Genomic DNA, 50,318 nt, shown 5'->3' on the forward strand with positions numbered 1-50,318 from the left:
GCCGAGTTGGGCACGCGGCAAGGCGAGATCCATCGCCGTCAGATAGTAGCCCCGCTGAAAGGCGCCGTAGGCTTCGTCGATCTTGCCGGTGAACGGCTTCTCGGGAGGCAGGGCCGGCAGCTCGGCGCCCATCCGGTCGATCACGTTGACGCCCTTCGACGGCGTGCTGCCGTCGCCGGTCTTCGGCTTTGCCGGCGCCGCGTCCGGCTTTCCCTTGTCCGCCCCCTCCGGCAGCGCTGCGCCGTTATGCGGCGTGATCCGCCCGCGCTTCGGAACGCTGCCCTCGTCGGCCGGGGCAGCGGATGCCGGCTCGGTGGCACGCGCCGGCAAAGCGGCGAGGACAATCGCCACGGCAAGGGCTGCGGCCCGGCTGGATTTCAGGAAAAGGCGGCTCATCGGCACGTCTTAATCTTCAAACCGTGGCGCTTTTTCGTCAAGCAGGGCGTTGACGGCCGCGACCACTGACGGCGCCTGGCCCGGGTTGCCGAAGACCGCCAGGCGCAGGGCGACGAACTCGGCCCCGGATTCGGCGACCGCAAGCGCCGATTGCGGATCCGTGCCGCCCATGACGACGCACGGAATCTCGATCATCGATGCCCACCATTCGGCGAGCGCCAGGTTCTTCGGATGCGCGTCCGGCTTGATGTCGCCGTCGGTGCGGCCGAAGAACACGTAATCGGGCCTCAACTCCCCGATTTCCAGCGCATGGTGGCGGTCGGTGGCGTTGCCGCCGCCGACGATGAGTTTCGGCGCGTGCCTTTCGATCGCCTCGGCAAGGGCCTCCGCGCCGCCGGCGATATGCAGGCCGTCGGCCTTGGCCCGGCCGGCAACGCGCGTGTCTCCCTCGATGAGCGCCGCCGCACCCGCCCTCTGGATCACCGGCACCAGCGCTTCGGCATGCTTTTGGAAGTCGGCATCGCCGAGGCCGTATTGCGGCACGATGACGGAGGCGACGTCGCCGCCCTTCAGCGCCTCGCCGACGAGCTTCGCCCGTTCCCCTGCATCCGCCATGTCGGGTGCGACCAGCACGAGGCGGCAGCGGTTTTCTATGTTGCTCATGTCATGATTCCTGGCGATGCGCTTCGCTGCCGAAACCGGCACTCGATTTCCTTCCGGAAAACCGATAGACGGAGATGACCAAAGGATCAACCGCCGCCAATGCTTCCCGATCTCGACTTCTATCTTGTCGCCATCCCGGCAGTGCTGCTCGTTGGCCTCAGCAAGGGCGGCATGGGCGAGGCCCTGTCGCTGATGGGCGTCCCGCTCCTGTCCATGGCCGTCTCGCCGGTCCAGGCGGCGGCATTGCTTCTGCCGATCCTCATCGCCATGGACATCGTTTCCCTGACCATCTGGCGCAAGCACGGCGACCGCCAGACGCTCGCCATGCTGCTGCCCGGCGCCATCGCCGGCATCGCCATCGGCTGGGCGACCTCGGCCTATGTGCCGCGCGACGCGCTTCGGCTGATCATCGGCCTGATCACGGTCGTCTTCGTGCTGCGCTATGCCTACACCGTCTGGCGGAGCTGCAACGGCGCACCGATCAGCCCGAAGCCGCAGCGCAGAGGCCCTGCCGCGCTCTGGGGCTCGTTCGCGGGCTACGGCAGCTTCGTCGCCCATGCCGGCGGCCCGCCCTTCCAGATCTATGCGCTGCCGCTGAAGCTCGAGCCGCGGGAATATACCGGGACGATCGTGCGCTTCTTCGCGATCCTCAATGCGGTGAAGCTCATCCCCTATTTCGCCCTCGGCCAGCTCGATCTCAGCAATCTCGCCACATCGGCGAGCCTGTTTCCGCTGGCGATGGTCGCAACCGCCTGCGGCGCCTGGATCGTGCGCAGGATGAAGCCGCAAGTCTTCTATCCCTTCATGTACACGATGGCCTTCATCGCCGGTTCAAAGCTCGTCTGGGAGGGCGCCGCAAGCCTCTTGTCGGCGAGCTGACGCGAGGGCGCGTCGCCCCTCATCCGCCTGCCGGCACCTTCTCCCCGCAGGCGACCGCAGGCGGGCGAAGGGGTAAGCGGCGCCGGCTCAAGTCCCCGCCTGCGTCGCATGCGGGAGAGGGTTAGAGCGGGATGCGCTCACGTGCCTTCGCGCCACCGCTCTATCTGTTTGTTCTAGGGTGAGGGCAAACGCGGAGGAGAGGGGCAAGACGGCCGGCTCGACCCAAGTGAAACCAATGCTGCAAAGCGAAGCGGCATCCCGCAACGCACAATTGTCCTTGCCGCCCCGCGGAATTTCACTTAACGTCCGGGTCATGACCATCGCGGACCCATTCGATGCCATCGCGGATCCGAACCGACGCCACCTCCTCGAGGAGCTGCGGCGCGCACCAAAAACCGTCAACGAGCTCGCCGAAGGCCTGCCGATCAGCCGGCCGGCCGTATCGCAGCATCTGAAGGCGCTCCTCGATTGCAATCTGGTCTCGGTCTCGACGCGGGGCACGCGGCGGATCTATGCGATCCACAGGCCGGGTTTCGACCGGCTCAACCTCTGGCTCGACCAGTTCTGGTCTTGAGCCTTCGAGAGGCGCAATTCGGCAGCGCGCCCAATCTACCCCCTCGGGTGACAAGCATTGGCGTCGAGAACCGTCAGCGCTGCGACATCAGGCGGCCGAGGCCGGCGCTTCCGCTTCGGGCTCCAATCGCATGGCGAGAGGCGCCTCGGCTGGCTTGCGGGGCCGATGCACCAGCGTGACAAGCACGAAGGAAATGATCATCAGCAGATACCAGGCGCCGAGCTTGCCGATCGAGACCGGCGCCCAGCCGTGCGACTGTGAAGGATAAATCCACGCCCGCGACCAGGTGGCAATGTTCTCCGCGAACCAGATGAACAGCGCTACGAGCAGGAAGCCGAGCAGCAACGGCATGCGGTGGTGAAAGCGGAAGACGCGATAGTGCACCGTCGTGCGCAGGTAGATCACCGCAGTCGCCGCGAACAGTCCGTATCGCACATCGACGGTGAAATGGTGGCTGAAGAAATTGATGTAAATCGCCGCCGAGAGAAGCACCGTCGTCCAGAGCGGCGGATAGTGCGTGTAGCGCATGTCGAAGATGCGGCTGATGCGGGCGATATAAGAACCGACGGCCGCATACATGAAGCCCGAGAAGAGAGGCACGGCGCCGATGCGGAAAATGCTTTCCTCTGGATAGACCCATGAGCCTGCGGCGGTTTTGAAGACCTCCATCACGGTGCCGACGACGTGGAAGATCAGGATGACTTTCGCCTCGGACAGGGTTTCGAGCCTGGCCGCAAGCATGCCAAGCTGGACGGCGAGCGCCGCCAGGAAGAGGAAGTCGTAACGTGCCAGGATGGCGTTCTCAGACCAGAAGTGATGCGAGGCGACGATCAGGGCGAGGAGCAACGCGCCGAAAAGACATGCCCAGGCCTGCTTCAGTCCGAAGACGGTGAATTCAATGAGGGCGCCGGCAAGGCCGCGCTGCGGCAAGAGGTCGAGCACACGGTGCGCCGCCGCGTCGATCCGCGCCTCAACGGAGGTAAGGCGCCGCGATGGCCCGGCCTCGATAGAAGGAGCCGCATCAGGGCTGAGATGGACGGGAGCTTCGGACTGAGGCTGATCTGACATGCGTTCCATTGGCAGAACCGCGTGAACAATCACAATCGGCACCGAAAGTTTTCCCGCTCTTTCGTCTTCGATGGAGAGGGCCGGTCCGGTGGATGATCGACAAACCGGCCGCTCGCCGCGCGCTTATCGGAGGCGGCGTATTAGGCAAAACTGAAATCGCCGGCACTTCGGCCGTTGACCCGGCCGCGCACCCAAAATCGGCGGTGGACGCGGAAGTGTACGGCGCCCGAAGAAGCGGACCGGGCTCATAGCCCGGTCGAGCGGTCCGTACCTTTCATTTCGGGATTGTTCTTGACCTTATCGATGCCGTTCACGATCAGTGCGAGGAACGGAGTCTTTCGATTTCGTCTTTGATGCGCAACTTCCTCCGCTTGAGTTCGCTGATCAGCTCGTCCTCGCAGGAGGGCGAGTTCAGAGCTTCGTGGAGCTCCTGTTCAAGGGCGCCATGTTTTTTCTCAAGCGTTGCAAGATGAGCCTCAATGGTCATGGGCAAGTCCCTTCCCTTTTGCTTGCATCCGGCACGCAAATACCGGATGTTCCATGGTTGAAACCTTGCTACTGTGCCATGCCATTTTTCATTTGTCGAAGGCGAAATGATGACGTCGGGTAACTTCCCGTAACCGCACAAGATGTGGTAGAGCGGCGCAGGAAATTCCGGATCGCGGATCGACGCGACCGGGCTTATGGGGATCGCATTGCATGCCGGACCAGGACCAGGCCGAACTCAGACTGACCATCGCGCGCCTGAGGCAGGAACATGAAGATTACGACGCGGCCATCAATGCCATGATCCAGACCGGCTGTGACGCCTTGCGCATCCAGCGCATGAAGAAGAAGAAGCTGGCCATCAAGGACAAGATCTCGAAGATCGAAGACCAGATCATTCCGGACATCATTGCCTGAAACGGACCCTGACAGACGTGACCGAAACCACGACCCCGCCCGTCGCCATCATCATGGGAAGCCAGTCCGACTGGGAGACGATGAAGAACGCGGCCGATACGCTGGAGGCGCTCGACATCGCCTACGAGGCCCGCATCGTCTCCGCCCATCGCACCCCGGACCGCCTCGTGCGGTTCGCCAAGGGTGCGCGCGACGAGGGCTTCAAGGTCATCATCGCCGGCGCCGGCGGGGCCGCGCACCTGCCGGGCATGTGCGCCGCGATGACGCCGTTGCCGGTCTTCGGCGTCCCGGTCCAGTCGAAGGCGCTTTCCGGCCAGGACAGCCTGCTCTCGATCGTCCAGATGCCGGCCGGCATCCCGGTCGGAACGCTGGCGATCGGCCGGGCGGGCGCCGTCAACGCCGCGCTTCTGGCCGCAGCCGTGCTCGCGCTCGGCGACGAGGACCTCGCCGACCGGCTCGACGACTGGCGCGAACAGCAGACCGTCTCGGTCGCCGAATATCCCGTGGACGAAGCATGAAAACGATCGGCATCATCGGCGGCGGCCAGCTTGGCCGCATGCTGGCCATGGCGGCTGCCCGCCTGAACTTCCGCACCGTCATCCTCGAACCGCAACCGGATTGTCCCGCCGCGCAGGTGGCGAACAGCCAGATAGTCGCAGCTTACGACGATCCGCATGCGCTCGGCCAACTCGCCGACCTTTCGGACCTCATCACCTACGAGTTCGAGAACGTTCCCGTCGCGGCCGCTGAGAAGCTCGCCGCGTCCCGGCCGGTCTTCCCGCCGCCGAAGGCATTGGAAGTCGCTCAGGACCGGCTCGTCGAGAAGCGCTTCATCAACGATTGCGGCATTGCCACGGCCCGCTTCCATGCCGTCGACAGCCAGGCCGATCTCGACCGGGCGCTTTCCGATTTCGACGGCGTCGGCGTCCTGAAGACCCGGCGGCTCGGTTATGACGGCAAGGGTCAACGCGTCTTCCGTTCCGCAGAGGACGACCCTTCCGGCGCCTTCGTGGCACTCGGCCAGGTGCCGCTCATTCTCGAGAGCTTCGTCCCGTTCGATCGCGAAATCTCGGTGATTGCCGCGCGGGCTGCCGATGGCACCACGGTCTGTTTCGATCCGGCGGAGAACGAGCACCGCAACGGCATTCTCCACACCTCGACGGTGCCGGCTTCGGTCGGCGCGGCGACCGCCGCGGCCGCCTCCAAGGCCGCGACCGCCATCCTCGATGCGCTCGGCTATGTGGGCGTGATCGGCGTCGAGTTCTTCGTCCTTGCCGACGGCAGCGTCGTCGCCAACGAGATCGCCCCGCGCGTTCACAATTCCGGCCACTGGACGGAAGCCGCTTGCATCGTTTCGCAGTTCGAGCAGCATATCCGCGCGATCGCCGGCCTGCCGCTCGGCAATCCGCAACGCCATTCCGACTGCGTGATGCAGAATCTCATTGGCGACGACATCGCCGAAGTCTCAGCCCTGCTTGCCGAGCCGAATGTGCTGGTTCACCTCTACGGCAAGGCGGAGGCACGTCCCGGCCGAAAGATGGGTCACTTCACCCGCCTCATCTGAAGCGGGAAGCGACGGAATCAGGGGAACGGGCAGCGAAATCCCCTGTCCTGCGGTTGACACGACTGGGGCGACGGGTTATGTGCCTGCCTACTTGAAGAGCGCGCTGAATGGCGCGCTTTTGATTGTTGGAATTACCGGGCGAATTTTCATTCCCCGAAACCTGCGGATCAGGAAAAATGAAGATCAAGAATTCGCTCAAGTCGCTGAAGACCCGCCATCGCGAAAACCGCCTGGTTCGCCGCAAGGGTCGCGTCTACATCATCAACAAGTCGAACCCGCGCTTCAAGGCACGCCAGGGCTGAGCCCTTGAGGCGGCGCTTGCCGCCGGCGTCCGGTTGGCGGCTCGCTCCGGTGATCCCCCAAAATTGATTTGATCTTGTTTCATGGCGGGCTACGATGCCCGCCATGCGACTTTCTACACCCTTGATTCTGGCGTGCTTTGCCTTGTCGGCCGCCGCCATGTCCGCCGCGCCGCTCCAGGCGGCGGAACCGTCGGTGCCGACGGAGGCCGCGAGCCTCGCCACCCCGAAGCAACGTCTCGACAGCCTGTTCGCCGAACTCAAGAGGGAAGGCGACGAGGGGAAGGCACGCCAGGTGGCCGATCGCATCCGCCTCGAATGGCAGGAGTCCGGCAGCGCCACCGTCAATCTTCTGATGCAATGGGCGAACAAGGCGATCTCCGACGAGAAGCAGGCTGTCGCGCTCGACATCCTCGACCAGGTGATCGCCCTTGCTCCTAACTACGTCGAAGGCTGGAATCGCCGCGCCACGCTGCACTACCAGATGGGCAATTACCGCAAGTCGATGTCCGACATAAACCGCGTACTCGCGATCGAGCCCCGGCATTTCGGCGCGCTCGCCGGCATGGCGACCATGCTCGAAGCCAGCGGCAAGGACGAACTGGCAATGCGTGCCTGGGAAGAATTCCTCGAGATCTATCCCTCCGACCGGAAGGCGCAGGAGCAGCTCGGCGAACTCGCGGAGAAACTGGCCGGCAGCCGCACGTGAGTGCTTCAAGCAGTCGGCCGAGTTGGTGAGGGCTTATCCGCCTGCCGGCACCTTCTCCCCGCTTTGACGGGAAGAAGGGACACGCGGCGCCGCCTTCGTCCCCTCTCACCGCCTCTCGCCGCGAGCGGGTTAGGTTAGTCCTCGGGTTTAACCCGAGGAGAGGAGCCACGTTCGCGCGCCGTGCGGCACTCAGACGCCGCTGCGCCCGTCAGAGCCGATATAGGCGATGCGCAGCATGTTGGTGGCGCCGGGGGTTCCGAGCGGCACGCCGGCGGTGATGATGATGCGATCGCCGGGCTTGCCGAAGCCCTCCGAGGCGACGATGCGGCAGGCGCGGTTGACCATGTCGTCGAGGTCCTTCGCATCCTCGGTGACGACGCAGTGCAGGCCCCAGACGACCGAGAGGCGGCGCGCCGTCTCGACGATCGGCGACAGCGCGATGACCGGCACCTGCGGTCGTTCGCGCGCCGCCCTGAGCCCGGTGGCGCCCGACGAGGTGTAGGTGACGATCGCCGCAAGCTGCAGCGTCTCGGCGATCTGGTGGGCGGCAAGCGAAATGGCATCGGCGCCGGTCGCCTCCGGCGGCGTGCGCTGGGCGTAGATGATGCCCGGATAATGCGGGTCGCGCTCGACGCTGCTGGCGATCGACGCCATGGTGGCAACCGCTTCGACCGGGTACTCGCCGGCGGCCGATTCGGCGGAAAGCATCACGGCATCGGCGCCCTCGAAGACGGCGGTCGCCACGTCCGACACCTCGGCGCGGGTCGGAACCGGCGAGGAGATCATCGATTCGAGCATCTGGGTCGCGACGACGACCGGCTTGCCGGCGCGCCGGCAGGCGCGCGTCAGCTGCTTCTGCAGGCCCGGAACGGATTCGAGCGGCATTTCCACGCCGAGGTCGCCGCGCGCCACCATCAGCGCATCCGAAAGCTCGATGATCTCGTCGATGCGCTCGATCGCCTGCGGCTTTTCGATCTTCGACATCAGGCCGACGCGGCCTCGGGCGATCTTGCGGACCTCCGCGAGGTCGTCCGGGCGCTGGATGAAGGACAGGGCTACCCAGTCCACCTGCCCCGTCGCCAGCACCGCATCGAGATCGGCGCGATCCTTCTCGGTCAGCGCCCCGACGCCGAGCAGCGTGTCGGGCAGGCTGACGCCCTTGCGGTCCGATATCTTCGTGCCGGAGACGACGGTGGTGACGATGCTCCTGCCGTCCGTCTTTTCCGCCCTCAAATGCAGCTTGCCGTCGTCGATCAGCAGCCGATCGCCGGGCTTCACCGCCTCGAGGATTTCCGGATGCGGAAGATAGACGCGGGTGTTGTCGCCGGGCACCTCCCTGTTGTCGAGGGTGAAGGTCTGGCCGATCTTGAGCTCGACCTTGCCGTCGGCGAACTTGCCGACGCGCAGCTTCGGCCCCTGCAGGTCGGCAAGGATGCCGATCGGCCGGCCGCAGCGTGCCTCGACCGAGCGAATCCGCTCGATCAGGGTGCGCATGAGCTCATGGCTGGCATGGCTCATGTTGATACGGAACAGATCGGCCCCCGCCTCGTGCAGCTTCTGGATCATCTGCTCGTCGGACGATGCCGGGCCGAGCGTGGCGAGGATTTTGACTTTCCTGTTCCGTCTCATCAATTCTGGCTTTCCTGCGTGCCGGGCGTGTCGGAAAGCTGAACCATCCAGCTCCCCTGCCGCCCCGTGTCATATTCCTTGAATCCCATGCGCTGGAAGCCGCGGGCGAAGCAGTCCTGCACGCCGACGATCTTGAACTCGTTTTCGGCGACGCACATGTTGACGTCACCGGTCCAGCGGCCGCCCTTGGCCGCATCTTCCGCATAGAGATAATAATATCGGGACTGGAGCTCCCCCTCGATCAGCGTGGCGCAGGTCGTTGCCGGCACCTGCCACCAGCCCTCCGTCACCCAGCCTTCCTTGGCCCGATAGCCGATCGCGACGCCGACCAGAGTTTGGGTTCCGTTGCAGACCCGGAAGTCGGCGCGCGCCTCGCCGGCAAAGAGAAGAGAACCGGAAATCGCCAGCGAAAACAGGGCGATGGCCCCCAATGTCATCGACCCCGGCTTCGCTCTGGAAAAAGGATGTCTAACCACGGCTTCCTGCGGAACTCCGTTTTGATTTGTGTGGCACTTTCTTGCGACGGCCAGCCTCGAAAGTCAACGCAACTCTAATCGATTATATTCGCCATTCCTGTGACAACAGGCGTGCGTGCGCAGCCTTTTTCTTGCGAATGGCGGTTTCGCATGCAATCAGGGGAAGACCTCCAAACGCGAAGCAGGAGCGGAATGCGGCACTACTCCCCCTACGAGATCATCGAGGGCAATCCGGCCAACGGCCTCGTGCTGCTTGCCGACCATGCCATGAACCGGCTGCCGCCGGAATACGGCCGGCTCGGCCTCCCGGACAGCGCCTTCGAGCGACACATCGCCTACGACATCGGCATCGAGCCGCTCACCCGGCAATTGTCGGCGGCGCTCGACGCCCCGGCCGTGCTCGGCTGCTTCTCGCGCCTGCTGATCGACCCCAATCGCGGCGAAGACGACCCGACGCTGATCATGAAGATCTCGGATGGCGCGATCATTCCCGGCAATCATCCGATCACCGACGAGGAATGGCAGAACCGGCTGAACCGCTTTCACCGCCCCTATCACCAGGCGGTATCTGAAACCATCGCCCGGGCCGCCGCCGCGGGCGGCAGGGCGCCGCTCGTCATCTCGCTGCACTCCTTCACGCCGTCCTGGAAGGGCGCCGCGCGACCCTGGCATGCGGCCGTACTCTGGGACAACGATCCGCGCGCCGTCTTTCCGCTGATCGAGCGGCTCGAGGCGTCCGGCGATATCGTCGTCGGCAACAACGAGCCCTATGACGGCGCGCTCAGAGGCGATACCATGTACCGGCACTGCATGACGCCGGGCATCGCCCACGCGCTGATCGAGATACGCCAGGACCTGATTGCCGACGCCGCGGGCGTGGCCGCCTGGGCGGAGCGCCTCGCGCCCATCTTTGCCGAGCTGAACGCCCTGCCCGCGCTTCATGCCTATGAGCGGCACCCTTCGCGGACCGGCGCTTACGAAGGCTGACAGGGAGGACATCCGATGACCGAGCTCAGCGACGAACAGCGGACCGCCTTCGAGGCGGCGGCGTTCCGCCGGCTGGTCCAGCATCTGCGCGAACGCAGCGACGTCCAGAACATCGACCTGATGAACCTCGCCGGTTTCTGCCGCAATTGCCTGTCGAACTGGTACCGCGAGGCGGCGGAGGCTTCCGGGATCGCGATGAGCAAGGAAGTTTCCCGCGAGATCGTCTACGGCATGCCCTATGACGAATGGCGCGCGCTATACCAGAAGGATGCTTCCGCCGAGCAGAAGGCGGCATTCGAGCGCAACCGGCCGAAGGAATAACCGGGACGAGGAGACATGCCGCAGGCCGGAAATGCGGGCGTTGTTGCGCAATCGCCCTTGACCTCGGACGCCGTTCGCGGCAGGTCACAGCACCCGGAAATTCATTCCCCATAAGGAGAAGACCATGTCGGATGCTCACGGCATTGCCCGCGACCAGCTTCGCGCTTTCATCGAACGGATCGAACGGCTGGAAGAGGAAAAGAAGACCATCGCCGACGACATCAAGGATGTCTATGGCGAGGCCAAGTCGATGGGCTTCGATACGAAGATCCTGCGCAAGGTCATCTCGATCCGCAAGCAGGACCACGACGAGCGCATGGAGCAGGAAGCGATCCTCGACACCTATCTCCAGGCGCTGGGCATGATTCCCGCCGCCGAGGACGCCGCCTGATCCGATGCTACGCCGCGCCTCTTGCCCGAGGCGCAAGAGGTCGCCGAGCGCTGTGGAATGCCGCAACAAAAAGCCCGCCGGTCCGGCGGGCTTTTTCGTTTCGATGACAAGTCCAGATCAGTTGGTGCTGAACTTCTTCACTTCCATGAAGTTCACCGCGCTGCCGCTGAAGCGCGCCGTGTCGACGGCACCGGCATCGCTGCTGAAGCCGGCCGCATAGACGGTGGTCGGCGCAACCCGGAGCGATTTGCTGACGAAGCGCGGCGCCTTGACCGGCTTCGACAGGGTCGCGACGCGGCCGGTCGTCAGCGCCCATTCGGAAATGATCTTCTGCGTGAGCTTCGGCTCGGTGCGAACGGAAGACCGGGCCACCGCATCCGCGTCCTGCTTCTTCGGGCGGGAGCCCTTCGCGGGTGCATCGACGCGCATGTCGAAGGCGCTGTCAAAGATCGCCTGGCGCGAACTCGTGCGCGTTTGCGGCACATAGGCGGCCATCTGGACGGACGGGGCGGGAGGCCGCTCATCCGCGGTGGGCGCAGCGAGGGCGACACGCGTCCTGGCGGCAGCGGCCTCGTCGCCCAGGCCTTCGGCCGAGGCGAGCACCGGACGCTCCGCAACGGCCGGAACGGCGACCTCGGCTCCGGCGACGGCCGCAAGCGCCTCTTCGCCGGCCGGGCGCATGCCCGGCACTGGCACGAAACCGAGTTCCGGAGTCTGGCCGTCGGCGGCGGCAACGAGCGTCTCGTTGGCGACGATCGCATTCATTTCATGCCGGTCGAGCATTTGCGGCACCGGCACCTTGAGCCCGCTCAGATCCGCATATTCCGAAGGCATCGCCGCCGCCAGCGCCTCCTGGGCGCTGTTCTTCTGCTCTGCGACGAGCGCGACGGCTACGCCGCCGTCGGACGGCGTTTCCTTGAAGGCGGGACGCACCGCCGGCACCGGCGCGTTGATGTCCTGCTGCTCCTGTGCGGCTGCGGCAGTGGAACCGGCGACGCCCGGAAGCGCTTCCTGCTTCGCCGAAGCCGACGCGGTCTGGACCTTGGCCGGCGCTTCCTCGTCGCCGCCCTCGCCCGGACCGGCGGCGATTGCCGTCGGTTCTTCATCCTCGTCGCCGCCGCCGAAGAGCGCGGCGAACAGGTTGCGGCGCTTGCCGCCGCCCACGTCGCCCGGTCCCTTGGCACCGCCGCCGGCAACCTCGATCGCCGATGCGCCTACGCGGCGCTTGTAATCGGCAACCGCCTGCTCATAGCCGGGCAGCGGCCGGCCGTCGGAGGGGATGTGCATGGTCTTGCCGTCGGGGAAGAGCCGCGCGAGCTCGTTGCGGGTCATGCGCGGCCAGGCGCGCACCCCGCCGACGTCCATGTGGACGAAGGGCGAACCCGACGTCGGATAATAGCCGACGCCGCCGACCTGGAATTTCATGCCGATCTCGCGCAGCGTCTTGAGCTTCACGTCCGGCAGGTAGAAGTCCATCGCCTTGCCGAGCATGTGCTGGCTCTTCTTGGCGACGCCCTTCGAGCGGGACCGCAACATGCTGTTGGTCGCGGGCGAGCGATAGGCCGAGACGACGTGGATGTAATCGCGCGAGCCGCTCCTCTGGTAGACTTCCCAGACGAGGTCGAGCAGGCGCGGGTCCATCCTGGTCGGCTCGTTTCGCCGCCAGTCGCGGAGGAATCGGTTGATCTGCTGCAGCCCCTTCTGGTCGTAGCGGCCGTTGCGCTTGAAGGTGATCTGCGCCTTTTCCTTGGTGTGGATGAAATAGAGCTTCAGGGTGCGGGTCTGGCCGGCGGCCTCGACCGGAGGCGCCATGCCCGGGGTCACGAGGGAACAGGCCAAGGCGATGGAGGCAAGCACCTGCGGCGCCTTGCGGGCCACCGCCGAGCAGAGTCTGCGCGCTAGGGAACCGGCTGGTTCCTCCAAACCGAACAAATTTGGCATTCAATCCCCGTCCGACGGACAACCGTGCTTTGTTGTCTCAGATGACTGTCAAATAAGGTGACAGCATGGCAAATATGCCACAGTGGTCACCGCCCCTTATAATATAGTGAACAGTTTGCTAACAAGGTCTAAACGGCGGTGACCGATTTGCACGGCAAATGAGTTGTGAATGCGTCGAATTTATGCCGCCTCGCGCAGCGGATCATCGGGATCGATGCCGTAATCCTTGAGTTTCCGGTAAAGAGTCGAGCGGCCGATTCCGAGCTTGCGCGCCACCTGGCTCATCTGCCCGCGATAGAACTTCAGCGCGAAGCGAATCAGTTCCTCCTCGACCTCGGCGAGCTTGCGCACGTCGCCGCCCTCGCTGAGGCTGGCGATGGCGTTGTCCGACCTGCCTTCCGGCGCCGGTTCGCGCGGAGCGGATTTGTCCTGCGAGCCCGTCTCGACCCGCGCAGCCATTGAATTGTCGGCCACTGCCGGGCGGCGTTCCGGTCCCGCTTCGCCCCAGGAGAAGCCGCTGCGGTCGGCGACGACGTAGCCGGGTATCTGGGTCGCCACCTGCGGGAAATCCTTGACCGTGAGCTCGTTGCCCTCGGCAAGCACGACCGCGCGGAAGATGGCGTTTTCGAGCTGGCGGATATTGCCCGGCCAGTCATAGGCCGTCAGCAGCGCCATCGCCCCGCTCGTGACCGTCAGCGGCCGATTGAGTCTCTGCTCGGCGGCGAAGCGCTCGACGAAGGCGCGCACCAGGACCGGAATGTCCTCCTTGCGCCGGCGCAGCGCCGGAATGGTGATCGGGAAGACGTTGAGACGATAGTAGAGGTCCTCGCGGAAGCGGCCCTCGCGCACCTCGTTGATCAGATCCTTGTTCGTCGCCGAGATCAGCCGCACGTTCACCTTGTGCGGTTGGCGCGCGCCGATCGTCTCGATCTCGCCCTGCTGCACCGCGCGCAGGAGCTTGACCTGGACGTCGAGGGGAAGATCGCCGATTTCGTCGAGGAAGAGGGTGCCGCCGTCCGCATCGACGAACTTGCCGCTGTGCCTTTCCGTCGCCCCCGTGAAGGCGCCCTTCTCGTGGCCGAAGAGGATGCTCTCGACCAGGTTATGGGGAATGGCGCCGCAGTTGACGGTGACGAAGGGCCTGTTCGCCCGGTCGCTCGCCGACTGGATCGCGCGCGCCACCATTTCCTTGCCGACGCCCGACTCACCTTCGAGCACGACCGGAATGTTCGACTGGGCGGCGCGGCGGGCGAGATCGATGACGCGGATCATCGCCGGGCTTGCGGAAACGATATCGTCGAAGCCGACCGATCCCCCGCGCGGCCGCCGCGCGGTTTTCACCTTGCCGTCGCGGCTCGCCATCTTCAGCGCATTGCCGATCGCGATCGACAGGCGCTCGGGCGAGACCGGCTTGACGAGGAAGTCGAAGGCACCCGCCTGCATCGCCTGGACGACCGTTTCGATGCGGCCCTGGCCCGTCTGGACGATGACCGGCGTGTCGATGCCGCGCTCGGCGAGCGCCTCGAGAAAACCGTGACCGTTCATTTCCGGCATCAGCAGATCGAGCAGGATGACGTCCATGATGCCGCCCTTGCGCTCCATGAGTTCGAGACCGCTGCGCCCGTTGTCGGCGAGATGCGCGACATGACCGAGCCGTTCGATCATGCTCGTCAGCAACCGGCGCTGGACCGGATCGTCGTCGATGACAAGAATATGGGATGTCACGAAAGCCTCCTGCTCAGGACATGGCGGATACTTTGGCCAACCTCATGTGCCAAATCATGCCAGTCATTCGTGCCACAAAGGGCTGAACATCATGTTTTGAGAAACGCTTGCATTTTATCCATTGCGGGCGATAGCAATGGGCCCCATATCGCTTGCCTGCGGCGCCCGTGCGTTTCAGACGCACAAGGCTCGCTGCAGCAGTCAGAAACGAGAGAAACGCCGATGAATTTCGCCTCGCTCCTCCTCGCCGGCTTCGGCCGATCCTCCGTCCGCGCGCAGGCCGGTGAGGCCGGAGGCGCGACCGCAGAGCTCGGCGACCTGCCCTCCTGGCGGCTTCAGGATCTCTATCTTTCGCCCGCTTCGGAGGAGTTCCGCTCGGACATGGCGAAGGCCGAAGCCGACGCGATCGCCTTCGAGGGCAAATGGAAGGGCAAGCTCGCCGAAGCCGCCGGCAGGACCGACAACGAAGGCATCGGCGCGGCAGTGAAGGAATTCGAGGCGCTCGAGGACCTGATGGGCCGCATCGCCGCCTTTGCCGGGCTCACCTATTTCTCCGACACGTCAAATCCGGCGAACGGCAAGCTCTATGGCGACGTCCAGTCGAAGCTCACCGACATCTCGGCGCATCTTTTGTTCTTCTCCCTCGAGCTCAACCGCATCGAGGACGCGGTGATCGACGCGGCGCTTGCGGCCGACAGCCTCGCCGCGCACTACAAGCCCTGGATCCTCGACCTGCGAAAGGACAAGCCCTACCAGCTCGAAGACAAGCTGGAGCAGCTCTTCCTCGAAAAATCGATGACGGGCGCGAGCGCCTTCAACCGGCTTTTCGACGAGACGATCGCCTCGCTCACCTTCTCGGTCGACGGCAAGGCGCTGCCGCTCGAGATGACGCTGAACCTCCTCCAGGAGCCTTCCGCGGAGCTGCGCAAGAAGGCCGCTCAGGCGCTCGCGGAGACCTTCAAGGCGAATATCCGCACCTTCACGCTCGTCACCAACACGCTTGCCAAGGACAAGGAAATCTCCGACCGGTGGCGCGGCTTCGAGGATATCGCCGACAGCCGCCATCTCGCCAACCGCGTCGAGCGCGACGTGGTGGATGCGCTCGCCGCCGCGGTGAAGGCCGCCTATCCGCGCCTCTCGCACCGCTACTATGCGATGAAGGCCAAATGGCTAGGCATGGAGCAGATGGACTTCTGGGACCGCAACGCCCCGCTGCCTGAAACGCCGAACGTCACCATCCCCTGGGACAGGGCGAAGGACACGGTGCTTTCCGCCTATCACGCCTTTTCGCCGGAGATGGCCTCGATCGCGCGGCGCTTCTTCGATGACAACTGGATCGACGCCCCGGTCCGTCCCGGCAAGGCGCCCGGCGCCTTCGCCCATCCGACGGTCCCCTCCGCCCACCCCTATGTCCTCGTCAACTATCTCGGCAAACCGCGCGACGTGATGACGCTTGCCCACGAGCTCGGCCACGGCGTCCACCAGGTGCTGGCCGGCGCACAAGGGGCGCTGATGGCCTCGACCCCGCTGACGCTCGCGGAAACCGCCTCCGTCTTCGGCGAGATGCTGACCTTCCGCGCCCTCCTCGACCAGACCAGGGACAAGCGCGAGCGCAAGGCCATGCTCGCGCAGAAGGTCGAGGACATGATCAACACGGTCGTGCGCCAGATCGCCTTCTATGAATTCGAGCGCAAGGTGCACACGGCCCGCAAGGAAGGCGAACTGACCGCGGAAGACCTGGGCAAGCTGTGGCTGTCGGTCCAGAGCGAAAGCCTCGGCCCGGCGATCCGGATTTCCGACGGCTACGAGACCTTCTGGGCCTACATCCCCCACTTCATCCATTCGCCCTTCTACGTCTATGCCTATGCCTTCGGCGACTGCCTGGTGAACTCGCTATACGCCGTCTACCAGACGGCCGAGAGTGGCTTCCAGGAGAAGTATTTCGACATGCTGAAGGCGGGGGGAACCAAGCATCACTCCGAGCTGCTGGCGCCTTTCGGGCTCAATGCCGCCGACCCGTCGTTCTGGGCACAGGGCCTGTCGATGATTGAAGGGCTGATCGACGAGCTGGAGGCGCTTGATAGAGCGGGATAAAGGAGACGCGCGCGCGGTTTTCCGCCCGCATCCCGCGTCTCGACCTTTGAGCTTGATGATTTGCCGGCGGAGCCCCTCCGCGGCTGATGAAAGAACGACAGCGACCGGCTTCGATGATCGAACACGCGCCCTTTGTCCTCTTCCGGGACGACAGCGAGAACCGCACGACGGTCTTCGCCGAACCCTCGCGTGTCGTGACGGCGCGGACCCGCGCCGAGTTCCGTCGCGGCCTTGCCGAACTCGAGGCCGCCCACCGCGCCGGCAAGTGGATCGCGGGCTTCATGGCCTACGAAGCCGGCCACCTCTTCGAGAAAAAGCTTGAAGCCTTTGCCGAAGAGAACCGCGAAACGCCGCTGATGTCCTTCGGCATTTTCGACGCGCCGGCGGAAGGCCACCCGCTGGCCGTCCCTCAACGGCGCCTCGAAAACGAGCCTTTCCTTTTGGCGCCGCGCGCCGAGTGGGACTTTCCCGCCTACCGGCAGCGCTTCGAAAGGCTGCACCAGCACCTGCGCCAGGGCGATTGCTACCAGGCCAACCTGACGATGCCGATCCGTGCCCGCTGGTCCGGCGATCCGCTTGCCGCCTTCTGGTCGCTGATCGAGCGCCAGCCGGTGAAATACGGCGCGCTTGTCGCCCTCGACGGCCCGGTCCTGCTGTCGCGCTCGCCGGAACTCTTCTTCAGGGTGGACGCCGACGGCTGGATCGAGACGCATCCGATGAAGGGAACGGCGCGGCGCGGCGCGAGCGCCGAGGAGGACGAGGCGATTGTCGCGGCGATGCGCGCCGACGAGAAGACCCAGGCCGAGAACCGGATGATCGTCGACCTCCTGCGCAACGATATCTCGCGTGTGACCGAGGTCGGCACGTTGCATGTGCCGAAGCTCTTCGACATCGAGACCTATCCGACCGTTCACCAGATGGTGAGCCATGTCCGGGCGAAGCTTCTGCCGGACATCCGCATCGGCGACATCTTTGCCGCCCTCTTTCCCTGCGGCTCGGTCACCGGTGCGCCGAAGATCAGGGCGATGGAGATCCTGCATGAGCTGGAGTCCGGGCCGCGCGACGCCTATTGCGGCGCGATCGGCTTCATCGCGCCGAACGGCGTGATGCGCTTCAACGTCGCCATCCGCACCATCTCGCTCTTTGCCGATGGCCGGGCGGTCTTCAACGTCGGCGGCGGCATCGTCTTTGATTCGAGGGCCGAGGCCGAATACGACGAGTGCCTGCTCAAGGCCCGCTTCGCCATCGGCGACGCCGAGATCCCGCGATGAGCGAGTTTTCCCTGATCGAAACGCTGCGCTACGAACCGGAACACGGCTTCGTCCGGCTGCGGCTGCATCTGGCGCGCCTGACGCGCTCGGCCCGACGGCTCGGCTTTGCCGGCGCCGACGCGGCGGAGGCCCGGCTGCACGAGGCGGTCGGCGGTGCCGGCGCCCCCTTACGCGTCCGGCTCACCCTCGGTCGCCAAGGCGCCATGGACATAACGACGGCGCCCTTTGTGCCGCTGCCGGCCGACACGGTGTGGCGGGTGCGGATCGCATCGGCGCGCGTCGATTCCGGCGACCGGCTGCTTCGGATGAAGACCACGCGGCGCAGCGTCTACGAGGCGGCGCGCGGCGAGTTTTCCCCGGTGGAGGCCGACGAGGTGCTTCTGCTCAACGAGAAGGGGGAGGTGTGCGAGGGCACGATAACCTCGATCTTCCTCGAGGATGGCACCGGAACGCTGAAGACCCCGCCGCTCGCCTGCGGCCTGCTCGCGGGCGTGCTGCGCACCGAACTCGTCTGCCAGCGGCGGGCGCGGGTTGAGCGGCTGTCGCCGGCCGATCTTCAAGGCGGCCGCCTTTACGTGGGCAACTCGCTAAGGGGCCTGATCCGGGCTGAGATCGGGATCTGAGCCGGGCAGGGTATAGCGCTTGACGCGGTCCCGCCCTTCGCGCTTGGCAAGGTAGAGCGCTTCGTCCGCCCGGGAATAGATGTCGCGGACGGCATCGCCCTCGCGATATTCCGCAAGCCCGACCGAGCAGGTGTAGCAAAACTCGGGAATGTTCGCGAGCGGTCGCGAGGAGCGCACCTTGTCGAGCAGGCGATCGAGGATGAGGTTCGCTTCGCTGACGGTCGTGTCGGGCAGGATCAGCATGAATTCCTCGCCGCCGATCCGTCCGAAGCAGTCGGAACGACGGACGAAGGATTGCATCTGGCGGGCGAAATCGAGCAGCACCTCGTCGCCGCGATGGTGGCCGTACCGATCGTTGATCGCCTTGAAATAGTCGATGTCGATGATCGCCACGCAACCCCACATATGCGGGTTCTCGGCGCAGTTCTGGACGAACTCGGCAAGCCTTTCCATCGTGTAGCGGCGGTTCGGCGCGCTGGTCAGCTCATCCACCTGCGAGGCCCGCAGCGCGAAGTCGCGGTCCTGCCTGAGCTTGCGCTCCTCGGCCCTGACGTTGGTGATATCGACTGCAATGCAGAGCATCCAGCCCTTCTGGTCCACCGTTTCCGTCATCCACAGCCAGCGGCCGTCATGGAGGTCCGTCTCCACGGTTCGAAACGGAATCTTGCCGCGCCGGCTGGCGGTCGCGGATATCCAGGCTTCGACGTCGTCGGTCTTGAGCACCGTGCCCCTTTGCGCGAGGTGATTGCGGCGCATGATCTCGGCCCAGGTCGGGGTCTCGTCCGCGGCGATATGGTAGGCGGAGCGGAAGGCGGCATTGGCGTAGCGCAGCCGGTCGTGCTGGTCGTAAAGGGCGATCAGCACGGGCGTTGTGGCCTGCAAGCCCATCAGCGTCTTGAGATGATCACCTGGCACGATCGGTCAGCTCCAGCTTGAAAGGTCAATCAAAGCGCGAAACGGGACGACTCCGTTAAACCTATGGCACGAGACGCTTGTGGCAAGCCGGATAGCATGCGAAACGGAAGGGAAAGGTTAAGCCGCAGGCACAATCGGGCGACCGAGCCTATGACGGCGCGTCGACACCCGTCACGGTCGGGCCTGCCCGGCCTGATCCTGGGCGATGGGACGGGCGGATCCAGCGGAATCCGAAGCCGCGATTGGCCTGCCGGCCCTTTATTGTGACACGAAATTATGATCTACAGCGCCGCGCGTCCTGTCGGACGCGCAAAGGTCGCCGTAGCAGGGCGTGCTCTGCGCGCATTCAGGCACCACGTAGACTTTGTCAGGAGACACGCAAAAATGGCAGATACCACCTATCCGGTCTATGGCGAGATTACCGGCCCGATCGTCCTGATCGGATTCGGGTCGATCGGCCACGGCACCCTGCCGCTGATCGAACGCCACTTCAAGTATGACAAGAGCCGTTTGATCGTGGTGGAGCCGCGCGAAGACACCAAGGATGCGGAAATCTTCGCGCGCCACGGCGTGCGCCACGTCCGCGAATATGTGACCAAGGACAATTACAAGGAACTGCTGAAGCCGCTGCTGACCGAAGGCGGCGGCCAGGGCTTCTGCGTCAACCTTTCGGTCGACACCTCCTCGCTCGACATCATGAAGCTCTGCCGCAAGCTCGACGTGCTTTACATCGACACGGTCGTCGAGCCCTGGCTCGGCTTCTACTTCGACAAGGAAATGGACAGCGCCGAGCGCACGAATTATGCACTGCGCGAGACGGTCCGCCGGGAGAAGGAGAAGAACCCGGGCGGCACCACCGCGGTCTCGACCTGCGGCGCCAATCCGGGCATGGTCTCCTGGTTCGTCAAGAAGGCGCTCCTGAACCTCGCCGACGATCTCGGCCTGAAATACGACGAGCCGCACCAGGACGACCGTGAAGGCTGGGCGAAGCTGATGAAGAAGGCCGGCGTCAAGGGCATCCACATCGCCGAACGCGACACCCAGCGCACCAAGCATCCGAAGCCGCTCAACGTCTTCTGGAACACCTGGTCGGTCGAAGGCTTCATCTCCGAAGGCCTGCAGCCGGCCGAGCTCGGCTGGGGCACCCATGAGGAGTGGATGCCGAAGAACGCCAAGAAGCACAAGAAGGGCTGCCAGGCGGCGATCTACCTCGAGCAGCCGGGCGCCAACACCCGCGTGCGCAGCTGGTGCCCGACGCCGGGCCCGCAATACGGCTTCCTCGTCACCCACAACGAGTCGATCTCCATCGCCGACTTCTTCACCGTTCGCGACAAGAATGGCGAGGTCACTTATCGCCCGACCTGCCACTACGCCTATCATCCGGCCAACGACGCCGTATTGTCGCTGCACGAGATGTTCGGCAACGGCGGCAATCCGCAACCGGTGCACCACGTCCTCGACGAGACCGAGCTGGAGGATGGCATCGACGAGCTCGGCGTACTGCTCTACGGCCATGCCAGGAACGCCTACTGGTACGGCTCGCGCCTGTCGGTCGAAGAAACGCGCCGCATCGCGCCCTATCAGAACGCCACCGGCCTGCAGGTGACGAGCGCGGTGCTCGCCGGCATGGTCTGGGCGCTGGAAAATCCCAAGGCGGGCATCGTCGAGGCGGACGAGATGGACTACAGGCGCTGCCTCGAGGTCCAGCTTCCCTATCTCGGTCCGGTCGAGGGCCACTATACCGATTGGACGCCGCTCGACGGTCGCCCCGGTCTCTTCCCGGAAGACCTGGACACGAAGGATCCCTGGCAGTTCAGGAACATCCTCGTCCGCTAGCTTGATTGAGGCCCGGAGCGTCGCCGCTGCGGGCCTTTTCATTCGAGGCGGCGGTCGGCACTGTGTTGTCGCACTTGCGCTCAACCCAGGATCGCGGCATGGTCTCGCCCATGAGACGGGCCCGAATGCAGCGACCGCCCCGTGACAGCCGTGTCTTTTCGGTCGCACAGAGGCCGGTGCAGCACTTCGGATCGCTGCACAATTCTTAAACCGGTTCCGATTTAAGGGATTATGCAGTAGAGCGGGACGAGGAAAAGTGTGAAGCGGTTTTGCGTTCGCATCCCGCTCCAACTCGTGACGCGGGAGAAACGCCAATGAAGCCATTCGCCACCCTTGCCCTCCTTGCCACCGGCGCAGCGCTTGCATCATGCCAGTCCTCGCCGAGGGAGATCCGGCCGGCGCCGCAGGCGATGGCGGCAGGCGTCGAGGGCTCGTGGGTCGATCCGAACGGCATCGTTTCCACCTTTGCCGGCGGCACGTTCTCGACGCGGACCACCGACACCAACCAGTTGCTCGCCTCGGGCAGCTACACCAGCACCAGCCCGACGCTCGTCGAGATCAACATGACCTCGCTCGTCCGCAACACCCAATCGAGGGTCAATTGCGCGCTGGTGACGCCCAACCAGTTGAACTGCACCACCGATTCCGGCGCGCAGTTCTCCCTCGCGCGCCGCACCTGAGCCCGACCCGCTTTCGCAAAAGCCCCCGGCTCCGAACCGACCCCCGACAATTGGACATCCGCTTTCGGGGGTTTTTCATTTCTGAGCCGGCTTAACCTTAGTTGGAATCCGGCAAAGAAGACATGCGTTTACGGCTTGAAGTCGGCTCCGACTGGTGAAAACATCCGCCTCGGGAAAACCGCCTCGGCTGAGGAGGGAATGCCTTGGGTCATCGGATGGGATGGGTCGCAGCCGCTTCCGTTCCGCTCTGGTCAAGGGGTCAGCCATCGGCCGCAGCAACAGGCAAACAGGAGCACATCATGGTCAGACATATGCGGACCGGCCTCGTCGCCGCTTCCTTCCTCGCTCTCTCGTCGGGCGCCGCCTTCGCCGATTATGAACTGAACATCCTGCACATCAACGACCTGCACTCGCGCATCGAGTCGATCAACAAGTTCGATTCGACCTGCTCGGCCGAGGAGGAAGGCAAGAACGAGTGCTTCGGCGGCGTCGCGCGTCTGAAGACCCTGATCGACCAGAAGCGCCAGGAATTGACCGGCAAGAACGTGCTTCTGCTCAATGCAGGCGACAACTTCCAGGGCTCGCTGTTCTTCACGACCTACAAGGGCGCCGCCGAGGCGGAGTTCCTGAATCTCATGAAGTTCGACGCGATGACGGTCGGCAACCACGAGTTCGACGAGGCCGAGGACGGGCTTGCGAGCTTCCTCGACAAGGTCACCTTCCCGGTCGTCACCGCCAACGTGCTGCCGAGCCACAAGTCGAAGATCGGCGACCGCATCAAGCCGTCCATCGTCCTCGATGTCGGCGGCCAGAAGATCGGCATCGTCGGTGCGGTCGCCAACGACACGCCGGAGCTTTCCTCTCCGGGCCCGGACATCCTGATCGGCGAGGACGTGGCGACGATCACCAGCGCCGTCGAGGAGCTCAAGAAGCAGGGCGTCGACAAGATCATCGCGCTCACCCACGTCGGCTATCCGCGCGACCTCGCCGCGATCGCCAAGATCCCGGACGTCGATGTCGTGGTCGGCGGCCACTCGCACAGCCTGCTGTCGAACACCGACGAGAAGGCGGAAGGCCCCTACCCGACGATGGTCGACAACCCCGGCGGCTACAAGGTGCCGGTGGTCCAGGCCGGCTCCTACAGCAAATATCTCGGCGACATCGTCGTGACCTTCGACGACAAGGGTGTGGTGAAAGCCGCCAAGGGCGACCCGATCCTCGTCGATGCCTCGGTGAAGCCGGACGAGGCCGTCGTCGCCCGCATCAAGGAACTCGCCAAGCCGATCGAGGAGCTGCGCGCGAAGGTCGTCGCCAAGACGGAAGCGCCGATCGACGGGTCCCGTGAGAATTGCCGGGCGAAGGAATGCGAGATGGGCAGCCTCGTCGCCGACGCCATGCTCGACCGCGTCAAGGGCCAGGGCGTGACGATCGCCATCACCAATGGCGGCGGCCTCAGGGCCTCGATCGACGCCGGCGACGTGACGATGGGCGAAGTGATCACCGTGCTGCCGTTCCAGAACACCGTCGCGACCTTCCAGCTGAAGGGCGCCGACATTCGCGCGGCCCTGGAGAACGGCGTGAGCCAGGTCGAGGAAGGCGGCGGGCGCTTCCCGCAGGTGGCCGGTCTCAAATTCTCCTTCGATCGCTCGAAGCCCGCCGGCAGCCGGCTTGTGTCGGTGGAAGTGAAGGAGGGTGATGCCTTCAAGCCGCTCGATCCGGAAAAGACCTATTCGCTCGTCAGCAACAATTTCATGCGCGGCGGCGGCGACGGCTACGCCGTCTTCAAGTCAAAGGGCGAGAACGCCTATGACTACGGCCCCGGCCTGGAAACCGTGCTGGCCGACTATCTCGCCGCTCATCAACCTTTCAAGCCCTATACGGACGGCCGCATCTCCGAGGTCGCCGCTGCCGCCGGCACAGCCGCATCCGAACCGGCTGCGGAGGCCAAGCCGGCCGAAGCCGCCGCCAGCCCTGCACCCGCTGCCCAGCCGTCGCCCGAGGCCGGAGCGGCCGCCGCCGGCCCGCAGAAGCACGTCGTCGCGCGCGGCGATACGCTCTGGGATCTCGCCGAGTCCTTCTACGGTGACGGCGCCGAGTGGAAGAAGATCGCCGCGGCCAACGGCGATCCGGAGCCGCGGGCGCTGCATGTCGGCCGGGAACTGGAAATTCCGGCCAAGTAAGACAATTTGCCTTGTGGCAAAGGCCGGCGCGGGCTTTCCCGTGCCGGCTTTTCTTTTTAGAAGAGTTTGAAAACAGAGGCGCGCCGGACATATAGCATCTGGAGCGGCGCTCACATGCATGCGCGCCACCGCTATCTGTTTGTTTTTACCGCATTCGTGCGACGTCAGGTGAAACCGCCTGACGGCAAAATGCTCTGTGAGGAAGACGATGACAGACATAGTTGCGGAACCGACCGCCGCTCACCCGCCCGTGAAGTCGGGAAAGGTCGGCGTATTGCTGGTGAATCTCGGCACGCCGGACGGCACGGATTTCACGTCGATGCGGCGCTACCTGAAGGAATTCCTGAGCGACCGGCGGGTCATCGAATGGTCGCGCCTCTTCTGGTATCCGATCCTCTACGGCATCGTCCTCAACACCCGCCCGCGCAAGGTCGGCAAGGCCTACGAGCTGATCTGGAACAGGGAACTCGGCGAGAGCTGGCTCAGGACCTACACGCGCAACCAGGCGGCGCTGATGGCCGGCGCCTTCGGCAGCCGGCCGCAGGTCGTCGTCGACTGGGCCATGCGCTACGGCCAGCCGTCGATCGGTTCGCGGCTGGAGGCGTTGCAGAAAGCCGGATGCGAGCGCATTCTCGTTTTCCCGCTCTATCCGCAATACGCGGCAGCGACCACGGCGACTGTCAACGACAAGGCATTCGAGTCGCTCCTGAAGATGCGCTGGCAGCCGGCGCTGAGAACGGTGCCGCCCTATCACGACGACCCGGTCTATATCGACGCGCTGGCGCTGTCGATCAACAAGCATCTTGCGACACTGGACTGGGAACCGGAACTCGTCCTCGCCTCCTTCCACGGCATCCCGAAGAGCTATTTCGAGAAAGGCGACCCCTATTACTGCCAGTGCCAGAAGACCGCTCGGCTGCTGCGCGAAAGGCTCGGCTGGCCCAAGGAAAGGCTGCAGGTCACCTTCCAGTCGCGCTTCGGCCCGGAGGAATGGCTGCAGCCCTATACCGACGCGACCGTCGAGAGGCTCGCCAAAGACGGCGTCAAGCGCATCGCCGTCATCAATCCGGGCTTCGTCTCCGACTGTCTGGAGACGCTCGAGGAGATCGCCGGCCAGGCAGCCGAAAGCTTCCTCCACAATGGCGGCGAGAAATTCGCGCACATCCCCTGCCTGAACGACAGCCCCGAGGGGATGGCGGTTCTCAACCACGTCGTGCGCCGCGAACTCGAGGGGTGGCTCTGACGCAAGCCGTGCGGCCGCGACCTCCCGTCGGCGCCGGGAGCCCCAAACCCTATACAGCCTGCTTGACGGCGGCTGCCTCCGCGTCGAGCGCGTGCACGAGAATGCGATTGCGGCCCTGCATCTTGGCATCGTAGAGCGCGGCATCGGCCATCGACAGCAGGCGACTGGGTTCCGCCTGCAGCGCCTGCCCGACCGCGCAGGATATGCCGATGCTCGCGGTCACCCGTTCGAATTCGCTTTGTGAATGAGCGATCTGTTCCTTCTCGAGCAGGCGCGCGAATTGCTCGGCGACGACGACGGCTCCCTTTTCGCTCGTTTCCGGGAGCAGAACGACGAACTCCTCGCCGCCATAGCGGGCGACGATGTCCACCGGCCGCTTCGCCGACTGGAGCAGGCATTTGCTCACCAGGCGCAGGCATTGATCGCCGGCCGGATGCCCGTAGGTGTCGTTATAGGCCTTGAACCGGTCGATATCGATCATCAGGAGGCTGAGCGGCGCATCGTTCCTCGCGCACTTCTGAGCCTCGCGCAGGAAGGCTTCGTCAAAGGCGCGGCGATTGACGATGCCGGTCAGGCCATCCGTTTCCGCCAGGTTCCGCAGCCGTTCCGCCGATGTCCGCAGGGCGATCTCGGCCTTCTTCATCGCCGTGATGTCCGACACGACGACCATCGCGGTTCCGCCGGCCGCCAGCCGCGTCCTGATGCTGCGCCAATCTCCGCTGTGAAGCTGAATCTCCTCGTCCTTGTTGATATGCAGCGTCGCGCCGGCGGCCGCGATCCAATCTTCCACCGCTTCGTGGTCGATATCCAGGCGCTCGCGCGTTTCGGCGACACGACGCAGGATGTCGCTGATATGCGCGCCGACCACCCGGGCGTCTCCGGACAAGGGAAAGGCGTTGCGGTACTGCTCGTTGCAGAAGAGCAGATAGCCTTCCTTGTCGAACATGGCGAAGCCGTCGGACATTCCCGCCATCGCATGCGACAGCAGGGTCTTGCTGTCCCTGAGTTCCCGTTCCAGCGCGCTGCGTTCCGTAATATCCCGGGTGACCCCCGCAAGCCCGATCACCCGGCCTTCCTTGTCCCTCAAGGGAACCTTGGAGGCGAGCAGGTCCCTGCCCTCGATATGCTCGAGCGAATCGATCAAGGGGACGCCCGTCCGCATCACCTCCTGCTCGCTGTGATACAGTTCCTCGGCGAGCCGTCTCGGATTGAGATCGAAATCCGACAGGCCCAGCATGTCTGCCGTCGACCTGAAGCGGTAGAGACGGCTCATGTTCTCGTTGACGGTGATGAAGCGGCTGTCCCTGTCCTTGACGTAGAGATAGTCGGGCGACTGCGAGAATGCCGTCTCCAGTATCCGGCGATCGAGCTCCAGATGGCGCGTTTTCAATATGATCAGGCCACAGACCATGGTCGCGGCGCAGTTCATCGCCGCCGTGGGCAGCCCGGCCGCAGCCCGCGCCTGGACTTTCGACAGCGTGGGCAGTGCCGCGCCCAACACGATCACGACGCAGCCGACCGCGGCTGCGAGAAGTACGATGTGCAGGAGTGACGGAGAATTCTTCTTCACGAAGGAATGGGCCGTGAGTCCGACGCCCGCCATGACGACGATCGCCAGGAGGCCGTCGACTGCGGCAACACCGCCGATCGTCATGCGGAATATGGCGGCGAGCGACGCGGCTACGCCTGCCGCCACCGGCCCGCCGAACATGCCGGCGAGCGCGAGCGGCGCAAAGCGCAGGTCGACATAGACGCCGGGACTGAGCGCCACGGCCAGCGCCATCGAGCCGATCGCCGCACCGCCGGCCATGAGGCCTAGGAGAATCTTTTTATGCCCGGCGAACAGCCGCTGGAACCAGATCGAGATATGCGCCCAAACCGATATCGCCAAACCTACAAATGCAAGGTTGCCAACAAACTGCCCCCAGATGCCATTCATCACGCTGCATCGGCCTTCTAACACGTACAGAAAGCCGATTTTATCCGAGAACTGGTTTGAGCTTTCTTAAACCCGGGCCGGTCGGACGCTTTCGTCGCGCTACGGCGATGTCCCGCCGCCGCTTGCAATATTCCGGCGAATCGCCACCTGATATTGAGGCGCGCTCCAAAGGAGTTGCAAAACGGGGGAGGACAGGGCTTGGGCGGCATGGATATCGCGGTCATTGCATTCGTCGTTCTGGTGATCCTTGTGCTCTTTGCCGGGATCAAGACGGTGCCGCAGGGCTATCGCTACACGATCGAGCGGTTCGGCCGCTACACGCGGACGATGGAGCCGGGGCTGAACATCATCATTCCCTTCATCGATCGCATCGGCGCGAAGATGAGCGTGATGGAGCAGGTCCTCGACGTGCCGACCCAGGAGGTCATCACCAAGGACAATGCCAGCGTTGCGGCGGACGCCGTAGCCTTCTACCAGGTACTGAACGCCGCGCAGGCCGCTTATCAGGTCGCCAATCTCGAAAACGCCCTCCTCAACCTGACGATGACGAATATCCGTTCCGTCATGGGGTCGATGGACCTCGACGAACTGCTGTCGAACCGCGACACGATCAACGACCGGCTGCTCCATGTGGTCGACGAGGCCGCCAGCCCATGGGGCGTCAAGATCACCCGCGTCGAGATCAAGGACATCGCCCCGCCGAAGGACCTCGTCGACGCGATGGCCCGGCAGATGAAGGCGGAACGCGAGAAGCGCGCGCAGGTGCTCGAGGCCGAAGGCGCCCGGAACGCGCAGATCCTGCGCGCCGAAGGTGCCAAGCAGTCGGCGATCCTGCAGGCGGAGGGCCAGCGCGAGGCCGCCTATCGCGAGGCGGAAGCACGCGAACGGCTCGCCGAAGCGGAGGCCAAGGCGACCCGCATGGTGTCCGAGGCGATTGCCGCCGGCGACGTCCAGGCGATCAATTATTTCGTCGCGCAGAAATACACCGAGGCGCTCGCGTCCATCGGCACGGCGAACAACCAGAAGATCGTGCTGATGCCGATGGAAGCCTCCTCGCTGATCGGCTCGCTCGGCGGCATCGGCGCCATCGCGAAAGAGGTCTTCGGCGACGGCCAGGCGCCGGCCGCCTCGCGCCCGCGCCAATCGACGCCGCGCACGGGGCCTTCCGGTCCTTCGGAAACCGCCTGAGGTTCGCGGCATGATCGCACGCATCGCCCTCGAACTCGGCCCCTGGAGCTGGTGGATCCTGGGCCTTCTGCTGCTCGCCGCGGAGCTGATGCTGCCCGGCGTTTTCCTAGTATGGATCGGCTTCGCAGCGCTCGCGACCGGCAGCCTTTCCCTTCTTCTCTGGGACACGGCATTCTGGGTCTGGGAAGTCCAGCTCATCGTCTTCGCGCTGCATTCGGTCTTCGCCGTGCTGATCGGGCGGCGCTTCGTTTCCTCCGGCGCCGAGAGCGACGAGCCGCTGCTCAACAAACGCAGCGAAAGCCTCGTCGGCCGCACGGCGGTTCTCGAACAGCCGATCGCGCAGGGCCGGGGACGCGTGCGCCTCGACGACACCACCTGGTCCGTCGAAGGGCCGGACCTTCCCGCCGGCACCCGCGTGCGCATCGTCGCCAGCAGCGGCCGGCTCTTGACCGTTGAGCCCGCCTGACGACGCTGGCACATTCCGCCGCGCTGATTTCCCTTCAGAAACGATTGCTTAACCACGTGCCTTTACGATTGCGAAAGGATTGCAATCAGCTTCGCGGACAGACGGCATATGGCGCCCAATACCTCACGCTCGATCATGGCGGGCGCCTTGCGTGCAAGAACGCCGGCGTGGCTGCTGGCGGGCTGCGCCGCTCTTTCCTGCACGTCGGCAGGCGCGCAGAGCGTCGGCGCCCCGCAGGCCGCGGGTCCTGCGGCTGCCTTGGCCGCCGCTCCGGCGGGCACTACTCCGGCCATCACCGACCCGCAGACGACGGGCGCCGTCGCCGGCGCCGACCTCACCCCGGCGCTCGATGAGGATTTCAACCGCCTCAACCGGCGCGAGGAGACGATCGACGGCCTGCGGACGCGCATCGACCCCGACGCCGGCGAGGCGACAGGCATCCGCATCGGCAGCTTCGTCCTGAAGCCGGCGCTCAGCGAAACCTTCAACCACGAGCGACAGAAGACCGGCGGCAACAGCCAGAGCCGGAGCTTCCTCGAAACCGGGCTCAAGGGGTCGCTCACCTCCGACTGGTCGCGCCATCAGTTGAGCGTGACCGGCGAAGCTGTCCTCCAGGACAATATTTCCGGCGCAGGCGAGGAGGAACCGCGCGCCGACATCGACGCGGAACTACGCCTGGACCTGAGCGACGAGACGATCGCGAGGCTCAAAGCCGGCTATAGCTTCGAGCGGGAGGATGCCAGCGATCCGAACGCCATCGCCAATGCCGAGAGCCAGTCCGGCGTCAACACCTACCGCTTGGGCGCGGCCGTCGAGCGCGACCTCGGCCTCATTCGCGGTTCCGTCGGCATCGACTTCGAGCGCTGGACCTATGGCGACGTCGAGCTCGACAACGGAACGAGGCTTTCGCAGAAGGATCGCGACCGCAGCATCGGCACCCTCACCGGCCGCGTCGGCTACGAGCTCTCGCCGGCTCTCATCCCCTTCCTCGAAGCCTCCGCCGGCAAGTCGATCTACGACCTGCGTCGCGACACATTCGGCTTCGAGCGCTCCTATCAGAACTATGCGGGCCGCGCCGGCATGGAGGTCGATCTCGGCGAGAAGCTGAACGGGGAGCTGGCGCTCGGCTACGAGACCTTCCGTTTCGACGACGCCCGTCTCGGCGACCTCGACGGCCTCTCGGTCGACGGACGCGTCAACTGGTCGCCACGGCGCGGCACGGACGTTCTCTTCGGCGTCCTGACCTATCTCGATCCGTCGACCACACCCGGCGACGCGGGCTCCATGAATTACGAGCTGACGAACGTCGTCACCCAGCAGTTGCGTTCGACTCTGGTCGGCAGATTCTCGAACAGCCTCACGCTCAGCGATTTCCCCGCCGATGCCGCCTCCTCGGACGAGACGACGTGGCGCACCGGCGCCGGGCTCACCTGGGACATGAGCCGCTATCTCGCGCTCACGGGGGACGTGAGCTACGAGCGCACGAACAGGGAGCGCGGCGCTTCGAGCGACACCACGCGCGTCGGCGTCGGGCTCACGCTGCGGCGCTAATGCATGTCGCCCAAAAGTGCGCAGCGGTTTTGGGACAACGACATGCATAAAAGCAAGAAGCTAGAGCATTTTGCAGTCAGGTGGAATCACCTGACGTCGCACAAATGCGGCAAAAACAAACAGAAAAACAAGAACCTAAAGCACATCGCGCTTCAGCGCGCATCGCTTCCGCCTGCAGGAGAAAGCGAAGGCCGCGCCACAAGGCGCGGCCCTGTTTCATCGGTTCAGGAACGGATCACTTCAGCCCCTGCAGCAGCGCCTTGAGCGGCCCCTCGACGGTCGGGCGGATATCGCCGCGCTCGAGCGCGAAGGCGACGTTCGCCAGGATGAAGCCGTCCTTCGCGCCGCAGTCGTAGGTGTCGCCGCGGAAGTGATAGGCGGCGAAGGGCTGCGCGTCGGAAAGCTTCACCATGCCGTCGGTCAACTGGATCTCGTTGCCGGCGCCGCGCTCCTGCCGCTCGAGGATCGGGAAGATCTCCGGCTGAAGGATATAGCGGCCGTTGATGAAGAAGTTGGACGGGGCCGTACCCGCTGCCGGCTTCTCGACCATCTTGGTGATCTGGAAGCCATCGCCGATCCGCTCGCCGACGCCGACGATGCCGTATTTATGCGCCTGGTCGGGCGCGCATTCCTCGACCGCAATGACGTTGCCGCCGCTCTGCTCGTAGAGCTCGACCATGCCCTTCAGGCAGCCCTTCTCGCCCTTCATGATCATGTCGGGCAGCAGCAGCGCGAAGGGCTCGTTGCCGACGAGGTCGCGCGCGCACCATACCGCGTGTCCGAGCCCGAGCGGCGCCTGCTGGCGCGTGAAGCTCGTCGTGCCGGCCTTCGGCAGCATGGCTTCGAGCAGTTCGATCTCCGCCTTCTTGTTGCGTTCGCGAAGCGTCTGGTCCAGTTCCACCTGGATGTCGAAATAGTCCTCGATCACCGCCTTGCTGCGGCCGGTGACGAAGATCAGGTGCTCGATGCCCGCTTCCAGCGCCTCGTCGACGACATACTGGATGACCGGCTTGTCCACCACCGTCAGCATTTCCTTCGGGACCGCCTTGGTGGCGGGAAGGAAACGCGTCCCGAGACCCGCGACGGGGAATACGGCTTTGCGGACTTTGCGCTTGTCGGTCATAGACACCTCCTTGCAATGGGTTCTCAAGTTTAGCCTGAAACAGGCAAATTGGATTGCTATTCGTCGCCGTTCGGCAATTTTCACGAAGGAAGACGACTCGGCTCTTTCATGGTAAAGACTTTGTTGACTTCGTTTCTGTAGGCTTCTCCACTAGCCGAAACGGCTGCCGTCGTTCGGTCACTGCAGCGCCATGCGTCTTCCGGAGGAAGGAACCGCATGCTGCCTTTCCAGTGGCCTGGTGCGGGTAACATTGCGAAACCGGAGTAGCCGGTCCGGCATGAACGCCGGCTGAACGCTCCGCCGAGAAACGGAACCGACAGCAGATGATCAGAAAGACGTTCTTCCGCCATATCGCAGTCGCTCTCGTCGTTGCCGCCGCCTTCGGTTCGTCGCCGGCGCGCGCGGACCAGGGTTTTCAAAGCTGGATCAATAAGTTCTATCAGACCGCCGCCAAGAGCGGCATCACCCAGGCGACCTACCGCAAAGCCTTTGCCGGGGTCAGGACGCCCGACCCGGCGGTGCTCGAAAAGGCGGCCTATCAGCCCGAGTTCAAGCACAAGATTTGGGAATATATCGACGCCCGTGTCAATCCGTACACGAAGCGCGTCGGCCAGGAAATGGCGGCGAAGCATGCGCGCACACTCGACGCCATCGAGCGGCACTTCGGAGTCGACCGGACGATCCTGCTCGCGATCTGGTCGATGGAATCGAATTACGGCGCGATTCTCAGCAAGGACGACCGGCTGCACTACGTGCCCCGGGCGCTGGCGACCCTTGCCTATGCCGACCCGAAACGGTCGAAATATGCGAAGACCCAGCTCGTAGCGGCGCTGAAGATCCTGCAGAGCGGCGATATCACCCCGCGGGAACTGACCGGCTCCTGGGCCGGCGCCATGGGCCACACCCAGTTCATTCCGACAAGTTACCTGCTCTATGCCGTCGACGCGGACGGAAACGGCCATCGCGACATCTGGAACTCGGTGCCGGACGCGCTGGCGACGGCCGCAAATCTGCTCAGGAAGAACGGCTGGCAGCCGGGCGAAACCTGGGGTTACGAGGTCGTGGCCCCGGCCAACGCGGCCAGATATTCCGGCCAGACGAAAACGCTCGGCCAGTGGGCGGCGCTCGGCTTCGTCAGGCCGAGCGGCAAGGGCTTCCGCAACCCGAAGATGCGCGCCGAGCTCAAGCTGCCGAGCGGCGGAGGCGGTCCGGCCTTCTTGATGACGCGGAACTTCTTCGTCATCAAGCGCTACAACGCTTCCGACTCCTATGCCCTCGGCGTCGGGCTGCTCGCCGACCAGATCGCCGGCTATGCCGGCATGCAGCAGCGCTGGCCGCGCCCGGACGGCTCGCTCGATATCAGCGAGAAGTTCGAGCTGCAGAACCGGCTGAAGGAGCTCGGCTATTACGATGGCGAAGTGGACGGCAATTTCGGTTCCGGCTCCAAGGCTGCGATCCAGGCCTTCCAGGCGCAGAACGGCCTGACGCCGGACGGGGAGCCGACGCAGCATCTCCTGCGCGCCCTGCGCAAGTGACCGGCCGACGGACCACTTCGATCGCGGCGATTTCGCAAATCGCCGCGGTTGGCGTATCTTAGTGCATGTATCCTTGATCGACCTCGGTTCAGGAGAAAGACATGCCGCAACTCAAGGTGCTACAGCGACCTTTGCGCGCCTTTTAAGACGCGCGGCGCTGGAGGGCACGCTTGACACTCGACTGGGAATGACCATGCAGACAACCGGGGACGCCAGAAGAGGATGGTTCTTCCGTCCGTTTCGGCTAGCGCCGCTCCTCCTCGGCGCGGCGGCAATGCTCGTCGCCGGCCTGTTTGCCACCATGGTCGAGGCGCAGGAGCCGGTTCCGCGCCGCAACGTCCTGCAGCGGCTCTTCGGCGTCTTCGTCCCGCAAAGACGCTACTACGAGGACCCGTCCTATTATCCGCGCCAGCCGCAGCCGCGTCGCATACAGAGGCGCCGGCAGCAGCCGGCCGAGCCGCGGCAGCCGCGTCAGCAAAGACAGAGGCCGCGGGTCGCCGACACGCCGTCGCCCGCGCCCGTCATCGGGAAGGCGCCGGATGCGAAGAAGGTGCTCGTCGTCGGCGACTTCATCGCCGGGAGCCTTGGCGACGGCCTGAAGGTGGCGTTCGAGACGACGCCGGGGATCGCCATCGAGACCCGCACCAACGGCTCCTCCGGCCTCGTCCGCAGCGATTATTTCGACTGGCCGGCGATGCTGCCGGACTATATCTCCGAGCTCAAGCCGTCGGTGATCGTCATCAGTCTCGGCGCCAATGATCGCCAGACGATGCGCGACACCAACGAGAAGTTCCGCACCGATGCGTGGAAGGAAGAATACCGCAAGCGCGTCGCTGCGCTCGCCACGCTGGCGCGCAAGGACAAGCTGCCGGTGCTCTGGGTCGGCATGCCGCCCTTCCAGTCGACCGCCATGACCGCCGACATGGTGACCTTCAACGGCATCTATCGCGAGGAGGTCGAGAAGGCGGGCGGGCAATTCATCGATATCTGGGACGGCTTCGTGGACGAGGGCGGCAAGTTCGTGCTGACCGGCTCGGACATCAACGGCCAGCAGGTGCGGCTGCGCGGCGCCGACGGCATCAACCTGACCAAGGCCGGCAAGCGCAAGCTGGCCTTCTATGTCGAGAAGGACATCCGCAAGCTGCTCGGCGAGACCGCCGCGACCGACGTGCCGGGCGCCGAGGAACTGAAGGACCTCGTCGTCACCGCCCCGCTTGCCAACGAGGACATCGTCAAGACGCAGCCGATCAGCCTCACCGATCCGGAGCTCGACGGAGCCACCGCCTTGCTCGGCGGCGGCGCCCCGTTGAAGAGCACGGGCAAGAGCCCGCGCGACCTCCTCATCGAAAAGGGCGAGGTCGTCGCCGCCCCGCCGGGACGCGTCGACGATTTCCGGCTGGCGAAACCGGAGACGGTGATCAGCAGGCCGCTGATGCGGAATTGAGCGCGGGGGCGGCAGATCAGGGCCCTCGCTTGCCCTCATCCGCCTGCCGGCACCTTCTCCCCGCAAGACGCCGCAAGACGGGGCGAAGGGGTGCGCGGCACGCGCTCGGTCTCCTCTCCCGGCGTGCGGAGGCCACAAGGGGGACCCTGGTGCGCGCTGCGGCCGCCGACCATCTGGAAGCCTGAGCGCCTGCCGCAACGCCAAAAAATGTGCCGAGGGGTGCGGTGAAGGTAAGCCCCTCCCCCTTGTGGGTGGGGAGGGGTGGATCTGCCGCCGATGAGCGCGGCCCGAAGCTTACCGCGGCAGCACCGTCGAGCCCATCAGCGCCTCGTCGATGGCGCGGGCCGCCTGGCGGCCTTCGCGGATCGCCCAGACGACGAGAGACTGGCCGCGGCGAACGTCGCCGGCGGTCCAGAGCTTGTCGACCGAGGTCTTGTAGTCGCGGTCATTGGCGACGACGTTGGTCGAGCCGCGGCGGTCGGTATTGAGCGCCAGCTTGTCGCCGAGATCCTTGAGCACGCCGTTCTCGAAGGGGCCGCGGAAACCGATGGCGATGAAGGCGAGATCGGCCTTGATGACGAATTCGGTGCCGGCGACCGGCTTGCGGCGTTCGTCGACCTGGCAGCACTTGACGCCCGTCAGGTTGCCGTCCTCGTCGCCGATGAATTCGAGGGTCGCGACCTGGAACTCGCGCACCGCGCCTTCGGCCTGGCTTGAGGAGGTGCGCATCTTCGTCGCCCAGAACGGCCAGACCGCGAGCTTGTCCTCCTTCTCCGGCGGTTGCGGCCGGATGTCGAGCTGCGTCACCTTGACGGCGCCCTGACGGAAGGCGGTGCCGACGCAGTCGGACGCCGTGTCACCGCCGCCGACGACGACGACATGCTTGCCGCCGGCAAGGATCGGCTCCGACGGCCAGCCGACGCTGTCGATGTTCTCGCGGCCGAGGCGGCGGTTCTGCTGGACGAGATAGGGCATGGCGTCGTGCACGCCGGTGAACTCCACGCCCGGGATGCCGGCATCGCGCGGCGTCTCGGAACCGCCGCAATAGAGCACCGCGTCATGTTCGGCGAGGAGCGCCTGCACCGCGATATCGACGCCGACATTGACGCCGCAATGGAAGGTGACGCCCTCGCCGCGCATCTGCTCGATGCGGCGATCGATGAAGTTCTTCTCCATCTTGAAATCCGGGATGCCGTAGCGCAGCAGCCCGCCGGGCTTCGATTCGCGCTCGTAGACATGGACCTCGTGGCCGGCGCGGGCAAGCTGCTGGGCGGCGGCCATGCCGGCCGGGCCGGAACCGATGATCGCGACCTTCCTGCCGGTCTTGGTGACGGCCGGCTGCGGCACGATGTAGCCCATTTCATAGGCCTTGTCGGCGATCGCCTGCTCGACCGTCTTGATCGCCACCGGCACGTCTTCGAGGTTCAGCGTGCAGGCCTCCTCGCAGGGCGCCGGGCAGACGCGGCCGGTGAACTCCGGGAAGTTGTTGGTCGAATGCAGGTTGCGGATCGCCTCGTCCCAATTGCCGTTGTAGACGAGGTCGTTCCAGTCCGGGATCTGGTTGTGAACCGGACAACCGGTCGGTCCGTGGCAGTAAGGAATGCCGCAGTCCATGCAGCGAGCGGCCTGCTTCTGCACTTCCTGGTCGGACATCGGAATGGTGAATTCACGGAAATGGCGGATGCGGTCGGATGCCGGCTGGTACTTCGCCACCTGCCGGTCGATCTCGAGAAACCCAGTAACCTTGCCCATCTTGCGATCCTGATATCTTCAAATCTCGAACAGGCGCCCTGAGGCGCGTGATGGCCCCCGCCACCGAACGGTTCGGGGGCCGCTGTCACAGGGGCCGTTACTCGGCCGCTTCAGCCACTTTCATGCGCTCCATGTCTTCGAGCGCGCGGCGATACTCGACCGGCATCACCTTGCGGAACTTCGGCCGATAATCCGCCCAATGCTCGAGGATCTCCTTGGCGCGGGCCGAGCCGGTGAAGTGCAGGTGGTTGGAGATTAGCTGGTAGAGCCGCTCCTCGTCATGGCGCGTCATGTCGCCGGAGACGTCCACCCGCCCCTTGTACATGAGGTCGCCGCCGTGATGGTGCAGCTTCTCCAGCATGTCGTCCTCCTCCGGCACCGGCTGCAGCTCGACCATGGCCATGTTGCAGCGGCGGGCGAAATCGCCCTCCTCGTCGAGCACATAGGCGACACCGCCGGACATGCCGGCCGCGAAGTTGCGGCCCGTGCCGCCGATGACGACGACGACGCCGCCGGTCATGTATTCGCAGCCGTGGTCACCGACGCCCTCGACCACCGCGATCGCACCCGAGTTGCGCACCGCGAAGCGCTCGCCGGCGACGCCGTTGAAGTAGCATTCGCCCGAGATCGCGCCGTAGAGCACCGTGTTGCCGACGATGATCGACTGATGCGGCACGATCCTGGTGTTCTCAGACGGACGGACGATGATGCGCCCGCCCGAGAGCCCCTTGCCGACATAGTCGTTGCCGTCGCCGATGAGATCGAAGGTGATGCCGCGGGCCAGGAACGCACCGAAGGACTGACCCGCGGTCCCTTTGAGGGTCACGTGGATCGTGTCGTCTTTGAGCCCCTTGTGGCCCCAGCGCTTGGCGAGCGCACCCGAGAGCATCGCGCCGGCCGAGCGGTCGACGTTCCTGATCTCGGCTTCGAAGGCGACCGGCACCTTGGTGTCGAGCGCCAGCTTCGCCTTCTCGATCAGCTTGCGGTCGAGAATGTCGTCGATCGGATGTTTCTGCCGCTCGGTCCAGTAGGTCGCCTCCTTCGGAGCCTCGACCTTGTGGAAGATCTTCGAGAAATCGAGACCCCTGGCCTTCCAATGCTCAATCATCCGGTCGCGGTCGAGCAGCTCGGACGCCCCGATGATGTCGTCGAGCTTCCTGACGCCGAGCGATGCGAGGATCTCGCGCACTTCCCCGGCAACGAAGAAGAAGTAGTTGATGACATGCTCGGGCGTACCCTTGAAGCGCTTGCGGAGCACCGGGTCCTGCGTGGCGACGCCGACGGGACAGGTGTTCAGGTGGCACTTGCGCATCATGATGCAGCCGGCCGCAATCAGCGGCGCGGTGGCAAAGCCGAACTCGTCGGCACCGAGCAGCGCGCCGATCACGACGTCGCGGCCGGTCTTCAGGCCGCCGTCGACCTGCAGCGCGACGCGCGAGCGCAGGCCGTTGAGCACCAGCGTCTGCTGGGTCTCGGCAAGGCCGATCTCCCACGGGCTGCCCGCATGCTTCAGCGAGGTGAGCGGCGACGCACCGGTGCCGCCGTCGAAGCCGGCAATGGTGATGTGGTCGGCGCGCGCCTTGGCGACGCCGGCCGCAACCGTGCCGACGCCCACCTCGGACACCAGCTTGACCGAGACATCCGCCTCGGGGTTGACGTTCTTCAGATCGTAGATGAGCTGCGCCAGGTCCTCGATCGAATAGATGTCGTGGTGCGGCGGCGGCGAGATGAGACCGACGCCGGGGGTCGAATGCCGGGTCTTGGCGACGGTCGCATCCACCTTGTGGCCGGGCAGCTGGCCGCCTTCGCCGGGCTTCGCGCCCTGCGCCACCTTGATCTGCAGCACGTCGGCATTGACCAGATATTCGGTGGTGACGCCGAAGCGGCCGGAGGCGATCTGCTTGATCGCCGAGCGCTCCGGGTTCATCGAACCGTCCGGCAGCGGCATGTAGCGGTCGCTTTCCTCGCCGCCCTCGCCGGTGTTCGACTTGCCGCCGATGCGGTTCATCGCGACCGCCAGCGTCGTATGCGCCTCGCGGCTGATCGAGCCGAAGGACATCGCCCCGGTCGAGAAGCGCTTGACGATCTCGGATGCCGGCTCGACCTCTTCGAGCGGGATCGGCTTGCGGCCGACCGCCTCGGCGGGCCTGATCGTGAACAGGCCGCGGATCGTGTTCATGCGGCTCGCCTGCTCGTTCATCATCGCCGCGAATTCGCGATAGCGATCCTCCGCATTGCCGCGAACCGCGTGCTGGAGCGAGGCGATCGCATCCGGCGTCCAGGCATGGCTCTCGCCGCGCATGCGGAAGGCATATTCGCCGCCGATATCGAGCGTGTTGGCGAGCACCGGATCGGCGCCGAAGGCCGCCCTGTGGCGAGCGACCGTCTCGGCGGCGATCTCCTCGAGGCCGATGCCTTCGATCGTCGTCGCCGTGCCGAAGAAATACTTGTCGACCAGCGTCGAGGAAAGCCCGACGGCATCGAAGATCTGCGCCCCGCAATAGGACTGGTAGGTCGAGATGCCCATCTTGGACATGACCTTGAGAATGCCCTTTCCGACCGCCTTGATGTAGCGGTAGACGACCTCCTTCTCGTCGACCTCCTTCGGGAACTCGCCGCGCTTGTGCATGTCGACGAGCGTGTCGAAGGCCAGATAGGGGTTGATCGCCTCGGCGCCGTAGCCGGCGAGGAGGCAGAAGTGGTGCACTTCGCGCGGTTCGCCCGATTCCAGCACGATGCCGACCGAGGTGCGCAGGCCCTTGCGGATCAGGTGGTGGTGCACGGCCGCGGTCGCGAGCAGCGCGGGAATGGCGACGCGATCCGGGCCGATCTGCCGGTCGGAAAGCACGATGATGTTGTAGCCGCCCTTGACCGCCGCTTCCGCCCGCTCGCACAGGCGATCGAGCATTTCCGGCATGCCTTCGGCACCGCGCGAAATATCATAGGTGAAGTCGAGCGTCTTGGTGTCGAACCGGTCCTCGGTATGGCCGATCGAGCGGATCTTCTCGAGATCGCCATTGGTAAGGATCGGCTGACGGACCTCCAGCCGCTTGGCATGCGCCATGCCCTCGTGGTCGAGGATGTTCGGGCGCGGACCGATGAACGAGACGAGGCTCATCACCAGCTCCTCGCGGATCGGATCGATCGGCGGGTTGGTGACCTGCGCGAAGTTCTGCTTGAAATAGGTGTAGAGCAGCTTCGGCTTGTCCGACATCGCCGAGATCGGCGTGTCGGTGCCCATCGAGCCGATCGCCTCCTGGCCGGTCGTCGCCATCGGCGACATCAGGAGCTTGGTGTCCTCCTGGCTGTAGCCGAAGGCCTGCTGGCGGTCGATCAGCGACACGTCGCGGCGCAGCGCCCGCGGCTCGACCGGCTTCAGGTCTTCGAGGATGAGCTGGGTGTTGTCCAGCCATTGCCGGTAGGGATGCTTGCCGGCGAGCGACGACTTCACCTCCTCGTCGGAGATGATGCGTCCCTCTTCCATGTCGATCAGCAGCATCTTGCCGGGCTGCAGCCGCCACTTCTTGACGATCTTGTCCTCGGCGACCGGAAGCACGCCGGCCTCCGACGCCATGATGACACGGTCGTCATTGGTGACGATGTAGCGCGCCGGACGCAGGCCGTTGCGGTCGAGCGTCGCGCCGATCTGGCGACCGTCGGTGAATGCGACCGCCGCCGGCCCGTCCCACGGCTCCATCAATGCCGCATGGTATTCGTAGAAGGCCTTGCGCTCCTGCGACATAAGCTGGTTGCCGGCCCAGGCCTCGGGGATCAGCATCATCACCGCATGCGCGAGCGAATAGCCGCCGCGCACGAGGAACTCGAGCGCGTTGTCGAAACAGGCCGTGTCCGACTGGCCCTCATAGGAGATCGGCCAGAGCTTGGAGATGTCGTCGCCGAAGAGCGGCGAGGACACGGAGGCCTGCCGCGCCGCCATCCAGTTCACGTTGCCGCGCAGCGTGTTGATCTCGCCGTTATGCGCGACCATGCGATAGGGATGCGCTAGCTTCCAGGAGGGGAAGGTGTTGGTCGAGAAGCGCTGGTGAACCAGCGCTACCGCCGACTGGAAGCGCTCGTCGGCGAGGTCCTTGTAATAGGCGCCGACCTGATAGGCGAGGAACATGCCCTTGTAGACGACGGTGGTGGTCGACAGCGACACGATATAGAAGCCGAGGTCGCCGCCATCGGCTTCCGCATAGATGCGGTTGGAGATCACCTTGCGCAGCGTGAAGAGCCGGCGCTCGAACTCGTCATTCGTGGCGGCATCCCGGCCGGCGCCGATGAAGACCTGTACGTGGTGCGGCTCGGTCGCGGCAATGTCCGGCGCCTTGGAGAGCGACGAATTGTCGACCGGCACGTCGCGGAAGCCGAGCAGGTGCTGGCCTTCCTCGGCCACCACGTCGCTGATCACCTCCTTGAAATGGGCGATCAGCTTCTCGTCGCGCGGCATGAACAGGTAGCCGACGGCGTATTCGCCGGCCTTTGGCAGGGTGACCCCCTGCTCCGCCATTTCCTCGCGAAAGAAGCGATCGGGAATCTGCACGAGGATACCCGCGCCGTCGCCCATCAGCGGGTCGGCGCCGACGGCGCCGCGATGCGTCAGGTTCTCGAGCATGAACAGGCCGTCGCGGACGATCTGGTGCGACTTCTCGCCCTTGAGATGCGCGACGAATCCGACGCCGCAGGCATCGTGCTCGTTGCGCGGATCGTAGAGGCCCTGTTTTCGCGGCAGTCCGGACGGGAACGCGGGCGTTTTCACAGCCGTCGCGGCGTTTTGCGCGAGGTTGAGCCCAATCTGTTGTGATGGCGAATGATCCGTCATCGTCTTCCCTCCTGTTGACCCGGGATTCCGGGCATACCGCGGCCCGCACGCCATCGCCGCGTGGTGCTTTTCGCACTGCGGCAAGCCTGGGCACTATCGTCGCATGATCCTGATCAGGTCGCAAATGAAGCGCGGCTCATCAGGCACGAATGTCCGCGACCATCCTGACGGCAGGCGATAACCGCCGGATGAAACCCGGCGAAACCCCCTCGCGCTCCACGCCGGCAGCCGCTTTTTTGCGGGCCTTCCGGCGATTGTTCCGGTCCCTAGACCGAAATAGGACAGCAAACCTGTCCTATTTCATGGGCTCTATGCCAGAAAGCGCCCTCCTCCGCAAGAGCTTGACCGCAAATAATGCCGGAGATTTTGTCGAACATTGCCAAAAATTTCGCGCTTTTGAAATTTAATTACGCACTTGTGCTGCTTTCTTCACTTTGGTTTCAAACTGGTCTTCGTTTGGCGTTCACCGGCACGGCGAGGATTGCGCCTCGATCGAACTCGGCTATGGTCTCGCCGACGCGAGGCGCGAAACCGATGTTTTCATGCAAACGACAGGGTGCGCGCGGCACGAGAGAACGCGCACGCAGAGAATCAGGGATATCGCGATGATCTTTTCCTCCGACAACTGGGCCGGCGCCCATCCGGCAATTGCCGAAAACCTTATGGCGCATGCCGGCGGCTATGCGGCCGCCTACGGCACGAGCGAGCTCGATCGAAAGGTTGAGAAAAGGTTTTCGGAGATCTTCGAAAAGGACGTGGCGGTGTTTTTCGTCGGCACCGGAACGGCCGCAAACGCGCTTGCGCTTTCGAGCGCGAACCGGCCGGGCGGCGTCGTCTTCTGCCATCGCGAGGCGCATGTGAATGTCGACGAATGCGGGGCGCCGGCGTTCTTCTCGCACGGCGCAAGGCTGAGCCCGGTGGATGGTGGCCGCGGCAAGATGGAGGCAGCAGGGCTCGAGGCGGAGATCCGCCGCTTTCCGCCCGAATTCGTCCATGGCGGCCAGCCGATGGCGGTGACGCTGACGCAGGCGACCGAGGGCGGCACGGTCTATTCGCTCGACGAAATCGAAGCGATCGCCTCTATCGCCAAGGCCAACAGGCTGCCGCTGCACATGGACGGCGCCCGCTTCGCCAATGCCCTCGTCAGCCTCGACGTGTCGCCGGCCGAGATGACCTGGAAGCGCGGCGTCGATATCTTGTCCTTCGGCGGGACCAAGAACGGCTGCTGGTGCGCCGAGGCGCTGATCCTGTTCGACCTTTCCAAGGCCGAGGAGATGCATTTCCTGCGCAAGCGCGCGGCGCAGCTCTTTTCCAAGTCGCGCTTCATCGCCGCCCAGTTCGACGCCTATCTCGCGGGCGATCTCTGGCTCGATCTCGCCCGCCACGCCAACGCCATGGCGCGTCGCCTCGCCGACGGCATCGCGGCCTCGGCCGAAAGCCGACTCGCCTGGGCGCCCGACGCCAACGAGGTCTTCGTGGTGCTGAAACGGCCGGTCGCTGACCGCCTGCAAAAGGAATGCGCGGTTTTCTACGAGTGGCATGTGCCGCACCATCTCAACGGCAGCCTTGCCGGGGATGAGGGCCTCTATCGCCTCGTCACGAGCTTCGCCACCCGCGCCGAAGACGTCGACCGCTTCGTGGCCGGCTGCTGAGGACCAGATGCGACAAAAACGGCGCCCTTTCGGGCGCCGCCTTCTTCATTTCGTTCTTATGCCAGGCGTCAGGCGCTCTGCGCCTCGATCTGCTTCGGCTGCGAGGCCACCGCCGTGATCTCGATGCGGCGCGGCTTGGCCGCTTCCGGGATCTCGCGCAGGAGATCGATGTGGAGCAGGCCGTTCTTCAGCGAGGCGGACTTGATCTCGACGTGGTCGGCAAGCTGGAAGCGACGCTCGAAGGCGCGCTTGGCAATGCCGCGATGGAGAAACTGGGTTTCCTCGCCCTTCTCCTCGCTCTTCTCGCCCTTGATCGTCAGCGTGTTCTCGCGCGCTTCGACCGAAAGCTCGCTTTCGTCGAAGCCGGCCACGGCCATGGTGATGCGGTAGGCGTTCTCGCCGGTCCGCTCGATGTTGTAGGGCGGATAGGTCTGTGCCTGATCGGGCTGGCCAAGGCTGTCAAGCATGGTGAACAGGCGATCGAAGCCGACGGTGGAGCGATAAAGGGGAGAAAAATCGAAGTGACGCATGATGTCCTCCTTGAGAGCAACGGTTTGCGATATCTGGTCCGCCACCCCATCAGGCAGTGACGCGACCGGTGAACGGACCCGTCTTCGGCGTCCGTGCCCAAGACATGGGATCGCCGCCGCTGCAGTTCAAGGGGATACGTTCACGGGCGTTGCTCCCCGCGATCTCATGAGGCGATCGCTTGCGTGAACCGGATATGAACGACCGGTTCGGCCTCGGTTCAGCGATGGCGGGGTACAAAGGCGACACTGGGTCAATTTCACCCAGGGCTGAAGCGACATGTCCCTTCTCCTTCAGCGGGCCGGAAACGGTGATCGTCCGGATTTCATCCACCGTTTCCGGCTTTTTTCTTTGACGCGCGAAAGGCCACCGCCTATCCCTGAGACATCGATCAACGCGCTCCGATCCGCCCATCGCTCATGACCTCGATCCTTCGCTCCACGCCGGACAACCCGATCCCGGGCAATCCCGTGACCGGCTTCTTCGACGGGGTCGGCAATCGCAAGATCCGCTATGCGGTGTTCAAGTCGAAAGCGGCCGATACTCGCGGCACCGTGGTGCTGCTGCAGGGCCGCAACGAATCGATCGAGAAGTATTTCGAGACGATCGGCGAACTGATGGCAGCCGGCTTCTGGGTCGCCACCTTCGACTGGCGCGGACAGGGCGGTTCGGAGCGGCTGCTGCCCCAGCCCGGTCGCGGCCATGTCGAGCGTTTCGCCGATTACGAGCGCGACCTGACGACCTTCCTAGACGAGATCGTCCTGCCCGACACCCGCCTGCCCTTTTCGATCGTCGCCCATTCCATGGGCGCCCTCGTCGCCCTGTCGCTGGCGCCGCTGCTCGCAACCCGCATCGAGCGCATGGTGCTCCTCGCTCCCTTCGTGGGCCTGGGCGGCCAGGTGATCGGCGAACCGGGCATCGTCGCAATCGCCGCCGCCATGTGCCGGCTCGGCCTTGGAAGGCTGCCGGTGCGCGCCGACAAGGAAAAGCATCTCCCCTTCCAGGGCAATGTGCTGACCACCGACAGCCGCCGTTACGCGCGCAACCTGGCGCTGACCGAGGCCTGTCCTGAACTGAGGATCGGCCCGCCCACGGCCCGGTGGCTGACAGAAGCCTTCCGCACGATCCGGCGCGTCATCCGGCGGGAGCATCTGACACGGATCACGGTGCCGACCGTCATTCTCGCGCCGACGGCCGAGCGGCTCGTGCCCTATCTCGCCGTCGAGCGAATGGCCGGCAACTTCCGCGCCGGTCACCTCATCCCGATCGACGGCGCACGGCACGAACTCCTTCAGGAGGCGGACCGCTATCGCGCCCAGGCGATGGCGGCCATTCTTGCATTTCTGCCCGGTGCCGATACCGGCGACGCCGCACCCGTGCCGCGGCGGTTGGAAGACGTCTGAAGCATGTACCGGAAGGTGGGCAGCACCGGCGTGCACTAAAGCTTGGCCTGCAGCGCCTCCAGCGCCTGCTCGTGCAGTTCGCGGCTGCCGGCGGCGATGATTTCGCCGCCCATTTCCGCGCGCTCGCCCTGCCAATTGGTGATGACGCCGCCCGCCTGTTCGATCAGCGGAATGAGGCCGCCGACGTCATAGGGCTTGAGGCCGCATTCGACGACGAGGTCGACATGGCCGGCGGCAAGCAGCGCGAAGGCATAGCAGTCGCAGCCGTAGCGGAAAAGCCGCACCTTCGCCTGCAGCGCCTCGAAGCGCTCCTTGCATTCGCCCGTATAGAGGTGCGGCGACGTCGTGAACAGGACCGCATCCGACAGCGCCTTGCAGGGGCGCGTGGCCAGCACCCTTTCGCCGTCCGGGCCGCGATAGAGCGCCTTCTCGCCGTCGGCGAAATAGCGTTCGCCCGTGAAGGGCTGGTCCATCAGCCCCATGACCGCCTTGCCGTGGCGATAAAGGCCGATCAGCGTGCCCCAGACCGGCAGGCCGGAAATGAAGGCGCGCGTGCCGTCGATCGGGTCGATGACCCATACATGATCCCGATCGAGGCCGATATTGCCGTGCTCCTCGCCGAGAATGCCGTGATCCGGAAAGCTCTTCTCGATCAGCGCCCGGATCACCGCCTCAGCCGACCTGTCGGCCTCCGTCACGGGATCGAAGCCGCCCTCGAGCTTGTTGAGGACGCTCGTGCCGACCCGGAAGCGCGGCATGGTCTCCGCTTTGGCGGCATCGGCAAGACGATCGAAGAAGGAACGGTCGGGCAGCATTTATTCCTCTCGGGGCACGGGAAGGAGCGCCCACTCTGAATAGACGAAATTCACCGAAAGGCAACGAGGGCGCCACGCCCTCAAGTCGAGCCTCACAGAGGGCGCGGCCTTGAATTGGCTTCGGCAACCGCATGGAGCCTACAACCGACAAGCGGAGATTTATACCGCACTGCAAAAAGTTCGTACCCCTGAAACTTGACAATTGTGCAGCGCAATATTAGGGTTTTCATGCAGCCGGTCTCGGCTGCAAATACCCTCCTTGGGTGTTTCCTCCCTAGACTTGACCGCGCCGCTGGCGCGGTTCTTTTTGAGCACGACCGCCGTTTCCTTGGACGCGCGCCTGACCGGCCGCGTCGGCGATTGCCTATTCCGCTGCCAGCGGCAGGTAGGCGCCGTATTCGTCGACATGCCGTGCCAGGCCGGCGATGAAGGTGGCGAGGTCGGCCTCGAGGGCCGCAAATCCCGGCTTTTTGACGAGTGTCGCCTCGTCGACATAGAGGCTGCGGTTGATCTCGATCTGAAGCGCATGCAGCCCGCGGCTCGGCCGGCCGTAGTGCTCGGTGATGAAGCCGCCGGCATAGGGCTTGTTGCGCGCCACTGCGTAGCCGAGCTCTTCCAGGAGCTCCACCGCAACCCGCGAAAGTTCCGCCGCGGCGCTGGTGCCGTAGCGGTCGCCGATGATGAAGTCGGGGCGCTTGCCGCTGCCGGGAAGATGGACGTTGCCGGGCATAGAATGGCAGTCGATGAGGATCGCCATCCCGAAGTGCACATGGGTGTGCGCGATCAACCTTCTGAGCGTCGCGTGATAGGGCTTGTAGATCGTCTCGATGCGGGTGAGCGCCTCCTCGACCGGAAAGCGGCCGCGGTAAATCTCCATGTTCTCGGCGACGAGGCGCGGCACGGTGCCGAGCCCGCCTGCGACCCGCATCGAACCGATATTGGCATGGGCCGGCAGCGCGCCCTCGAACATGCGCGGATCGAGTTCGTAGGGTTCGCGGTTGACGTCGAGAAAGGCGCGTGGAAAATGGGCGCGCAGGAGCGGCGCCCCGAGAAAGGTGGCGCTGCGGAACAGCTCATCGACGAAGTGATCTTCCGAACGGCGGATCGAATGCGGGTCGAGTCGCGATTGATCGAGAAAGGCTTGGGGATAGAACCGGCCGCTATGCGGAGAGTTGAAGACGAAAGGAATCCGCCGGTTCGCGGGTTCCAGAACCTCGAAAAATTCCCACTCGGACGCTTCCCCCATCGGAACCCTTTTTACCATGTCCGGATCTTGATGTTCGGATCATGTTGCCAGTTGGTCGCCTCTGTGTCCATAGTGGCCTCCCGCTGGTTTCAGGGGGGTGATCCCTGCTGTTCACCGGATATTTACGCTGTTGCGGTTTGCTGAGCTGCCGCAATCCGAGAAGCATCGAAAAGAAGTAGCCACGGCCGAATTCATGACTGCGAAAATCCTCCTTGCCGAAGACGACAACGATATGCGCCGCTTTCTTGTGAAGGCGCTGGAAAAGGCCGGCTACAAGGTCCTTTCCTACGACAACGGCGCCAGCGCCTATGACCGGCTTCGCGAGGAACCCTTTTCGCTGCTGCTGACCGATATCGTCATGCCGGAAATGGACGGCATCGAGCTGGCGCGCCGCGCGACCGAGCTCGACCCGGACCTCAAGGTGATGTTCATCACCGGCTTTGCCGCCGTCGCCCTCAACCCCGATTCCAAGGCCCCGAAGGACGCGAAAGTCCTCTCCAAGCCCTTCCACCTGCGCGACCTCGTCAACGAGGTCAACAAGATGCTGGCGGCCTGAGGAGGGCGCGAGCCCGCCCAACCGCTTTTGCCGCAAAGCTGCGCACCGACACCGGCTCCGGGGCCGCAGCCGATCGGCCCGATCGGCCGCGACCCTTTAGCGCGGGATCCGCTCAGATGCGTTCGCGCTACCGCTCTATCTGTTTGTTTTGCCGCATTTGTGCGACGTCAGGTGATTCACCTGACTGCAAAATGCTCCAGCCGTTCAACGGCTTAGGCGCGCTTGGCCGTTGCGAGCCGCAATCGCAGGCGAGCGCTGCACCGGAAATCCGGCCGCGCGACAGCTTCCAAAATTTCTCTCAAAAAACCTTCGAAAAGCCTATTGACGCGGACGCCGGTTTTGTGGTCTATGCGCCGCATCGGATGGGCGTGTAGCTCAGCGGGAGAGCACTACGTTGACATCGTAGGGGTCACAAGTTCGATCCTTGTCACGCCCACCATCCAAGTTTCTGATTTTAAAGGCCTTTCGAGAAATCGAGGGGCCTTTTTACATAGTGCTTTTCGTCCCCCCGTCTTGCACGCAAACGATGCGCTGACTTACGCTTGTCGAGTTCAATTGAGGGGTATCGGTGCTGGAGAGAATTAGGGAGCAGTTCCGGATTTGGCATCTAGAACGCGCCTTGGCTTGCTGGTGGCTATTGCGGCGATCGGGATAGATACTTGGAAGGAGATAATTAGCGCTTTGTTGGCCAGCCTGGAAATCGTGTCCCCCTCTATCGATGCGACCTAATCATGCTGTCGCCGATGCAGATATGCAGTCGTCGTTCTCGCCCTTCGCCTATGGCCCACTCATGCTCAATCAGAGAGAGCGCCTGGCGGACACGTACAGCGCCGACCGATTCGCGACATGCTAACTGTAGGAGGCTGAGGGACCGGAAGCGCGCCGCTGTTATGCCATGCCCTTTTGCTAGGACTTTCATGTCCTTGTCATGAGCAACTAGAATTGCATCGTTTGCGTCAGCAACAACACAAACCATGGTATCAGCCGATCCCTTTGCGACTCCGCTGTTGTTGAAGTAGATGACTTCATGGCCACCGTCTTCCAGCGCCTTGCCAACCGAGACCGGCACGCCCTCATCAAGAAAGAATTTGAGGCGAGGACGCGCTGGGCTCAAGCGGCACTCTTTTTGTCGTCATACCGTAGAGCGGCAATAACGTCCTTGTCAGTCAGGGACGGGTATTCCTCAACGATCTGCGCAACATTGTAGCCGTCCTCCGCGAGCCGCTTGATCGCAGCGACAGGGATACGCGTCCCAGCGATGACAGCCGCGTTGTGACTGACGTTGCGATGTCGCTCTATAGAGCCGATCTCAGTATCCGTGCGCTGTCCGAGCGCCTTTGCAGCCTTCCGCATATCTGACCTGACGACCTTCAGCGGAATCTGCAGAACGATCTGGCCGCTAACGGGCTCGCGGTGCTCATCGCGTTCCTCATCGAAGAACACGACCTTCTTGTTGAGCACGTGCAGCGTAGTGTGCGACCAGCGGTCATCCCCGAGATGGGCCAGCTTTTCCTTCACATCGCGAAGATGCTGCAGAGAACAACCTAGATCGATGCGAAGCGCTTTGAGTATCTGAAGCGACACCAGATCGCGGAACGAGTAGACCCGGCTGAAGGGCACACGTCTATCCTGCGCCGCAAGCGACGGGATAAAGAATCCCGTGCGGTCCCAATGGCGTAGACGGTGAACAGTCAGGCCGGTGAGTCGTGCCGCCTGGTCCTCCGTAAACGCCGATATGACGTTGACGGCGCTTGTCTTCTTCATGGTTACACTCCCGACGCTCATCCTAGTACATGTCGGAACACGCGCAAGATGGGTCGAATCGATCCGACACCCTTGTACATCAGAGATTACCAAACGTTGAAAAATCTTTGCCGTTCCGAGTCCTGCGACGACTAAGCCGCCGATTGCTCCTGCTGATCCGCCTCTTTATCCCCTCCCCGGCTGTGGCCCACAGCGCCGCGCGTCTTGTCGGACGCCACGCTGTGACAAGCACGGGAATGAGGCTCGGAGGAGAGTCTTGCCTTGCCGGAAATCGACGAGTCGCGGCTCGGGGACGACTGCGCTGCGCGCGTCGCAATTTCCGGTTTGATTAAAATGCAATCAGAGCGTACATTGCTGTCATACGGTCCCTCTCGCTTTTGACCACGGATGTACTGGCAAAGGCGAGGGGTGACTGCGAAAGGCCGGGAAGCCCCGGCCTTTTTTGTTGCCAACGACTTGGCGCGCTTCAACCCGGACACGGTGTAACGAGCGCGGTATCGGACACGCGGCTTCAGAGCATTTTGCAGTTCGGGTGGAATCACCCGACGTCGCACAAATCAGCAAAAGCAAACAGATAGAGCGGCATGCGCGAATGCATGTGAGGGCATCCCGCTTCAATCGCAACCTTTGTCACGCGGCTGTCACGATCAACGGCTAAGAAGGACCTACCGCGCCATTGACCACGGATGTACTGGCAACGGGCGCAGGTGACGAGAAGGTCGGGTTTAGCCCGGCCTTTTTTGTTTGCAGCCGTTGGCTGCGTCCCGGGTCGCTGCATAGCAGCACGGCATCATTCAGGCGAAAGGTCGCCGTACCGCCCGCAAAAACGCGATGGGCAGCGGCGATGCCGCTGCCCATCCGATCTGCCGAAGGCATGATTTGTCCGGCGTGGCCTGCCGGGGCCGCTGTCAGAACTCCTCCCAGTCGGCCGCGGCAGCCGTCGCTGCGCCACGGCCGCCAAAGGCGCCGGCGAGCTTGCGGGAAAGGGCGCGAGCGGGCGAGGCGACCGGACGGCTGTCCGGCGCGGCCGCACGCGGGGCCATGCCGCCCTCGAGCTTGAAGCGGGCGATCAGCCGCGCGAGATTCGCCGCCTCGTCGGCGAGCCGGCTCGTCGCCGCCGTCGATTCCTCGACCATCGCCGCGTTCTGCTGCGTCACCTGGTCCATC

At 64.4% G+C, this 50,318-nt stretch carries 45 protein-coding genes, 1 tRNA gene and 1 pseudogene (1 of these 47 only partly in view); 28 read left to right on the top strand and 19 right to left on the bottom strand.

All coding sequences use genetic code 11. The features are described from left to right. Positions 1-396: the 5' end (the start) of a tetratricopeptide repeat protein gene (locus tag ATB98_RS07545; RefSeq protein ID WP_066871356.1), read on the bottom strand. Its footprint begins 747 nt before the window's first position; 396 of the gene's 1,143 nt are visible here — the first part of the coding sequence; its start codon is at positions 394-396; its stop codon lies beyond the left edge, outside the window. Positions 397-405: 9 nt separating this feature from the next. Then, positions 406-1,059, bottom strand: coding sequence for a thiamine phosphate synthase (locus tag ATB98_RS07550; RefSeq protein WP_066871481.1), 654 nt, complete (start codon positions 1,057-1,059; stop codon positions 406-408). A 99-nt stretch (positions 1,060-1,158) separates the two neighbouring features. Here ATB98_RS07550 and ATB98_RS07555 point away from each other — a divergent pair, with 99 nt between their 5' ends. Together ATB98_RS07555 and ATB98_RS07560 are read left to right on the top strand one after the other, a co-directional pair. After that, positions 1,159-1,938 (top strand): sulfite exporter TauE/SafE family protein, encoded by a 780-nt coding sequence (locus ATB98_RS07555; RefSeq protein ID WP_066871359.1) that lies wholly within the window; start codon positions 1,159-1,161, stop codon positions 1,936-1,938. Positions 1,939-2,251: 313 nt separating this feature from the next. Beyond that, entirely contained in the window at positions 2,252-2,512 is a 261-nt protein-coding gene (locus ATB98_RS07560; protein WP_066871362.1) for an ArsR/SmtB family transcription factor, read from the top strand. An 87-nt stretch (positions 2,513-2,599) separates the two neighbouring features. Here ATB98_RS07560 and ATB98_RS07565 read toward each other — a convergent pair whose 3' ends face one another. Both ATB98_RS07565 and ATB98_RS07570 read right to left on the bottom strand, forming a co-directional pair. Then, on the bottom strand, positions 2,600-3,580 hold the full coding sequence (locus ATB98_RS07565; protein ID WP_084435370.1) for a DUF817 domain-containing protein: 981 nt from the start codon (positions 3,578-3,580) through the stop codon (positions 2,600-2,602). A 316-nt stretch (positions 3,581-3,896) separates the two neighbouring features. Next, a complete protein-coding gene (locus ATB98_RS07570) occupies positions 3,897-4,067 on the bottom strand; it encodes a YdcH family protein (protein ID WP_066871364.1) in 171 nt (56 codons plus the stop codon). Positions 4,068-4,279: 212 nt separating this feature from the next. Between ATB98_RS07570 and ATB98_RS07575 the strand changes: the two genes are divergently transcribed. From ATB98_RS07575 to ATB98_RS07595, 5 genes are all read left to right on the top strand, one after another. Further along, on the top strand, positions 4,280-4,483 hold the full coding sequence (locus ATB98_RS07575; protein WP_066871367.1) for a YdcH family protein: 204 nt from the start codon (positions 4,280-4,282) through the stop codon (positions 4,481-4,483). A 53-nt stretch (positions 4,484-4,536) separates the two neighbouring features. Then, positions 4,537-5,001, top strand: a complete 465-nt coding sequence (gene purE, locus ATB98_RS07580; RefSeq protein WP_066871487.1) for a 5-(carboxyamino)imidazole ribonucleotide mutase — start codon at positions 4,537-4,539, stop codon at positions 4,999-5,001. Next, complete coding sequence (locus ATB98_RS07585; protein WP_066871370.1) at positions 4,998-6,047, top strand: 5-(carboxyamino)imidazole ribonucleotide synthase; 1,050 nt, start codon at positions 4,998-5,000, stop codon at positions 6,045-6,047. The genes purE and ATB98_RS07585 overlap by 4 nt, the downstream gene beginning before the upstream one ends. Positions 6,048-6,223: 176 nt before the next feature. After that, positions 6,224-6,349 carry a type B 50S ribosomal protein L36 gene (ykgO, locus tag ATB98_RS07590; RefSeq protein ID WP_012709334.1) on the top strand — a complete coding sequence of 42 codons (126 nt, stop codon included), beginning with the start codon at positions 6,224-6,226 and terminating at the stop codon, positions 6,347-6,349. Between the two features lie 94 nt (positions 6,350-6,443). After that, a complete protein-coding gene (locus ATB98_RS07595) occupies positions 6,444-7,055 on the top strand; it encodes a tetratricopeptide repeat protein (protein ID WP_066871373.1) in 612 nt (203 codons plus the stop codon). A gap of 189 nt (positions 7,056-7,244) precedes the next feature. On the opposite strand, the gene pyk is transcribed toward ATB98_RS07595, so the two are convergent. Next, a complete protein-coding gene (gene pyk, locus ATB98_RS07600) occupies positions 7,245-8,684 on the bottom strand; it encodes a pyruvate kinase (protein WP_066871376.1) in 1,440 nt (479 codons plus the stop codon). Then, positions 8,684-9,121 (bottom strand): DUF1036 domain-containing protein, encoded by a 438-nt coding sequence (locus tag ATB98_RS07605; RefSeq protein ID WP_066871378.1) that lies wholly within the window; start codon positions 9,119-9,121, stop codon positions 8,684-8,686. The genes pyk and ATB98_RS07605 overlap by 1 nt, the downstream gene beginning before the upstream one ends. Before the next feature lie 231 nt (positions 9,122-9,352). Between ATB98_RS07605 and ATB98_RS07610 the strand changes: the two genes are divergently transcribed. The 3 genes from ATB98_RS07610 to ATB98_RS07620 all read left to right on the top strand — a co-directional run bounded on the left by ATB98_RS07610 (position 9,353) and on the right by ATB98_RS07620 (position 10,859). Beyond that, positions 9,353-10,147 (top strand): N-formylglutamate amidohydrolase, encoded by a 795-nt coding sequence (locus ATB98_RS07610; RefSeq protein WP_066871381.1) that lies wholly within the window; start codon positions 9,353-9,355, stop codon positions 10,145-10,147. Between the two features lie 15 nt (positions 10,148-10,162). After that, positions 10,163-10,468 carry a DUF1244 domain-containing protein gene (locus ATB98_RS07615; protein ID WP_066871383.1) on the top strand — a complete coding sequence of 102 codons (306 nt, stop codon included), beginning with the start codon at positions 10,163-10,165 and terminating at the stop codon, positions 10,466-10,468. Between the two features lie 124 nt (positions 10,469-10,592). Then, positions 10,593-10,859: a DUF2312 domain-containing protein gene (locus tag ATB98_RS07620; protein ID WP_066871386.1), complete on the top strand. Its 267-nt coding sequence runs from the start codon at positions 10,593-10,595 to the stop codon at positions 10,857-10,859. Positions 10,860-10,976: 117 nt separating this feature from the next. Here the strand turns inward: ATB98_RS07620 and ATB98_RS07625 are convergent, their stop codons facing one another. Then, the gene (locus tag ATB98_RS07625; RefSeq protein WP_066871389.1) at positions 10,977-12,800 is read right to left on the bottom strand and encodes a DUF882 domain-containing protein; all 1,824 of its coding nucleotides are present in this window, start codon (positions 12,798-12,800) and stop codon (positions 10,977-10,979) included. 180 nt (positions 12,801-12,980) lie between these two features. Beyond that, positions 12,981-14,525, bottom strand: coding sequence for a sigma-54-dependent transcriptional regulator (locus tag ATB98_RS07630; protein ID WP_066871392.1), 1,545 nt, complete (start codon positions 14,523-14,525; stop codon positions 12,981-12,983). Between the two features lie 222 nt (positions 14,526-14,747). Here ATB98_RS07630 and ATB98_RS07635 point away from each other — a divergent pair, with 222 nt between their 5' ends. The 3 genes from ATB98_RS07635 to ATB98_RS07645 all read left to right on the top strand — a co-directional run bounded on the left by ATB98_RS07635 (position 14,748) and on the right by ATB98_RS07645 (position 18,513). Continuing rightward, positions 14,748-16,619, top strand: coding sequence for a M3 family oligoendopeptidase (locus tag ATB98_RS07635; RefSeq protein WP_066871395.1), 1,872 nt, complete (start codon positions 14,748-14,750; stop codon positions 16,617-16,619). A 113-nt stretch (positions 16,620-16,732) separates the two neighbouring features. Next, entirely contained in the window at positions 16,733-17,890 is a 1,158-nt protein-coding gene (locus ATB98_RS07640) for an aminodeoxychorismate synthase component I (RefSeq protein ID WP_066871398.1), read from the top strand. Further along, the gene (locus tag ATB98_RS07645) at positions 17,887-18,513 is read left to right on the top strand and encodes an aminotransferase class IV family protein (protein ID WP_066871401.1); all 627 of its coding nucleotides are present in this window, start codon (positions 17,887-17,889) and stop codon (positions 18,511-18,513) included. The genes ATB98_RS07640 and ATB98_RS07645 overlap by 4 nt, the downstream gene beginning before the upstream one ends. Here the strand turns inward: ATB98_RS07645 and ATB98_RS07650 are convergent. Continuing rightward, positions 18,478-19,428 carry a GGDEF domain-containing protein gene (locus ATB98_RS07650; protein ID WP_084435363.1) on the bottom strand — a complete coding sequence of 317 codons (951 nt, stop codon included), beginning with the start codon at positions 19,426-19,428 and terminating at the stop codon, positions 18,478-18,480. The two genes, ATB98_RS07645 and ATB98_RS07650, sit on opposite strands and share 36 nt — an antisense overlap. Positions 19,429-19,812: 384 nt before the next feature. Here ATB98_RS07650 and ATB98_RS07655 point away from each other — a divergent pair, with 384 nt between their 5' ends. The 4 genes from ATB98_RS07655 to hemH all read left to right on the top strand — a co-directional run bounded on the left by ATB98_RS07655 (position 19,813) and on the right by hemH (position 25,367). Then, positions 19,813-21,264 (top strand): homospermidine synthase, encoded by a 1,452-nt coding sequence (locus tag ATB98_RS07655; RefSeq protein WP_066871404.1) that lies wholly within the window; start codon positions 19,813-19,815, stop codon positions 21,262-21,264. Between the two features lie 314 nt (positions 21,265-21,578). Next, positions 21,579-21,944: an outer membrane lipoprotein Omp10 gene (omp10, locus tag ATB98_RS07660; RefSeq protein ID WP_066871407.1), complete on the top strand. Its 366-nt coding sequence runs from the start codon at positions 21,579-21,581 to the stop codon at positions 21,942-21,944. 299 nt (positions 21,945-22,243) lie between these two features. Continuing rightward, positions 22,244-24,124 (top strand): 5'-nucleotidase C-terminal domain-containing protein, encoded by a 1,881-nt coding sequence (locus ATB98_RS07665; RefSeq protein ID WP_066871410.1) that lies wholly within the window; start codon positions 22,244-22,246, stop codon positions 24,122-24,124. Between the two features lie 208 nt (positions 24,125-24,332). After that, entirely contained in the window at positions 24,333-25,367 is a 1,035-nt protein-coding gene (gene hemH / locus ATB98_RS07670) for a ferrochelatase (RefSeq protein WP_066871413.1), read from the top strand. Positions 25,368-25,416: 49 nt separating this feature from the next. Here the strand turns inward: hemH and ATB98_RS07675 are convergent, their stop codons facing one another. Further along, positions 25,417-27,306 (bottom strand): diguanylate cyclase, encoded by a 1,890-nt coding sequence (locus tag ATB98_RS07675; protein ID WP_066871416.1) that lies wholly within the window; start codon positions 27,304-27,306, stop codon positions 25,417-25,419. A gap of 198 nt (positions 27,307-27,504) precedes the next feature. On the opposite strand from ATB98_RS07675, the gene ATB98_RS07680 reads away from it, so the two are divergent. The 3 genes from ATB98_RS07680 to ATB98_RS07690 all read left to right on the top strand — a co-directional run bounded on the left by ATB98_RS07680 (position 27,505) and on the right by ATB98_RS07690 (position 30,511). Continuing rightward, positions 27,505-28,494, top strand: a complete 990-nt coding sequence (locus ATB98_RS07680; RefSeq protein WP_084435366.1) for an SPFH domain-containing protein — start codon at positions 27,505-27,507, stop codon at positions 28,492-28,494. A gap of 10 nt (positions 28,495-28,504) precedes the next feature. Next, positions 28,505-28,960 carry an NfeD family protein gene (locus ATB98_RS07685; RefSeq protein ID WP_066871419.1) on the top strand — a complete coding sequence of 152 codons (456 nt, stop codon included), beginning with the start codon at positions 28,505-28,507 and terminating at the stop codon, positions 28,958-28,960. Positions 28,961-29,068: 108 nt separating this feature from the next. Beyond that, entirely contained in the window at positions 29,069-30,511 is a 1,443-nt protein-coding gene (locus tag ATB98_RS07690) for an outer membrane beta-barrel protein (protein WP_066871422.1), read from the top strand. 235 nt (positions 30,512-30,746) lie between these two features. On the opposite strand, the gene galU is transcribed toward ATB98_RS07690, so the two are convergent. Next, complete coding sequence (gene galU / locus ATB98_RS07695) at positions 30,747-31,634, bottom strand: UTP--glucose-1-phosphate uridylyltransferase GalU (RefSeq protein WP_066871425.1); 888 nt, start codon at positions 31,632-31,634, stop codon at positions 30,747-30,749. A gap of 323 nt (positions 31,635-31,957) precedes the next feature. Here galU and ATB98_RS07700 point away from each other — a divergent pair, with 323 nt between their 5' ends. Next, entirely contained in the window at positions 31,958-33,169 is a 1,212-nt protein-coding gene (locus ATB98_RS07700) for a lytic murein transglycosylase (protein ID WP_066871428.1), read from the top strand. 193 nt (positions 33,170-33,362) lie between these two features. Continuing rightward, positions 33,363-34,613 (top strand): SGNH/GDSL hydrolase family protein, encoded by a 1,251-nt coding sequence (locus ATB98_RS07705; protein WP_234781889.1) that lies wholly within the window; start codon positions 33,363-33,365, stop codon positions 34,611-34,613. A 294-nt stretch (positions 34,614-34,907) separates the two neighbouring features. Here ATB98_RS07705 and ATB98_RS07710 read toward each other — a convergent pair whose 3' ends face one another. After that, the gene (locus ATB98_RS07710) at positions 34,908-36,365 is read right to left on the bottom strand and encodes a glutamate synthase subunit beta (protein WP_066871434.1); all 1,458 of its coding nucleotides are present in this window, start codon (positions 36,363-36,365) and stop codon (positions 34,908-34,910) included. A gap of 97 nt (positions 36,366-36,462) precedes the next feature. After that, positions 36,463-41,187 (bottom strand): glutamate synthase large subunit, encoded by a 4,725-nt coding sequence (gltB, locus tag ATB98_RS07715; RefSeq protein ID WP_066871437.1) that lies wholly within the window; start codon positions 41,185-41,187, stop codon positions 36,463-36,465. Between the two features lie 149 nt (positions 41,188-41,336). On the opposite strand from gltB, the gene ATB98_RS28845 reads away from it, so the two are divergent. Beyond that, positions 41,337-41,594: a hypothetical protein gene (locus tag ATB98_RS28845; RefSeq protein ID WP_153435743.1), complete on the top strand. Its 258-nt coding sequence runs from the start codon at positions 41,337-41,339 to the stop codon at positions 41,592-41,594. Between the two features lie 198 nt (positions 41,595-41,792). Beyond that, entirely contained in the window at positions 41,793-42,839 is a 1,047-nt protein-coding gene (locus ATB98_RS07720; protein WP_066871496.1) for a threonine aldolase family protein, read from the top strand. 68 nt (positions 42,840-42,907) lie between these two features. On the opposite strand, the gene ATB98_RS07725 is transcribed toward ATB98_RS07720, so the two are convergent. Beyond that, a complete protein-coding gene (locus ATB98_RS07725) occupies positions 42,908-43,369 on the bottom strand; it encodes an Hsp20 family protein (protein ID WP_066871440.1) in 462 nt (153 codons plus the stop codon). A 417-nt stretch (positions 43,370-43,786) separates the two neighbouring features. On the opposite strand from ATB98_RS07725, the gene ATB98_RS07730 reads away from it, so the two are divergent. Further along, positions 43,787-44,770 carry an alpha/beta fold hydrolase gene (locus ATB98_RS07730; protein ID WP_066871443.1) on the top strand — a complete coding sequence of 328 codons (984 nt, stop codon included), beginning with the start codon at positions 43,787-43,789 and terminating at the stop codon, positions 44,768-44,770. Between the two features lie 35 nt (positions 44,771-44,805). Here ATB98_RS07730 and hisN read toward each other — a convergent pair whose 3' ends face one another. Continuing rightward, on the bottom strand, positions 44,806-45,585 hold the full coding sequence (gene hisN, locus ATB98_RS07735; protein WP_066871446.1) for a histidinol-phosphatase: 780 nt from the start codon (positions 45,583-45,585) through the stop codon (positions 44,806-44,808). A 364-nt stretch (positions 45,586-45,949) separates the two neighbouring features. Beyond that, the gene (locus ATB98_RS07740) at positions 45,950-46,831 is read right to left on the bottom strand and encodes an N-formylglutamate amidohydrolase (RefSeq protein ID WP_066871449.1); all 882 of its coding nucleotides are present in this window, start codon (positions 46,829-46,831) and stop codon (positions 45,950-45,952) included. 193 nt (positions 46,832-47,024) lie between these two features. Between ATB98_RS07740 and cpdR1 the strand changes: the two genes are divergently transcribed. The 3 genes from cpdR1 to ATB98_RS07755 all read left to right on the top strand — a co-directional run bounded on the left by cpdR1 (position 47,025) and on the right by ATB98_RS07755 (position 47,826). After that, positions 47,025-47,387 carry a response regulator CpdR1 gene (gene cpdR1, locus ATB98_RS07745; RefSeq protein WP_003531148.1) on the top strand — a complete coding sequence of 121 codons (363 nt, stop codon included), beginning with the start codon at positions 47,025-47,027 and terminating at the stop codon, positions 47,385-47,387. 116 nt (positions 47,388-47,503) lie between these two features. Next, on the top strand, positions 47,504-47,761 hold the full coding sequence (locus ATB98_RS07750; RefSeq protein ID WP_153435741.1) for a hypothetical protein: 258 nt from the start codon (positions 47,504-47,506) through the stop codon (positions 47,759-47,761). Next, positions 47,752-47,826: transfer RNA gene (locus ATB98_RS07755), tRNA-Val, on the top strand. Before ATB98_RS07750 ends, ATB98_RS07755 begins: the two co-directional genes overlap by 10 nt. A gap of 273 nt (positions 47,827-48,099) precedes the next feature. On the opposite strand, the gene ATB98_RS28850 is transcribed toward ATB98_RS07755, so the two are convergent. From ATB98_RS28850 to ATB98_RS07765, 3 genes and pseudogenes are all read right to left on the bottom strand, one after another. Then, on the bottom strand, positions 48,100-48,501 hold the full coding sequence (locus ATB98_RS28850) for a DUF5615 family PIN-like protein (RefSeq protein WP_153435740.1): 402 nt from the start codon (positions 48,499-48,501) through the stop codon (positions 48,100-48,102). Beyond that, complete coding sequence (locus ATB98_RS07760; RefSeq protein ID WP_066871454.1) at positions 48,498-49,151, bottom strand: DUF433 domain-containing protein; 654 nt, start codon at positions 49,149-49,151, stop codon at positions 48,498-48,500. The genes ATB98_RS28850 and ATB98_RS07760 overlap by 4 nt, the downstream gene beginning before the upstream one ends. A gap of 908 nt (positions 49,152-50,059) precedes the next feature. Continuing rightward, positions 50,060-50,318: pseudogene (locus tag ATB98_RS07765) on the bottom strand (methyl-accepting chemotaxis protein); the annotation flags it as partial.

It is taken from the genome of Sinorhizobium saheli, assembly GCF_001651875.1.
In the GTDB taxonomy this organism is placed as follows: domain Bacteria; phylum Pseudomonadota; class Alphaproteobacteria; order Rhizobiales; family Rhizobiaceae; genus Sinorhizobium; species Sinorhizobium saheli.

Coding starts and splice junctions, on each gene's coding strand:
- ATB98_RS07550 (WP_066871481.1), bottom strand. CDS start 1,059: ATGAGCAACATAGAAAACCGCTGCCGCCTCGTGCTGGTCGCACCCGAC.
- ATB98_RS07555 (WP_066871359.1), top strand. CDS start 1,159: ATGCTTCCCGATCTCGACTTCTATCTTGTCGCCATCCCGGCAGTGCTG.
- ATB98_RS07560 (WP_066871362.1), top strand. CDS start 2,252: ATGACCATCGCGGACCCATTCGATGCCATCGCGGATCCGAACCGACGC.
- ATB98_RS07565 (WP_084435370.1), bottom strand. CDS start 3,580: ATGTCAGATCAGCCTCAGTCCGAAGCTCCCGTCCATCTCAGCCCTGAT.
- ATB98_RS07570 (WP_066871364.1), bottom strand. CDS start 4,067: ATGACCATTGAGGCTCATCTTGCAACGCTTGAGAAAAAACATGGCGCC.
- ATB98_RS07575 (WP_066871367.1), top strand. CDS start 4,280: ATGCCGGACCAGGACCAGGCCGAACTCAGACTGACCATCGCGCGCCTG.
- purE (WP_066871487.1), top strand. CDS start 4,537: ATGGGAAGCCAGTCCGACTGGGAGACGATGAAGAACGCGGCCGATACG.
- ATB98_RS07585 (WP_066871370.1), top strand. CDS start 4,998: ATGAAAACGATCGGCATCATCGGCGGCGGCCAGCTTGGCCGCATGCTG.
- ykgO (WP_012709334.1), top strand. CDS start 6,224: ATGAAGATCAAGAATTCGCTCAAGTCGCTGAAGACCCGCCATCGCGAA.
- ATB98_RS07595 (WP_066871373.1), top strand. CDS start 6,444: ATGCCCGCCATGCGACTTTCTACACCCTTGATTCTGGCGTGCTTTGCC.
- pyk (WP_066871376.1), bottom strand. CDS start 8,684: ATGAGACGGAACAGGAAAGTCAAAATCCTCGCCACGCTCGGCCCGGCA.
- ATB98_RS07605 (WP_066871378.1), bottom strand. CDS start 9,121: ATGACATTGGGGGCCATCGCCCTGTTTTCGCTGGCGATTTCCGGTTCT.
- ATB98_RS07610 (WP_066871381.1), top strand. CDS start 9,353: ATGCGGCACTACTCCCCCTACGAGATCATCGAGGGCAATCCGGCCAAC.
- ATB98_RS07615 (WP_066871383.1), top strand. CDS start 10,163: ATGACCGAGCTCAGCGACGAACAGCGGACCGCCTTCGAGGCGGCGGCG.
- ATB98_RS07620 (WP_066871386.1), top strand. CDS start 10,593: ATGTCGGATGCTCACGGCATTGCCCGCGACCAGCTTCGCGCTTTCATC.
- ATB98_RS07625 (WP_066871389.1), bottom strand. CDS start 12,800: ATGCCAAATTTGTTCGGTTTGGAGGAACCAGCCGGTTCCCTAGCGCGC.
- ATB98_RS07635 (WP_066871395.1), top strand. CDS start 14,748: ATGAATTTCGCCTCGCTCCTCCTCGCCGGCTTCGGCCGATCCTCCGTC.
- ATB98_RS07640 (WP_066871398.1), top strand. CDS start 16,733: ATGATCGAACACGCGCCCTTTGTCCTCTTCCGGGACGACAGCGAGAAC.
- ATB98_RS07645 (WP_066871401.1), top strand. CDS start 17,887: ATGAGCGAGTTTTCCCTGATCGAAACGCTGCGCTACGAACCGGAACAC.
- ATB98_RS07655 (WP_066871404.1), top strand. CDS start 19,813: ATGGCAGATACCACCTATCCGGTCTATGGCGAGATTACCGGCCCGATC.
- omp10 (WP_066871407.1), top strand. CDS start 21,579: ATGAAGCCATTCGCCACCCTTGCCCTCCTTGCCACCGGCGCAGCGCTT.
- ATB98_RS07665 (WP_066871410.1), top strand. CDS start 22,244: ATGGTCAGACATATGCGGACCGGCCTCGTCGCCGCTTCCTTCCTCGCT.
- hemH (WP_066871413.1), top strand. CDS start 24,333: ATGACAGACATAGTTGCGGAACCGACCGCCGCTCACCCGCCCGTGAAG.
- ATB98_RS07675 (WP_066871416.1), bottom strand. CDS start 27,306: ATGAATGGCATCTGGGGGCAGTTTGTTGGCAACCTTGCATTTGTAGGT.
- ATB98_RS07685 (WP_066871419.1), top strand. CDS start 28,505: ATGATCGCACGCATCGCCCTCGAACTCGGCCCCTGGAGCTGGTGGATC.
- ATB98_RS07690 (WP_066871422.1), top strand. CDS start 29,069: ATGGCGCCCAATACCTCACGCTCGATCATGGCGGGCGCCTTGCGTGCA.
- galU (WP_066871425.1), bottom strand. CDS start 31,634: ATGACCGACAAGCGCAAAGTCCGCAAAGCCGTATTCCCCGTCGCGGGT.
- ATB98_RS07700 (WP_066871428.1), top strand. CDS start 31,958: ATGATCAGAAAGACGTTCTTCCGCCATATCGCAGTCGCTCTCGTCGTT.
- ATB98_RS07705 (WP_234781889.1), top strand. CDS start 33,363: ATGCAGACAACCGGGGACGCCAGAAGAGGATGGTTCTTCCGTCCGTTT.
- ATB98_RS07710 (WP_066871434.1), bottom strand. CDS start 36,365: ATGGGCAAGGTTACTGGGTTTCTCGAGATCGACCGGCAGGTGGCGAAG.
- gltB (WP_066871437.1), bottom strand. CDS start 41,187: ATGACGGATCATTCGCCATCACAACAGATTGGGCTCAACCTCGCGCAA.
- ATB98_RS28845 (WP_153435743.1), top strand. CDS start 41,337: ATGTCCGCGACCATCCTGACGGCAGGCGATAACCGCCGGATGAAACCC.
- ATB98_RS07720 (WP_066871496.1), top strand. CDS start 41,793: ATGATCTTTTCCTCCGACAACTGGGCCGGCGCCCATCCGGCAATTGCC.
- ATB98_RS07725 (WP_066871440.1), bottom strand. CDS start 43,369: ATGCGTCACTTCGATTTTTCTCCCCTTTATCGCTCCACCGTCGGCTTC.
- ATB98_RS07730 (WP_066871443.1), top strand. CDS start 43,787: ATGACCTCGATCCTTCGCTCCACGCCGGACAACCCGATCCCGGGCAAT.
- hisN (WP_066871446.1), bottom strand. CDS start 45,585: ATGCTGCCCGACCGTTCCTTCTTCGATCGTCTTGCCGATGCCGCCAAA.
- ATB98_RS07740 (WP_066871449.1), bottom strand. CDS start 46,831: ATGGGGGAAGCGTCCGAGTGGGAATTTTTCGAGGTTCTGGAACCCGCG.
- cpdR1 (WP_003531148.1), top strand. CDS start 47,025: ATGACTGCGAAAATCCTCCTTGCCGAAGACGACAACGATATGCGCCGC.
- ATB98_RS07750 (WP_153435741.1), top strand. CDS start 47,504: ATGCGTTCGCGCTACCGCTCTATCTGTTTGTTTTGCCGCATTTGTGCG.
- ATB98_RS07760 (WP_066871454.1), bottom strand. CDS start 49,151: ATGAAGAAGACAAGCGCCGTCAACGTCATATCGGCGTTTACGGAGGAC.